Source organism: Caballeronia sp. INML2, from assembly GCF_023631365.1.
In the GTDB taxonomy this organism is placed as follows: Bacteria; Pseudomonadota; Gammaproteobacteria; order Burkholderiales; family Burkholderiaceae; genus Caballeronia; species Caballeronia turbans.
Genome location: NZ_JALQDH010000019.1, coordinates 1 through 43,245, shown reverse-complemented (window position 1 = coordinate 43,245; position 43,245 = coordinate 1). Strand labels below are relative to the sequence as shown.

The window sequence follows — 43,245 nt, the reverse complement described above, 5'->3', positions numbered from 1 at the left end:
GAGCTCGAGGCTCAGTCAACTGTTCGGGTTCAAAGCGGTAAGGAGAAGCGGCGCCACCAGCTTTCTTTCGGGCTGCGGGCCCATGTAACACAAACGGGCTACCGCTTCGAGTAAGTGGAAAGATAGTTTCCGAATACTTGGAGTCAATATACAAGTAACCAAAGAAAGCAGCTCGATACGCCCGCGGTCACACGCAGTTTGGCCATGCTTGCCAGCCGGTCGTGGGCTGCCTAAGTGTCGCCCTCACAAGACTAACCGGGCTTGGCTCGCGCACGGTCTGTCGCCGCGCGCCACACAACAAACTGGTTCAGCACCAAAAGGCTCCGGCCCGCTTCGCGGCCGACCGGTCAATTGGGTCTGCCCGAACTTTCGTTACTAACGCCTCCATCTCACTGCAAGTGCAGACCGATGTTGTCCCTTGCAGACCCGGCGGCAGCGCGTAGCGCTGTGCCGAAGCTATTTGGTGCTGAACCAGCAAGTGGAGTGGTGCGATGAGACAGACCGTGCGCGAGCCAAGCCCGATTGGGTCTATGAGGGCGACACTTAGGCAGCCCACGGTCACCTGGCAAGCATGGTCAAACTGCGTGTGACCGCGGGCTTAACGAGCTGCTTTCTTTGGTTACTTTCTTTGCAGCAGCAAAGAAAGTGACTGCGGCCCCGCACAGGGGCAACGCTAATAAACCACAAACAAAACGGGATCCGGCGAATGCCTGAGTGAACGGCAATACCCCCCACGCGCCGTTTCCAAACCGTTCAGAACAGCCGCAACAATCCGTCGAGCCCGACAAAGTTAAACGCGACGCTCGCCGACTGCCGCACGACCGGCTTCGCACGGAACGCCACCGACAAGCCGGCTTCGGCCATCATCTTCAGATCGTTCGAGCCGTCGCCCATCGCAATGGCGCGCTTCGGATCGATGCCGATCTTCGCGCAAGTCTCGATCAGCGTGCGCGCCTTCACCTCCGCATTCACGATGTCGCCGGCGACCTTGCCGGTCAGCTTGCCATCGACGATCTCGAGCGTGTTCGCTCGCGTGTAATCGAGCCCGAGGCGCGCCTTCAGCCGCTCGGTGAAGAACGTGAACCCGCCCGACACGAGCAGCGTCTTCAAGCCGGCGGCCCGCGCGCCTTCGAGCATCCGTTCCGCGCCCGGCGAAAGCGCGAGGCGTTCTTCGTAGACACGTTCCAGCGCGCTCGCGTCGAGGCCCTTCAGCAGCGCGACACGCCGCGTGAGGCTTTCGTTGAAATCCTTGATCTCGCCGCGCATCGACGCTTCCGTGATCGCCGCGACCTCGGCCTTCAGCCCGCAGAAATCGGCGATCTCGTCGATGCATTCGATCGTGATGAGCGTCGAGTCCATGTCCATCGCGACGAGGCCGAAATCCGCGAGTTTCGCGTTCGGTTCGACGTAAGCGTAGTCCAGTCCATGCGCGCCGCAGTAGGCGTCGATATCGGGGCGCTGAAGCGGATCGGCGTCGATCAGGCGCAGCAGCGCGTCGTCCACGCGTCGAGTCTCTTGCGAGCCCGCGAGCGCAGCGAGCGGCCGCAAATGTGAATCGGAGATCGGGGCGGGGCTTTGAATGACGAGATTCATCGGGATGCAAGCGAACGAAGACAAGAAACCGCCATTGTAAAGAACCTTCAGCGCTGCACGCGCGCCGGATCGACGTCCCAGTAAGGCGGCTCGCCGAACTGCGCCGCCAGGAAGTCGATGAACGCGAGCGTCTTCGGCGGCACGAACGCGCGGCTCGGATACACGGCCCAGATAGCGACGGTCTGCGCGAGCGGATAGTCATCGAGCACGGTGACGAGTTCGCCGCTCGCGAGCAGGGGCGCGACGCTCCACGTCGATTTGAGCCCGATGCCGATACCCGCCGCGAGCGCATCGCGGATCACTTCGCCGTTATCCGTCACGAGCCGCCCCGACACGCGCACGTCGATCACGCCGGTCGGCGTCACGAAACTCCAGTCGCGCTGATCGGCGAGTATCACGCATTCGTGCCCGGCGAGATCGGCCGGATGACGCGGCGTGCCGTGCGCGGCGAGATACGCGGGCGACGCGCACAGCACGCGCCGGTTGCTCGCGAGCTTCCGGGCGACGAGCGTCGAATCCTTCAGCGCACCGATGCGGATCGCGAGGTCGATGCCTTCATCGACGAGATCGACGATCTGGTCGGTCATGCGCAACTCGACCGTCACGCCGGGATACGCGCGCAGAAACGCGGGAATGAGCGGCGAGATGTGCTGGCGACCGAGCGACGAGGGCATCGTCACGCGCAGGCGGCCGTGCGGATGCGCCCGTGCGCGCCCGACCGACGCGCGCGCGGCCTCGGCGGCGTCGAGCAGCTCGCGCGCGTGCGCCGCGAAGATTTCGCCTTCCTGCGTGACGGAAACGCGCCGCGTCGTGCGATGCAAAAGCCGCGTGCCGAGCATGCGCTCCAGCCCCGCGATGCGCGCGCTCGCCACCGCGGGCGATAAGCCGAATTCACGCGCCGCCGACGACAGATTCGCGAGCGCCGCCGCACGCATGAACAGGCCGACATCGAGCAGATCGAGCCGTTCGCGGTGTGTGCCGTCCGTCAAAGGATCGCTCGCCATTCGATGGATTTCCCGAAAAATGTTTCATGGATTATGACCGTTTTCCAGAGAGCGATCGGGCAGTATGATCAATTCAACATCCACTTCACGGAGCACGAACATGAAAGCCATCGGCCTCACGCGGTACCTTCCGATTTCCGATCCCGAATCGCTCGTCGACATCGAGCTCGACAAGCCCGCGCCGACGGGCCGCGACCTGCTCGTGAAAATCGAGGCGATCGCCGTCAATCCCGTCGACACGAAAGTGCGCGCGCCGAAGGACAAGGTCGAAGCAGCGCCGCGCGTGCTCGGCTGGGACGCGGCGGGCGTCGTGGAGGCGGTCGGGCCCGAGGTCACGCTGTTCAAAGCCGGTGACCCGGTCTACTACGCGGGGGACATCACGCGGCAGGGCGCGAACAGCGAGTTCCATCTGATCGACGAGCGTATCGTCGGCGCGAAGCCGAAGTCGCTCGATTTCACCTGCGCCGCCGCGCTGCCGCTCACGACCATCACCGCGTGGGAAGCGCTCTTCGAGCGGCTGCGCGTGTCGGCGGAAGGCAAGGATGCGGGCAAGTCGGTGCTGATCATCGGCGGGGCGGGCGGCGTTGGCTCAATCGGCATCCAGCTCGCCAAGCGCGTCGCGAAGCTTCAGGTGATCGCCACGGCCTCGCGGCCCGAATCGGCGAAATGGGCGGAGGATCTCGGCGCGGATTACATCGTCAATCACTTCGGGGACATTCCGAAGCAAATGAAGGACATCGGCTTCCCGCAAGTGGATTACGTGCTGATCTTCAACGACACCGACAAGCATTTCCCCGCGGCCGCCGAAGTCATCAAGCCGCAGGGCGGCATCGCGACCATCGTCGAGAACGCGAAGCCGGTGCCGGTCGAATTGCTGAAATCGAAGAGCGCGGCGTTTCATTGGGAGTTCATGTTTACGCGCGCGATGTTCAAGACGCCCGACATGATCGAGCAGCACAAACTGCTTTCCGAAGTGGCGCGGCTGATCGACGCAGGCACGATCCGCACGACCGTCGGCCGCGATCTCGGCAAGATCAATGCGGCGAATTTACGCGAGGCGCATCGGCTGCTCGAAGAAGGGCGCACGGTCGGCAAGCTCGTGCTGACCGGCTTCTGAGCGCGCATTGACGAACGTCATCGACCTCTCTGCGCACGCGGGTTTTCCACTAGGATGAGCCGGGATGCAGGGCGCTAGACTGAAACCGCCCGCAGTACGCCGGCGCCGCGTGGCGCCGGCCTTCCTTAGCGCTCGTTACGGAGGTGGCGACATGAGTCGTCGTTTGATCGTTCGTCGCATCGTTTCCGTCGCTGCGCTCGCAATGTTCGCAGCGACAGCCCACGCGACGCCAGGCATCAAGGTTCTCTCCGAAGCGCCCAATGACGGCCCCATCAGGTACACGGTGAAGATGGCGTCGAAGAGTTTCGGCAACGAGCAGGAAACGCGTACCATCCGCTCCGGCCAGACCGACGACTTCACCTGGCAGGGCACAGCACCGGGCGGGGCGCAGGCCGTGCCGGATGACTGCCCGCAGGCGGCGTCGGTGCCAAAGAGCGCAAACGGCCAGGCGGTGCGGCAGGTGCAGATCCGCTTCGCGCCGGTCGTCGCCGACAACGGTTCCGCGAATGTGCAGATCAGCTTTCGCGCCTACGCGCCGAAGGGCACGAGCAAGGTGACCGTGGGCGGTAAAACTCTGCAATGTCCGGTCGACAATCGTTTCAGCCAGATCGTGCGTTTCTCGATGCCGACGTCCACGGGCTCGAAGAAAACCGTCACGCTCGACGACGGCACGCAGTTGACCGTCACCGCGAGCCGTAAATAACCGTCATCGTCATGACGTGCCGATTTCGATCGGCCTATTTAGTAGCTAGCTTGCAACTAACGGTCTTTATCTCCTCAACCTCCGAATTCCCCGCGTTCGGTCACCCTCAGTAAAGCCTACAGATCGGTGAGCCGAATCGTTTCGCGGTAAACCTGATTGTCCATGCGCTGCGCACGTCCGGGCTTGCGCGCCTTCTGGCACGCTTCGTGCGATTCTCGTCGATACCGCGCGAATGGCGGTGCGAAAACGCCTCGGCGCGAGCGCCCGGGCGAACCCATCGACTCGATCCGACAGCGAAGGTGCCGTGATGCCGCACATGATCTGGAAAGGCGCGATCAGCTTCGGGCTGGTCCACGTCCCCGTACAACTCTATCCGGCGACGCAGTCGGAGAAGGTCGGCTTCAACCTCCTCGACAAGCGCTCGATGGATCCGATCGGCTACAAGCAGATCAACAAGAACACGGGCAAGGAAGTCACGCGCGATGACATCGTGCGCGGCTTCGAGTACGAGAAGGGAAAGTATGTCGTGATGACCGACGCCGAAATCCGCGCGGCCAATCCCGAATCGACGCAGACGGTCGACATCCTCGCCTTCGTCGATGCGCCCGAAATCTCCTTTCTGTCGCTCGATACGCCTTACTATCTCGCGCCCGATCGCAAGGGCGAAAAGGTCTACGCGCTCTTGCGCGACGCACTGAAGGACACCGGCAAGGTCGGCATCGCGAGCGTCGTGCTGCATAACAAGCAGCATCTCGCGGCGTTGATCCCCGTCGGTCCCGCGCTCGCGCTCAATACGCTGCGCTGGGGCGACGAAGTGCGCGACTTCAGCCAGTTCAAGTTCCCCGACGAAGACACGAAGAAGGCCGGCGTCACGCCGAAGGAACTGGAGATGGCAAAACGCCTCATCGACGACATGAGCGACTCATGGGATCCAGCGAAATATCACGACACCTTCAAGGACGACATCATGGCGCTCGTCGACAAGAAGGTGAAGGAAGGCAAGATCGCCGAAGTGATGAAGATCGAAGAGGGCGGCGAAGAAAAAGCGTCCGCCGAGATTCTGGATCTGTCGGAGTTGCTCAAGCGCAGTCTGAAGAAAGGCGGCGCGCCCAAACGCGGCGCCAAGGCCGCGCAATCCGATGACGAAACCGGTGACGACGCCGGCGACGAATCCAGTGAAGAAAAGGCGCGCCCGGCACGCAAGACGACGCGTCGCAAGCGCGCGTGAGCGCCGGAGTCACGCATAGGTCACGCATAGACGACGATGGCTGACAAACTCGATACCTATCAGCGCAAGCGCAGCTTCGACAAGACGCCTGAGCCGTCCGGCGCCGCGAAACGCAGTGCGCGCGCGAAGCAACCCGCGGATCAGGCGCTGTCGTTCGTGATTCAGGAACACGACGCGCGCCGTCTTCATTACGACTTCCGTCTCGAGCTCGACGGCACGCTCAAATCGTGGGCGGTGCCCAAAGGGCCGAGCCTCGATCCATCGGTCAAGCGGCTCGCGGTGCATGTCGAAGATCATCCGCTCGACTACGGCTCCTTCGAAGGCGACATTCCCGAGGGCAATTACGGCGCAGGCAGCGTCATCGTATGGGATCGCGGCACGTGGGCGCCGCAGTCGGGCAGCATCGAGGAAGCCGCGCGCGAGTACGAGAAAGGCAAGCTCAAGTTCATCCTCGACGGCGAAAAGCTGCACGGCGGCTGGACGCTCGTGAAGAGTCACATGCGCGGCAGCGGCGACAAGGAGCAGTGGCTGCTCATCAAGGAACGGGACGACGAAGCGCGTCCCGAAGCCGAATACGACATCCTGCTGAAGAAGCCTGGCAGTGTGATGTCGGCATCGCTCGGCGCGCGCGACAAGAGCGGTGCCATTCGCGAGCGCACCGAACGCAAGGCCGCCGCGAAGAAAGCGCCGGCACGAAAAACGATCAGCAAGGAAGCGAACGGACACGCGCATCCGGATATCGTCGCGAATCGCAGCGATGAGTCGTTGCGCACGTTGTCGCACGAACCCGCGATCGAAGGCGCAGTCAAGGCGAAGCTGCCCGCGACTTTCAAGCCGCAGCTCGCGACGCTCGTCGATGCCGCGCCTCCCGGCGATGATTGGGCATACGAAATAAAGTTCGACGGCTATCGCATACTCGCGCGCGTTGAAACGATCAAGGGCAAGCGCGAGATCCAGATCTTCACGCGCAACGGCAACGACTGGACCGCGAAGTTTTCGAAGCAGGTGAAGGCGCTCGACAGGCTCGATATCGAAAGCGGCTGGCTCGACGGTGAAGCCGTGGTGCTCGACGATCGCGGCCTGCCCGATTTTCAGGCGCTGCAAAACGCGTTCGACGTGGGACGCCCGCAGGACATCGTCGTGTATTTCTTCGACGTGCCATATCTGAACGGCTACGACCTGCGCAACGTGCCGATCGTGCAGCGCCGCGCGATTTTGAAGGCGCTCATCGAGCCTGTCGACGATCCTGTTTTGCGCTATTCGCGGGACTTCGCCTTTCACGCCGACGATCTTCTCAAGAGCGCATGCGACATGGCGCTCGAAGGGATCATCGGCAAGCGTATCGACAGCACGTATGTCTCGGGGCGAAGCGCGTCGTGGATCAAGCTCAAGTGCCGTCGCCGGCAGGAGTTCGTCATCGGCGGCTACTCGGAACCCTCGGGCAGCCGCGGGCAGTTCGGCGCGCTCCTGCTCGGCGTCTACGACACGCACGGCAAGCTGCAATACGCGGGGCGCGTGGGAAGCGGCTTCGATCACGCGACGCTCGTCGCAGTGAAGAAGGAACTCGACAAGCGCGAAGTGAAGCGCATGCCGTTCGCGAGCGAGCCGCAGGAACGCAGCCGCACGCCTGTGCATTGGGTGAAGCCCGAGCTCGTAGCCGAATGCAATTTCGCGGAATGGACCAAGGAGCGTATCGTGCGACAAGCCTCGTTCGTCAGCCTGCGGGACGATAAGCCCGCGCGTCAGATCGTGAAGGAAGAGCCGGCATCGGCGAAGAAGGTGGCATCGAAGACGGCCGCTAAGAAAACACCTGTAAAGAAGACGCCTGCAGAGAAGACGGCGACGAAGGCCAGGACGAGTTCGGCCGAAATCGAAGGCGTGAAGATCAGCCATCCGGATCGCGTAATCGACAAATCGACCGGCTTGCGCAAGATCGATGTCGTCGAGTACTACGCGTCGGTCGCCGACTGGATGCTGCCGCATCTGAAGGACCGGCCGGTGTCCCTCGTGCGGGCGCCGGAGGATATCGGCGGCGAGCTGTTCTTTCAGAAGCACAGCGCGAAGCTCGCGATTCCGCATATCACGCAGCATCCCGATATCGATCCGGGGCATCCGCCGCTGCTGACGATCGAATCGTCGCAGGCGCTCGTCGGCACCGCGCAGATGGGCACGATCGAGCTGCATACATGGAACGCGGTGGCATCGAACATCGAGAAGCCGGATCGCATGGTGTTCGATCTCGATCCGGGCGAAGGCGTCGGGTGGGAACGCATGGTCGAGGCCGCGAAGCTGACGAAGGATCTGCTCGCCGAACTCGGCCTCACGTCGTTCTGCAAGACGAGCGGCGGCAAGGGCTTTCATGTGGTCGTGCCGCTCGCGAAGCAGGCGGGCTGGGACGAGATGAAGGCGTTCTCACAGGCGGTCGCGCAGCATATGGCGAGCACGCTGCCCAAGCTCTTCTCCGCGAAGATGGGCATGCAGAACCGCAAGGGCAAGATCTTCATCGACTATCTGCGCAACAACCGCGGGTCGAGCACGGTCGCGGCGTTTTCGCTGCGCGCGCGGCCGGGGCTCGGCGCGTCGATGCCGCTTTCGTGGGATGAACTCGACGACGTGAAGAGCGGCGATCAATGGAGCATCGGCAACGTGCGCGAGCGGCTCGATACGTTGCAGGGCGATCCTTGGGCGGGCTACGACAAGGCGCGTCAAAGAATCACGGCCGAGATGAAGAAGCGGCTCGGCATGGACGGCTCGCGCAAGTGAGCGTCCACACAGGGAGACGATGATGAAGCAGACGAACATCACGCCGGCGAGCGCGCCCGAACGCGGACGCGAGATGGCGAGCAAGGACCGCGAGACACAGGCGCATGACGATGCGTCGAAGGCGCCGCTGCCTCACGAGACGGATCAGAACGTCGAATCGCAGCATGAGGACCAAGCGCGCGACGTCGGCACGCAGGCCCACGAAGACATCGAACGCGGCCTCGTCGATACGGATCGACGAGGCGGCGGCGACTATCAGCGAGACACGCAGCGCGACGATCTTGCGAACGTCAACACCGACGAAAGGCGCTCGCGCGAGCCATGAACCGAACGGTGAAAGCCTTGGCGAATGGCACCGCGCAAGCCGCTTGCGTAGAATGAACCGTTGAACACGAGCAGGTCTGGAAGGCAACGTTTGCGGCGTTTTTTCTACCGATGCGCCCGATCCAGGTCCGCGCAAAACCGGTAAGCCCTTCCGATGTCTGCACTCTTTGCCCGCTTTACGGACCGAAGCCAACATAACGGAACATGCCCCTCGAACTTCTGTCCCGTCTGAAGAACGAAACCGCCGCGTGCCATGCGCGGCTCGAGAATGCACTCGACCTCATGCGGGACGACCTGCGTCGCGACGAGTACATTGCGCTGCTCGAACGATTCTATGGCTACGTCGCGCCTTGGGAAGATGCGGTAGCCGCGTGCATGCCGGCATCGCTCTCCGACTTTTTCGATGCGCGCCGCAAGGCGACGCTACTTGCCGCCGACCTCGCCGCGCTGACAGGCGAGACACAGTACGTCGCTTGCGTGCAGCAGGCCGATGCACACGATGATCTGCCGCGCATGCGCAACATCGGCGATGCGTTCGGCTCGATGTACGTGATGGAAGGCAGCACGCTCGGCGGGCGTTTCATCGCGCCTCATGTCGCCGAGCGTCTCGATCTCGCGCCGGGACGTGGCAATGCCTATTTCGACGGCTATGGCCCGCGCACGGGCAGCATGTGGAAGGCGTTTCGCGAGACCGCGGCGGCAAGCGTGCCCGAACGCCATTACGACGATGCGGTGAAAGCCGCCATCGCCACCTTCGACAGCCTGCACGCGTGGCTGTGCCCCGAAACGGCCGATGTCGGGCGTTTGCAGCCAGCGCCCGGAGCTGTCTGATGAGCGCCGCAAGCGAGCCGCCCATCGGCGCAGGGGCTTTGCACGACGCATCGAAGGGACCGCCCGATGCCGAAGCACGCCGGCGCACGCTCAGTTCGGGCGTCGCGAGCAAGGACTGCGATGCCGAGCCGATCCACATTCCCGGCGGCATCCAGCCGCACGGCTTTCTGCTCGTGCTCGGCGACGACCTGCGCATCGTGCAGGTAAGCGAAAACCTTGCATCGCTGACAGGCGCGCACGTCGACGCATTGCTCGGCGAGCCGCTCGATGCCGTGATCGGCGCGGCGGGTGCGCAACGTATCGCGCAGGCGGCGGCCACCTCTGTGCTCGAGGACGCGCCGCTATATATCGGCCCGATCGACGTGACGCCTTCGTCCTCCGAACGCTCGCTGCGTTTCGATGTCACGATGCATCGTCACGAGGGCACGCTCATCGTCGAAATGGAAACCGCCGCCGCCACCGGCGACGCGTTCGCATCCATGTATCCGCTCGTGCGCACGTTCGCGCGCGGACTCCAGGAGGCGGCGACCGTGCAGGCGCTCGCCGAGCTCGCCGTGCGCGAAGTGCGGGGGATCACGCGTTTTGGCCGCGTGATGCTCTACAGCTTCGACGAGGAAGGCCGCAGCCACGTGCTCGCCGAAGACCGCGACGAGGCTTATCCGTCGTTCCTGCATCAGTTTTTCCCCGCGTCGGACATTCCGCGCCAGGCGCGCGCGTTGTATCTGAAGAACCGCATCCGCCTCGTCGTCGACGTGAACTACACGCCCGCGCGGCTCGTGCCAAGTGTGAACCCGGCCACTGGCCGTCCCACCGATCTCACGTACGCGACGCTGCGCAGCTTCTCGCCGGTGCATCTGGAATACATGCGCAACATGGGGACGCACGCTTCGATGTCCGTGTCGATCGTCGTGCGCGGGCAGTTGTGGGGACTCATCTCGTGTCACGATCACGACGCGCGCATCGTGCCGTTCAACACGCGCGTCGCGGTCGAGCATCTCGGGCACATGCTGTCGTTGCAGATCGAAGCGAAGGAGGAGCGCGCCGAAGGCGAGTATCTGGCCGCGCTGCGCCGCACGATGGGCCGTCTGATTTCCGCGATGGGCGAGCACGAGAACTTCGTCGCGGGTTTGCAGGCGGTGCCGAACGACGTATTGAGCTTCGCGCGCTCGGCGGGCGCGGCGATCGTCTTCGACGATCAGATCACGCTGCTCGGCTCGACCCCCGACGAGGACACTGTGCGCGCGCTCACGAACTGGCTCGCCGAGAACACGACCGGCGTGTGGGCGACGGATTCGCTCGCGCGCGAATGGGCGCCCGCCAAGGCGCACGAGGACAACGCGTGCGGCGTGCTCGCGGTGCCGGTCTCGCAGATCTTTCGCAACTATCTGCTATGGTTCAGGCCCGAAATGATGCAGACGATCAAGTGGGCGGGCGAGCCGGTCAAAATAGCAGGCGCCGATGGCGCGAGCACGCCGCGCACGAGCTTTTCGCCGTGGCTCGAGACGGTGCGCGGACATTCCGCAATGTGGCGTCAGGGCGAACTCGAACTCGCCGGCGAATTGCGCGGCGCGCTGCTGAACATCGTGCTGCGCCGCGCGGAAGAGCGCGCCGAACTCGCGACCGAACTTGCACGCGCGAACAAGGAGCTGGAAGCGTTCTCCTATTCCGTGTCGCACGACCTGCGCGCGCCGCTGCGCCATATCGCGGGCTACGGCGATCTGCTGCGCGAGCAGGAAGGCGAGCGCATGTCGGACAAGGGCCGGCGCTTCATGAACAACATGCTGGAGTCGGCGCGTTTTGCGGGCACGCTCGTCGACGATCTATTGACGTTCTCGCAGATGGGCCGCGCGGCGCTCAGGCCGGCCCCGGTCGATCTCGGGCAGCTCGTGCGCGGCGTCGTCCAGGAGTTCGAGGCGGAAGGCGCGGGACGGCGCATCGAATGGGTCATCGGCGAGCTGCCGCGCGTCACCGGCGACGCCGCTTTCCTGCAGCTCGCCGTGCGCAACCTCATTTCGAACGCCGTGAAATATACGCGGACGCGGGAATCGGCGAAAATCGAGATATTCGCGACCCGAAACGGCGATGAATACGTGATCGGCGTGCGCGACAACGGCGTCGGCTTCGACATGAAGTACGGCGCGAAGCTGTTCGGCGTGTTTCAGCGGCTGCATCGCGCGGAAGAGTTCGAGGGCACGGGCATCGGGCTTGCCAACGTGCGGCGCATCGTCGAGCGCCACGAAGGGCGCACATGGGCCGAAGGGCGGCCGGGAGAGGGCGCGGTATTCTATTTCTCCTTGCCGGTCGTATTCCGCCATGCGAATGGAACGCAGGGCGGCCCAGGTACAAAGTCAAGAAAAGACCATGCTTAAACCGATTTTGCTCGTCGAAGACAATCCAAACGACCTCGAGCTCACACTCGTTGCGCTCGACAAGAGCCAGCTCGCGAACGAAGTGATCGTCGCGCGCGACGGCCAGGAAGCCATCCACTATCTCACCTGCGAAGGCGAGTGGAAGGAGCGCGCGCCCGGCAATCCGGCGGTGATCCTGCTCGACCTGAAGCTGCCGAAAATCGATGGTCTCGAAGTGCTCGACATGATCCGCTCGAATGCGTCGCTGAAGAGCGTTCCGGTGGTCATGCTGACGTCCTCGCGCGAGGAACAGGATCTCGTGCGCAGCTACGAGCTCGGCGTGAACGCCTACGTCGTCAAGCCCGTGGAATTCGCCGAGTTCGTCGAGGCGATCAGCGACCTCGGCGTATTCTGGGCGGTCCTCAACGAACCGCCGCCGGGCTCGACACGCTTCCGGCGGCCGCCGGCCGCGCAATGATTGCAGCGCCCATGTTCGCGAACTCGCCCGGTCCGATGCGCCAGCAGGCGTCCTTTGAAGAGGACGTCTAGATCATGCAGCCCCTGCATCTGCTTCTCGTCGAAGACAACGCACTGGATGCGGAGCTGACGATCGCCCAGCTGGAGCGCGCGGATTACGCCGTCGATGCGTCGATCGTGTACGACTCCGCGGCGTTCATCGCCGAGCTCGGGAAAAAGCGCTTCGACGTCATCCTCGCCGATTTCGTGATGCCCACGTTTTCCGGCATCGAGGCCCTCACGATTGCGAGCGAGCGCTCGCCGGACACGCCGTTCATCTTCGTGTCGGGCTTGCTCGGCGAGGAGCATGCCGTCGACATGCTCAAGCGCGGCGCGACCGACTACGTGCTGAAGCAGCGACTGCAACGCCTGCCCGCGGTCGTGCGCCGCGCGATGCGCGAGAGCGCCGAGCGCGCGCAACGCATCGCGGTCGAGCGTGCGTTGCGCGAGACGGAGACGCACTTCCGCCTGCTCATCGACGCGCTGAAGGATTACGCCGTCATCACGCTCGATCCCGAAGGGCGCATCCGCACGTGGAACGCGGCGTCCGAGCGCATTCTGGGCTTTCCGGCGCAGGACGTGCTCGGCCAGTCCGCGAGCATCTTCTATGCGCAGGAAGACCGCGAAGCCGGCGTATTCGATGCCGAGCTGGAGACGGCGCGGCGCGAAGGCAGCGCGAGCGACGACCGCTGGCTCTGGCGCAAGGACGGCCATTCGTTCTTTGCCTCGGGCGTGACGACGGCGATCCGCAGCGAGCATGACGAGCTGATCGGCTTCTCGAAGATCGTGCGCGATGCGACCGACGCCCACATGGCCGCCGACGCGCTGCGCCTCGCGAAAGATCAGGCGGAATCCGCGAATCGCGCGAAGGACCATTTTCTGGCGGTGTTGTCGCATGAACTGCGCACGCCGCTCACGCCGATTCTCGCGGCCGTGCGCCTGCTCGAGATGAAGCATTCGCTGCCGCGCGAGGCGCATCCGACACTCGATCTCATCCGTCGCAATGTCGAGCTCGAAGCGCGTCTGATCGACGATCTGCTCGATCTTACGAGCATCGCGCGCGGCAAGCTGTCGCTCAATTTCGCGAGCGTCGCGCTCGATACCTTGCTGACGAGCGCGCTCGACATGTCCGAGGCCGATCTGCGCGCGAAGGGCCTCACGCTCGAAACGCGTTTCGATGCGGACCGGTTCGTCGTGCTCGGCGATGCCGCGCGCCTGCAGCAAATCGTCTGGAACCTGATGAAGAACGCGGTGAAGTTCACGCCGGCGGGCGGGCGCATCGACGTGCGTACCTGGAACCCCGACCCGTCGACGATCGCGGTTTCGGTGACGGACAGCGGCATCGGCATCAGCGCGGAGGCGCTGCCGCGCATCTTCTCCGCGTTCGAGCAGGCGGACGATTCGATCACGCGCTCGTTCGGCGGCCTGGGGCTCGGCCTCGCGATCGCGAGCACGCTGGCACAGAAGCACGGCGGCACGCTCTCCGCCTATAGCGAGGGGCGCGACACCGGTGCGCGCTTCACGCTCACGCTGCCGCTCGCGAGGGTCCAGCCCGCGCACGAGGACGCGCCGCTCGTCGAGGCCGCGAGTCGGGAGCAGGGGCGCGCGCTCAAGGTGCTGCTCGTGGAGGACAACGAGCAGACGTCATCGGCGATGGCCGAGGTGCTGGAAATGCTCGGCCACGAAGTGACAGTCGCCGTGACCGTCGCCCAGGCGCTCGAGCGCGCGCAGAGCGGGCCATTCGATCTGCTCGTCAGCGATATCGGCCTTCCGGACGGCAGCGGGCTCGACATCGCGCGCGCCTGGCAGACCGTTCAGCCCGACAAGCCTTCGGTGGCGATCACGGGTTACGGCATGGACGAAGACATTCGACGTTGCCGCGAAGCGGGTTTTCGCGACCATCTGACCAAGCCCGTCAATTTCTCGCGACTCGAGGCGCTCATTCAATCGCTCGCTGACCGGCCTTCGAAATAAGCTATCCCCCAAGGCGAATCCGCGGCTGCAAACAAAATTTGACGGTGGCGTGCGTAGTCGTGTCGATTGACCGGCTGTCCGTTCGTTGTAGCGTATGAGGGCCGCGCCAAACCCGGCGCGCTTCATCCACAACACGGAGCCGATATGTCCACTTCCGCTGTCAAGCCCATCCCCGAAGGCATGCATTCGCTGACCCCGCACCTCGTCTGCGCGGGCGCCGCCGAAGCGATCGAGTTCTACAAGCGCGCGTTCGACGCCGTCGAGCTCGGCCGCATTCCCGCGCCGGACGGCAAGCTCATGCACGCGATGGTCAGGATCGGCGATTCGACGCTGATGCTAGTCGATGAATTTCCGCAATACGGCTCGGTCGGTCCGAAGGCGCTGAAGGGATCGCCGGTCACGATCCACCTGTATGTCGAAGACGTCGACGCCACCGTGAAGCAGGCCGAAAGCGCGGGCGCGAAAGTGACGATGCCCGTCGCCGACATGTTCTGGGGCGATCGCTATGGGCGCGTGGAAGACCCGTTCGGCCATCAATGGTCGGTCGCGACGCACACGCGCGACGTCACGCCAGAGGAAATGAAGCAGGCGATGGGACAGCAACCGTGCGCGTGACGCACGATTCCACGAACGGAGATCCGCACATGCACAAGATTTCGCCCTGTCTATGGTTCGAACGCGCCAACGCCGAAGAGGCCGTGAACTTTTATGTCGATACCTTCAGGAATGCGCGCATCACGGAGATCATGCGTCATACGGAGTCGAGTCCAGGACCGGCGGGCAGTGTGCTCGCCGTCCTGTTCGAACTGGAAGGCGAGGCGTTCCTGGCGCTGAACGGCGGCTCGGAATTCAAGTTCACGCCAGCCATCTCGATGTTCATCAAATGCGACACGCAGGAAGAGATCGACCACTACTGGGACAAGCTGTTGGACGGCGGCCAGTCGATGGCCTGCGGCTGGCTCACGGATCGCTTCGGCGTGACGTGGCAGGTCGCGCCGAGGCGCCTGCTCAAGATGCTGCAGGACCCGGACCCGGTGAAAGCCGATCGCACCATGAAAGCGATGCGCGAGATGATCAAGCTCGATATCGCGGCGCTCGAGCGGGCTTACAACGGCGAGTGAGCTACGCGGGGCGCTTGCGGGGTTTTCGTTCCACCAGCTTCGACGCCATGAACCGGTGATCGGCCGAAAAGAGCCGCCGATACGTCAGCACGACGGCCCCGACCACGCCGAGCCCCGACGCCGCCGCAATCAGAAACATGATGACGATCTGATAGCGCACCGCCTGCAACGGCGACTGCCCGGCCAGCACCTGGCCCGTCATCATGCCCGGCAGGCTGACGAGACCGACCACGGCCATCTGGTTCAGGGTCGGAATCATGCCCGCGCGCACGGCCTGGCGCGCGGGCCCCTGCGCCGCTTCCCAGCGCGAGGCGCCGAGCGCAAGCGACATCTCGACCGCCGCGCGTCCGGCGGTCAGTTCCTCCGTCATGCGCTCGATGCCGAGCGACACGCCTGTCAGCGTGTTGCCGAGAATCATGCCGAGAATCGGGATGGCGTATTGCGGCTCGTACCACGGATGAATCCGAATCACGATGAAGAGCCCGAACGCGCCGATCAGCCACGAACTGCTCCAGATGGACACGATGCTGTCCGCGCGCTGGCCCGCGTATGTCCGCCGCCCGCGGCCGGATGCGGCAAAGCCGGCGATGATCGTCATCAACGCCATCAGCGGCAGCACCACATACCAGCGATCGAACGCAAACACCCAGCCGAGCACATAGCCGATCAGCAGCAGCTGGACGACGGTCCGGACCGCCGCGACGAGCAGCTTGCGCTCGAGCCCGAGATCGAGCGCGACCGACAGCGCGCCATTGACGACAATCAACGCCGCCGCGAGGCCGATATCGAAAAGACTGAGGTTCTGGTAGCCGCTCATCGCGTCTCGCCTCCGAGCACGCCCGCGTTCATCGTCAAATGACGCGTCGCGACGCGCCGCGCCTGCTCCGGGTCGTGCGACACCCAGATGCACGCGCGCTGCGGGCCGGCGTCGGACCAGGCGCCGACGAGCGCTTCGATCGAGCGCGCCGATGCCGGATCGAGCGATGCGGTCGGCTCGTCGAGGAGCAGCACATCCGGCGCGAGTTGCAGCACGCGCACGAGCGCCGCAATCTGCGCTTCGCCGCCCGACAGATCGCCCGCGAGCTTGTCGAGGAAGTCTGCGCCGCGCCCGGCCGCCTGCGCCAGCCGCATCGCCGTGTCGGGATCGAAATGCGCGTCCCGATAGGTTTTCAGCGTGAACGGATAGCGCAGATTGTCCTCGACGGTGCCATCGAGCATCGCGGGACGCTGCGCGATATAGGCGACGCGCCGCCGATAAGCCGGAATGCGCGAGCGCGCGATGCGCTCGCCGCGCCATGTGACATGGCCGGCGTCGCACGCATCGAGCAGCGCGAGCGTGCGCAGGAAGACGCTCTTGCCGGAGCCCGACGGCCCGGTGATCGCCGCGCGCTGGCCCGAATAAAGCGCGAAGTCCGTGGGATGCAGCAGCACCGCGCCCCGCAGGGCGTCGCGACGCACGACGCCGTGCGCGGCGACGAGTTCCACGGGAGGCGAAGGCGCAAAAAGCGGCGATGTCGCGTCGGGCATCGATTGATGTCGGGGTCTCGTTCTTCGGAGCCGACATCTTACGGACATTTCGGCGTTCAACGGCTGCTCAACGGCTGATCAACGACTACATAACCGCTACGCCCGCACGGGCACACTATGTGCTGCCGCACTCATGATGAGAAAAAACGGATGGAGCCGTCATGCCGCAGGCCAGAACGACCGGAAAAATCGGAAGGATCGTCGCATGGTTTTTTGCCGTTCTGGCGGTTCTGATCGCGATACTGGTAGTCATCTTCCTGACGTTCGACTGGAACCGTCTGCGGCCGTGGGTGGACGACAAAGTATCCGAGGCGATCGGCCGGCGCTTCGAAATCACGGGCGATCTGAAAGTGGGCTGGCGCCGTCCGCCCAACGAAACGGGCTGGAAACGCTGGGTGCCGTGGCCGCGGTTCTCCGCTGAAAAAATCACCATCGCCAATCCCGACTGGACGCGCCAGAAATTCTTCGCAACGCTCGACGAGATCGACTTTCAGGTGGCCGTGCTGCCGCTGCTCGCACACGACATCGTGGTGCCGACGATCAATCTCGTGAATCCGTCGATCGATATCGAGCGGCTCAAGGACAATCGCAACAACTGGACTTTCAAGTTCAAGCAGTCGACCGAGCCGTCCACCTGGAAGCTGAAGCTCGGCGATATCTCGCTCGCGAAGGGCACCGTCGACGTGCACGATGAAGTCACCAAGGCCGAGATGCAGGTCGTCGTCGATACGCTCGGGCAGCCCGTGCCGATCGGCGAGGCGATGAAGCAGCAGGAAGCGGCGTCCGCGAAGTCGTCGGCGGAAATGGTCGGCAAGAGCGGCGCGACAAAGCTCAACAAGCAGGCCGATGCGGCGGCGGCGTCCGAAGCGTCGGCGGCGTCGGCGGCATCGGCTGCTGCCGCCGCGAACGCGTCCGCGCCGAACCCGGCGAGCACGTCGGCGAATACCAGCATCACGACCAAGGAAGGGCCGAAGCCGCCGGTTCCGCCGTACGCGTTCGGCTGGAACGTGAAGGGCACGTACAACGGCGGCAAGGTGTCCGGCGACGGCAAGCTGGGCGGCGTGCTCGCCGTGCAGGACGCGACGCGTCCGTTCCCGGTGCAGGCCGACGTGCGCCTGGGCGATACGCATATTGCCTTTGTCGGCACCGTGACCGATCCCGCGCATCTCGCCGCGCTCGATCTGCGGCTGTGGATACAGGCCGTGAGCATGGCGCATCTCTATCCGTTCACCGGCGTGACGCTGCCCGAGACGCCGCCGTTCGCCACCGAAGGGCGGCTCACCGGCCAGTTCCGTGAAGACGGCAACGTGTTTCATTACGAGAACTTCACCGGGCGCGTGGGCGGCAGCGACATCAACGGATCGCTCGTCTATGCCGGGAAGAAGCCGCGGCCGCTCTTGCAGGGCGAGCTCGTGTCGCATCTGTTGCAGTTCAAGGATCTCGCGCCGATCATCGGCGCCGATTCCAACGCGAGCAAGGCCAAGCGCGGCGAGACGGAAAAGCAGCCGACGTCGAAGGCCCTGCCGACCGAAGAGTTCAAGACCGATCGCTGGAAGGCCATCGACGCCGACGTGAAGTTCACCGGCGAGCGCATCATCAAAAATCCGGATCTGCCGATCACCAACCTGTACACGCACGTTCTGATGACGAACGGCGTGCTCTCGTTCGAGCCGCTCAGGTTCGGCGTGGCGGGCGGCTCGCTCGCATCGAACATTCATCTCGACGGCAGCGCCGCGCCGCTCAAGGGCCGCGTGTCGGCGCAGGCACGGCATCTTAAGCTCAAGCAGCTTTTCCCGACCGTGAAGACGATGCAATCCGCGCTCGGGGAGATCAACGGCGATGCAGCGCTCTCCGCCACCGGCAATTCGCCCGCGGCGCTCGCGGCGACATCGAACGGCGAGGTGAAGGCGCTTATCACGCAGGGCACCGTCAGCCGTCTGTACATGGAGGCGGCGGGGCTGAACGTGGCGAACGTCGTGTATGAAAAGCTCTTCGGCAAGCGCGATGTGAACATCAACTGCGCGGCGGCGGATTTCGTCGTGACCGACGGCGTGCTCGATTCGCGCGTCTTCGCACTCGATACCGACGACGCGGTCATCAACGTCGACGGCACCATCAATCTCAAGACGGAGGACATGGATCTCGGCGTCCATCCGCACACGAAGGGCCTGCGCGTCTTCTCGTTGCGATCGCCCCTCTACGTGAAGGGCACGTTCAAGGATCCGCATGTCGGCGTGAGTCCGGTTCTGGCGTTGCGCGGTGCTGCCGCGGTGGGCTTGGGCCTCATCAATCCGTTCGCGGCCCTGATTCCGCTCATCGCGCCGAGCAACAACAAGCCGCTGCCTTGCCAGCAGATGCTCGCCGATATCGGACGACCGCCGAGCGCGCCGCCGGCCGGCCAGAAGCAGCAGGCGAAGGCGGCGCCGGCCTATATGTCCTCGGATGCGGCGGCGAGCGGCGCGGCGAAGGACAAGGGCGCGAAGAAGCCCGCCGCGCCTGCGCCGGCGAGTGCGGCGCAGTATCGGGGAAGTTGACCGGGTGACGCGCGTGCCGGTCGATTGCCGCGCGGTTAGAACGCGTACCGCACGCCCGCGAAGACACTGCGGCCTTCGCCCGGATAAAAGATCGCCGTCGACGCCGCCGTTTGCGCATTCGCGATAGTGCTGATGTCGCTCACATAGCGCTTGTTGGTCAGATTGCGCGCATCGAGAAAGACCGACAGGCCGTTGCGGAAATCCATTCCCGCCTGCACGCCGAGGAGCGTATAGCCCGGCACGCGAAGCGTGTTGGCGTCGTCGGCCCAGGCGCCCGCCGGCACCCAGTCGACCGATGCGGACACGTGAAATCCGTTGGGCCGCGAGTAGCCGAGCACCGCGCGAATCACATTGACCGGCACGCCCGCGATGCGGTTGTTGCCGTACTGCGGATCGTCCTTGAAGCGGAAGTCGCTGAGATTCCACAAGCCGGATAGCGTGATCTTGTCGCCGGCGCCCGGGTGCGTAACGTCACGCCACACATCCACCGATACCCCCGCCTCGATGCCCTGCAGCACCGTCTTGTTCGCATTGAAGGTCGATGCAGGTATGTCGGGATTGGTCGTGTATTGAAGCAACTGGTCGCGCACGAGCGAACGATACGCGGTGAGGTCCCAGCTCACGCGATCGCGTGTGCCGCGCGTGCCGAGTTCGAGCGTCCACGCGTGTTGCGACGTGAGCGGAGTGAAGCGCGTGGTGTTCGCGAAGGTCTGCGTGAGATCGGTGAAATCGGGCACGTCCTGGCTGCGGGTGATGTCCACATACGCCTGGATCTCGCGATTCGGCTGCCACATCACGCCGAGCTTGGGATTCACGCCGCTGAACGTCTCGCTCGCCGACTTGTAGTTCGGGTCGGCCGCGAGGCCGCCGTGATCGACGTACTTGCGCACGTCGCGCAACGCCTTGAAACCGGCCATCAGGGCGACCGTCGGCAGGAAGAACAGGCGGTCCTCGACATACGCCTCGTAGTTGTAGGCGCTTTGCGTCGAGTCGAGTGTCTGTGCGCCTTCGTTGCCCGACACGTTGACGTACTGCCGCGCCTGCGTGGTGCCGCCGAAGAAGCGCGCGCCGGCGATGACGTCGTTGCGCATCCCGCCGGCGTTGAATGTCGCGGTATAGCGCGGCGCGAAGCCGTAGGTCCAGCCGTCCTGATCGATGACCTGGAAGATCGGGTGATACAGACTCTTGTGGATGGCCCAGGTGACGAAGTCGAGCTGGCCGACATCGAGCTTGACCGTCGTCTTGTTGGCGATGCGCTCGGTGCGCGTATCGCGCGCCTGATCGCCGGAAAGTGCGCTCGGCGATGCCTTGGTCGGGTTGTTCAGCGCGTCGCTCAGCGACAGCGTGCCGGGAAGCTGCTGGTCCACGACATACGCGCCGAGATAGAAGCGCGTCTCGACATCCGGCGAGAAGCGATAGCCGATATTCGCGTTGAACTGTTCGTACTGGCCGCGCTCGTGATCGCGATAGCCGTCTGCATGATTCACGGAGAACGTGCCGATGAAATCCAGCGGCCCCATCACGCGCGAAAACTGCGCGCTGCCCCGCACCGTGCCGAAGCTGCCGCCTTCGAGCCGCAGGATGTTGGGCGCATCGGCGGTGTAGGCGCTGGGGGTCACGAAATCGATCGCGCCGCCCATCATCGACGATCCATACGCCAGGCCGTTGCCGCCTTTATAGACATCGGCGGACTGCAGCGCGAGCGGATCGATCTGGTAATAGTCGCCGCTGCCATCGGCGAGATTGGTCGGAATGCCGTCCTGCAGGATCTCGAGGCCGCGCGTATGGTAGCCGCGCGCAAGCCCCGAACCGCGAATGGACACGCGCAGCTCCTGTCCGTAGCGGTTCTGCACGAAGACGCCGGGCACGTTCTTGAGGACGTCGCGCAGCGTGAAGGCGTAGGTGTTCTGGTAGTCCGCGCTGTCCACGAAGCCGACGGAGCCGACCGTCTGATCGAGCGCGCGCTTCTCCTCGGCGACGTTTTGCGATGTCAGCGAATGTTGCGCCTGTCCCTTTACGATCACGGCGGGGAGCGCCGCAGGCTCGCCGGTTTCCGTGGTTTGTGCGGCTTGAGCGAAGGCGCGCGTGGCGAACAGCGCGGTGATGCTGATGCCCGTGACGAGGGCGCTTTGCCGGACGACTCGCTTCATGGTTGCGTCCTCCCGATGTCGAGGGATCGGGACGCGCAATCGCCGCGCGTGTGCGTGTGCAGATGTACGGACGGCACGAAGCCGCCGCTCGCTGAAAGAGTGAGCATGGTTCTTCTTTGAATTCGTGATGAAAACGCGTGGCGCGACGCTACCGGCGCGCGACGCCATTCGACGCCGCGATGGCATCGATCCGTTTGGACGAAGTCAGATGAGAACCGGTGGAGCGCGTGATTGCGCTGTGGTGTACGCAGGAGCGGGGCGCTCGACGCTAACGAGCGCGACGACGACGGTGCGGCGCGCCGGGACATCGAGCGTCGCTGAGGCGCGTGCGCTCGAAATCGCGGGCGCATGCGCGAAGAAATGGCAGTAGCCGCAGGCCTGATCGTCGAGATGAGCGAGCGTGTCCGGTGCGTGATGGCCGGCTGGCGCGACCTTCGACCCATGCACCGAGCAGAGTTCGGCGCTCAGGTCACCGGCACGCGCATCGGCCGCGAGCAGCTGCGAGACCATCGGCGCGAACGTGATCAGCAGCATTGCGAGCAATGCCAGCACTGAACCCGTTCGTTGATGGAAGCGACTGCGCATGGAGGAAGGCGTGTTCAAATCCGGAGTGCGGGATTATGCCACCCGGTTACTTCGTATTAGAAAGCAAAGCGCATAAATTCCGGGGATCAGACGGCGGGCATGACGTCGCGGGTTGTCCACACGAACTGGGGAGCACCCTGTTGAAAAGGCGCCCAAAAGTCTGCTAAATGACTGACGCCCAAGGAAAAGTCAGGTGCGCTTCACGACGCGTCACACGTGCCGGCCTCTGCATAACTTATCCCCAGCGCAAGGGGAAAGGGCTGTGGAAAACCGCTTGGCGACTCGTCTAGTTTCTTGATTTCGCGGCGCAATCCCTGAGCGACGCGGATCGCGCCACGTTTTTGCCATCCCGAGCTTCGCCGATCCGACGCCCGACTTATCCACAATTTCTGTGGATAGCAGTGTTGAAAAGGCTCGCGTATCGGCGTTAAGTCTTTGATGAATAACGTTTTGTATGACCTGACCGGAACCGTGCGAGCAACGGCGCCCATTTCGTTCGCAACGGAGACGATCAGACGGAAATGCCCGGTCCGCCGTTGCTGCCGAGCAGTTGCTCGACGGCGTTCGCGTCCGGGTAATCCTGTTCGGGCAGCCCGTCGAACACGGTGATGACGTCATTGGAGACGCCCGCTTCGCGCGCTGCATCGACGATCGCGTCCTTGTTGGCGGGATACTTCACGAGGCGCAGGACCTGGGCGATTTCATCGTCGATCGGTTCGTCGTTCAAGGCGTGGTTTGCGTGCGTGTCGGTCATTCCGAGGTCCAGAGTCGAGTCAGTGGTGATAAGAGTGCGTCAGGTCTGCACCTGAATGGGCTGGCTCGCCATGCCGTGGTTCGGCGCTCGGGACTTGGGCAGCGGCACGTGACGCCAGCGCGCGTGATCGAGGTCCTGCGCCGAGACGTCGGGCGCGGGCGGCGCAACGGGCGCGGCGTTCACACGCAGCGCGGCGCGCGTCGCGGCAATGGTGGCGGTGGATTCGTCCGTCGAACCCGTGTGCAGCGGCGCGGCATAGCACGAGACCGAAACCAGGGCCATCGACAACAACGTTGAGGTCTTCATCGGGCAACCCCTCCTCACGTAAGCAGCGTAAGGCACCAAGCAAAGCCTATGCCGGTGGGCCTATGCGCTGCCCGCCGTGCGCGCGGTCCGTTCGGACGATGCGCGCACGGGCGCGACGAGTGGGCGTCGCGCGGACGTATTTCGAGTGAATTCTGAAGTCGGTCCGACTCGCGCGAAAGACGCGCGCACGCGTCATTGCGCGCCGCGAAATTGCATGGCTGCGCAGTTTCAGCGCGACGTCGGGTTCAAACGGAAGTATGCGTCCAGAAGAGATGTTTTGTACACGACGCCGAGCAGGAGCGGCTGCGTCTTTTTCTCGATCACCGGAAGCCGCTCGCCCTGGAATGCGAGGAAGTGCTGGAGCGCCTCGCCGAGCGACATGTCGGGCGTGAGGACGTCGAATTGCGGCTGGAGATAGTCCGCGGCGGTCTTGGTTTTGGTGTCGTGCTCGTCGAGCAGATCGGAGGTGATGTCCTTCAGGGCGACCACGCCGCGAAAGCGCTCGGCTTCGTCGACCACGTAGAGATACTTCACCGGATATTCGAGGAAGACGCGCGTCATGTCCTTGATGTTCGCGGTGAGCGGCACGACGGTATCCGCAGGCTTGACGAGCTCGCGCATCTGCGTCGCGGCGAGGCGCAGGCGCTCTTTTTCTTCACGATTGCGGCGCAGCGTGACTTCATACATCGACGTCTGCTCGGACGTGCGCGCGATGAAGTAGGCGATCACGCACGAGACCATCAGCGGCAGCATGACCTGATACGAGAGCGTCATCTCGAAGATCATCAGGATCGCCATGAGAGGCGCGTGCGTGGCGGCGGCGAGAAACGCGCCCATGCCGACCATCGCGTAGGCGAAGGGCGCGGACGTCGAGTCCGGCCAGATCGTGTGCACGCCGATGCCGTACAGGCAGCCGAGCACCGCGCCGACGAAAAGCGTCGGCGTGAAGATGCCGCCGACCGCGCCCGAGCCGGCGGTGGCCGCCGTCGCGATAAGCTTGAAGACGAGCACGGTGAGCAGCGCGGTCCACGTCCACGGCTCGTGCAGCAGCGAGTTCACGACTTCATAACCGTTGCCCCAGACCTCGGGCCACCAGATCGAAATCACGCCGACGATCAGCCCGCCGAGCGCGAGGCGCAGCGGCAATGGCAAGGGCAGCGTCGAAAAGCGCTTTCTCGATGCTGCGAGCAAGCGCAGAAAATGTGGCGCGAGCACGCCCGACAACAACCCGAGCACGACGAAGAGCAGCACTTCGACACCCGTCACGGTCGGAAACACCGGCATCTCGTATGGCGGGCGATAACCGGCGAACTCGCGCATCGTGATATTGGCGACGACCGACGAGACGACGATCGGTCCGAAGCTCTCCATCGCCATTGAGCCGAGCACGAGCTCCGTGACGAAGAACGCGCCGGCGATGGGCGCGTTATACGCCGACGTGATACCGGCGGCCGCGCCGCAGGCGACGAGCAGGCGCAGGCGCGGCGGATCGAAGTGGACCCAGCGCCCGATGAGCGACGACGCGAGCGCGGCGAGCTGCACCATCGAGCCTTCGCGGCCGATGGAACCGCCGCTCGAAATCGTGATGAGCGAGGACAGGCTGCGCCAGAGACTCTGCCACACGGGCACGACGCCATCGCCGATGGTGACGGCTTCCATGTAGTCCGTGCTCGCGTTCTTGCTCGCGTGCTTGCGCGCGATCAGCAGACACGCACCCGCGATGAGGCCGCCCACGGCCGGCAGCAGGATCCGCACGGGCCAGGGCAAGGTATGCGCGAGCGCGACGAGGCCTTCCGAAGGATTGCCCAGCAGACGTTGCAGGATCTGAATGCCTTCACGAAAGACGGAAGTCGCGAAGGCGCCCGCCACGCCGACGACGACCGCCCAGACGAGCATCGTATGCGAGTCCGACAGACGGAAGAGACGTTGCGCGCGAGTCCGCAGCTTGAGCAGGAATGAGAGCACTTTTGCTGAATCGTGGAAAGCTTAGAAGCAAACGGAATAAGCGACTCGCAAGGATAGCATTGCGCCGTGCCGGAACGCGCTCGAAAACGCCCGCGACGGACGCAAAAAAGCCCGGCGTTCACGGCCGGGCTGCGTCGGACGCGTGCGTGTCACCACTTCGGCGCGAACGGCGGATTCGCGTGACGCTTGCCTTCGTCGAGCGCGTCGATCTTTGCGATGTCGTCGGCGTCGAGCTTCAGCTTCTGCGCGTCCCAGTTCGCCTGCTGATGCTCTCGATTCGTCGATGCCGACAGCACCACGATATCGCGCGACAGGAGCCACGCGAAGGTCACCTGCGCGGGCGTCGCGTTGTGCTTTTGCGCGATCGCCTTGAGCGTCGCGTCCGTATGCGCGCGGCCTTCGCCGAGCGGCATGTACGCGGTCACCTTGACGCCGAGCTGCTGCGTCGCGTCGACGAGCTTGCGGTTCGCGAGAAACGGGCTCACCTCGAACTGGTTCGTGACGATCTCCTTGCCGCCCGGCGCCTGCAGCGCCTCTTCGAGCAGCGGCGCGGTGAAATTCGACACGCCGTAATGACGGATCAGACCGAGCTTCTGTGCTTCCTGCATCGCGGCGAGCGTTTCGGCGATCGGCACCGCGCCGTCGGGCGACGGCCAGTGCACGAGCGCGAGATCGATCGTGCCGATATCGAGCTTCGCGTGACTGTCCTTCAGGCTCGCGATGAGCGCATCGCGCGAGAGCCGCTCCCACCAGACTTTCGTCGTGACCCAGATGTCGTCGCGCGGCACGCCCGATTCGCGCACGCCCTGACCGACGGCAGCCTCGTTGTTGTAGAACTGCGCCGTATCGATATGACGGTAACCGATCGAGAGCGCGCTCTTGACCGCGTTCGTGGTTTTCGCGGCATCGACGCGGAACGTGCCGAGACCGAAGGAAGGAATCGTTTCTACCATGCTGGCTCCTGGGTTGCGTTGGGGTTCAAGCGTCCTGATCGAGTTCGGGATAGTGCCGGAAAATGCCCGACTCGTTGAACGGGATACGCCGTTCGGAATCGACGTAAGCCGCGATGTTCGGCCTTTGCAGGACCGCGTCGTGAATCGCCGCGACGCGCGGATACTGTGCGCCGAACTTCTTCATTGCGCGCGGGAAAGCGTAGTGCAGGCCGTCGACGATCTGGAAGACCGAAAGATCCACGTAAGTCGCCGCATCGCCGATCATCTGCGTGTCGCCGTGCGGGTTCTGCTTCAGCACGCGCTCGAAGTACTCCATGAACTTCGGCACGCGCTTGTCGAGAAAATTCTGCGTGCGGATCTTTGCCGCGTCCATCTGATCCTCGTAGTAGAGATCGGTCGCGAGCGGATGATGCGTGTCGTGCACTTCGGTGACGAAATCGGCGATCGTCAGTTGCAGGCCGTGCGCGACGTAGCGCAGGCCTTCGTCCTTCGGCGCGAGTCCGAGCTTCGGTCCGAGATAGAGCAGAATGTTCGCGACGTGCGGCACGATCAGCTCGCCGTCTTTCAGGAACGGCGGGGCGAAGGGGATGTGCGGCTCGGTCTTGCTGTTCAGGACTTTCATCATCGCGTCCATGCCGTAGCCGCGCTTACCCGATTCACGCGCGACGTCGATGTATGGCGCGCCGGCATCTTCCAGCGCGAGCCGGACGAACTCGCCGCGGCCCTGCAATCCGTTCCAGTAATGGAGTTCGTAAGCCATGTGAAAAGGCTCCTCGGGAAGGTGTGCCGCGTTTGCGGCGACAGTGGAGTGTGCGCGTTTTCAACGTGCGACGAAGCGCGCGTACGGAGAATCGGGCGAGCAACACGCGTTCCTGTTTGACGGCGACGCCATGAATCCGCCCAGATCGTGCAAAATTGATGTTTTGTGTTTTCGACGCAGCGGAGAAGGGATGGACAAGCAAGGCTTTACCACTGGCATCGTTCACGGCGACAGAAGCGTGGGCGTCGAGCATGGCGGCGTGCGGCAGCCGATCCACACATCGGTCCAGTACGGATTCGAGCGCGTGGAGGATCTGATCGGCGTCTTTCAGGGCACGAAAAAAGGCGGCTTCAATTACGCGCGTCAGGGCACGCCGACGACCGCGGCGCTCGAGCGCAAGATCACGAGCCTCGAAGAAGGCGTCGGGTCGATCTGCTTCAGCACCGGCATGGCGGCGCTGACGGCGGTGTTCCTCACCTTGCTGCGCGCGGGCGATCACGTCGTGTCGAGCCGCTACGTGTTCGGCAACACCAACAGCCTTTTCGGCACCTTGAGAACGCTCGGCATCGACGTGACGATGGTCGATTCGGCATCGGCCGCGAACGTCGCGGACGCGATCCGGCCGAACACGCGCATGGTGTTCGTCGAGACCATCGCGAATCCGGGCACGCAGATTCCCGACCTCGCCGGCATCGGCGCGTTGTGCCGCGATCGCGGTCTCGCGTATGTCGTCGACAATACGATCACATCGCCCGCGCTGTTCCGGCCGAAGGCGGTCGGCGCGAGCCTCGTCGTCAATTCGTTGACGAAGACCATTGCCGGACATGGCGCGGCGCTCGGGGGCGCAGTGACGGACACGGGCCTCTTCGACTGGAGCGCGTACCCGAACATCGCCGATGACTACCGCCGCTCGCCGCCGAAGGAGCAAGGGCTCCTGCAGATTCGCAAAAAGGGGCTGCGCGACATGGGCGGGTCGCTGTCGTCGGAGCAGGCGCATTCGATCGCAATGGGCGCGGAAACGCTCGCGCTGCGCGTCGCGAAGTGCAGCGAGAACGCGCTCGCGCTCGCGCAATTTCTCGAGCAGCACGAGGCTATCGGGCGGGTGTTCTATCCGGGGCTGAAGAGTCATCCGCAATACGAGATCGCGCAGTCGCTGTTCAAGGGCGCGTCGTGGCTGCTGTCGTTCGAATTGCGCCACGCGGATCGCATGATCGAAGTCGTCAACGCGCTGCAATTGCCGGTCAAGGCGACGGGCCTCGGCGACACGCGCACGCTGATCATTCCGGTCGCGCCGACGATCTTCTTCGAAGCCGGCCCGGAAGTGCGCAAGTCGATGGGCATTTCGGACGGCATGCTGCGTTTGTCCGCAGGTATCGAAGATACCGACGATCTCATCGCCGATTTCGATCAGGCGCTCAAGCTCGCGGTGTAGCAAGGAACGCGTGCCGTACGGCACGCGTCTTCCCGCCAATCACGAAGCGCGCGCGTAGTAGATGTTCTGCGGATGCCGCGCTTCGGCAAAGAAGAACCATCGCTCGGCGACGAGTCCCAGATACTGCGTGACCGACGCGAGGCAGAACAGCGCTACGGACTGCGCGCTGATCCCGAGCAGCATCAGCACGAACGGCACGCCGAACGCGCCGACGAGAAACGTCCACTTGATGCGCGCGATCGCTTGCGCCGATCGTCCATGAAAGAACTCGCGCAGATTGAACGCGCCCGCCGTGAAGCCGCGTGATTTCTGCACGACGTTCGGTCCTTTGATGCCCGTCGCGCTTTGCACGGTCGACTTCGGCCGCAAGCGGGCATTGCGCTTCAACGCGGCGACGCGCGTCGCGCAGCCTGCGAGCGTCAGGGTGCAGGCGCAAGCCGCAAGCCCCGCCGCGAGCGACGGCGCGAGCCACGCGGCGCAGGCCGTCGCAAGCGTGAAGCCGGACGCGCAGCCGAGCAGCACGAAGTTGACCATCGTGAGCGGCGTAGCCCATTCCTGCAGGAAGCGCAGGCACGCGTAGATCATCGCGGTGCAGACGAAGAGCGCCGCCGACGCAATCACGCCGATCACGCCGATGACGAGCGCGCCCGGCGTGCCCAGCCAATGCGCGATGCCGTACAACGCGTCGCACGCGAGAAACGCGGGCAGGCAGAGGCATTCGCGCGAGAGCCATGACGTGCGCCACATCGCGATCGCACGCCAGGCGCGCTCCGGATGCCCGAGATGAAAGAACGAAGCGATCAGCCCGAGCCCGCCGAGCACGACCGACAACGCCGCGCCGATGACGAAGAACGTCTGCGCAGGCAACCCGCTCAGACCGAGCTTCGCGAAAATTTCGACGCCGACGAGCGCGATCAGCAAGCCTTGCGCGGCGCCGCTCAATGTTGTGAGAAACACGACGGAAAACGCGGGTTTCATGTTCGAGCTCCGATGAAGTCAGACGCGCGCGGCCATCGCCGCGAGATTCAGGTCGCCGTGCGCTTCGAGCGAGGCGTCGTCGCCGGAATGACAACCGCACGAGCCGCCGCTGCCGCACGCATTCACCGGGCGCCGCGGCAAATAATGATTCGCGGGCTTGGTCTCCCATTCGGGCATCAGCTGATAGCCGCCGCGTTCCTCGATCGCCTTCGAGACCACCGACTCCGGATCGTGGATATCGCCGAAGAGCCGCGCCGACGTCGGACAGGCGAGCACGCATGCGGGTTTGCGATCGCGCTCGGGCAGCGCCTCGTTGTAGATGCGATCGGCGCACAGCGTGCACTTTGTCATTTCCTTGCGCTCTTCGTCGAGCTCGCGCGCGCCGTACGGACACGCCCATGCGCAGTACTTGCAGCCGATGCACTTGTCGAAGTCCACGAGCACGAGCCCGTCTTCCTTGCGCTTGTAGCTCGCGCCGGTCGGACAGACAGGCACGCACGGCGGGTCCTCGCAGTGCAGGCAGGACTTTGGAAAGTGGATGGTGTCGGCGAGCGGAAACTCACCGGCTTCATAGGTCTGCACGCGGTTGAAGAAAGTGCCGGACGGATCGGCGTCATAGGGGCGCTGATCCGCGAGACTGCCCGCTTCGCCGGACGTGTTCCACTCCTTGCAGCTCGTCACGCACGCGTGACATCCGACGCACACGTTCAGGTCGATCACGAGGGCCATTTGGGTCATGATGGTCTCCTTCAGTTGCCCGGGTTTCGCTTGATGACATTGCGCAAACGCGCCGCGAACTCGCCGCGCCCGGCGAAGTAGGTCTGCACGACGCGCTGGATCGGACCCGGCATGCCGGGCGAGGGGCGCATCGGCGCGAATTGCGGCAGCGTGTGGCTGGCATCCGCTTCGGCGGGATAGACGCGCACGCGCACGTCGTACCATGCCGCCTGTCCCGTGATCGGGTCCGAGTTGGAGAAGCGCATGCCTTCGGTCCCGGACGCCGGAAGCTCGTCGGTGATGAGGTGATTGAGCAGGAAGCCGCGCTGCGATTCGTTGGCATCGGGGCCGAGGCTCCACGCGCCCGACGCCTTGCCGATCGCGTTCCATGTCCACACCGTGCCCGGTTCGACCGCCTCGCTATAGCGCGCCATGCAGCGCACCTTGCCCCATTGCGATTCGACATAGATCCAGCCGCCGTCCTCGATGCCGTTCGCCTTCGCCATGCGCGGATTCATGTACAGCAGGTTCTCGCCGTGAATCTGCCGCAGCCACGCGTTTTGCGAATCCCACGAGTGATACATCGCCATCGGGCGCTGCGTGACGGCCGCGAGCGGATATCGGTCGAGATTGGTCGTGTCGAGTTCGAGCGGCGCGTACCAGAACGGCAGCGGATCGAAATACTGCTCGATGCGCGCGCGCAGATGCTCGGGCGGCTGCCTGCCTTTCGTGCGTCCTCGCGCGGCGAGGCGGAACTTCTGCATTACGTCGGAGTAGAGCTGGATCAGGATCGGCTCGCCGAATTTGCGAAAGCCCTTGTCGACGGCGAATTGCAGATAAGGCCCGTTGCAATTGCGCATGTACTGCAGCGACTCGGGCAAGGTGTAGTGATAGACGCAATCGTGCCTCGCGTACTCTTCCCACTGGTTCGGATTCGGTTCGCCGACGAGCGCATCGCGGCCGTCCTTGCCACGCCAGCCCATCAGAAAGCCGACGCCCGATCCCGGCGACGTCTGATGATTGACGATGAAATCCGGATAGTCGCGATACTTGGGCTTGCCCTCCGGCGTAGTGAACGCGGGCAGCCCGAGGCGGCCGCCGAGCTCGACCAGCACTTCCTGAAACGGCCGGCATTCGCCCGTGCGCGGCACGACCGGCACGCGCACCGAATCGACGGGACCGTCGAACTCGGAGATCGGGCGATCGAGCATCGACATCGCGTCGTGGCGTTCGAGGTAGGTCGTGTCAGGCAGGATGAGATCGGCGAACGCGGTCATCTCCGACTGGAACGCATCGCACACGACGATGAACGGAATCCTGTATTCGCCGTCGTCGTTCCTGTCGGCGAGCATCTTGCGCACTTCCATCGTGTTCATTGACGAGTTCCACGCCATGTTGGCCATGAATATCATCAACGTGTCGATGGGGTAGGGATCGCCGCGCCACGCGTTCGTGATGACGCTGTGCATCACGCCGTGCACCGCGAGCGGATACTCCCACGAGAACGCACGGTCGATGCGCACGGGCGTGCCGTCGTCGTGAATGAAGAGGTCCTCGGGCGCGGCGGGCCATCCGAGCGGGCCGCTCGCAAGCGGCGTGTTCGGCTTGACCTGATCGGGATGATTCGGCGGTTTCGCGGACGGCGGCACCGCGCGCGGAAAAGGCGACTTGTGACGGAAGCCGCCCGGACGGTCGATCGTGCCGAGCAGCGACATCAGCACCGCGAGCGCACGGATCGACTGGAAGCCGTTCGAATGGGCGGCGAGCCCGCGCATCGCGTGAAAGGCGACGGGGTTGCCCGTCACGGTGTCGTGTTTTTTCCCCCAGCAGTCGGTCCATTCGATCGGCAGCGTGACCTTGTGGTCGCGGCCCGTCTGGATCATTTCGGCGGCGAGACGTTTGATGGTTGCGGCGGGAATGCCGGTGATGCCGGCGGCCCACTCGGGCGTGCACGACGCCACCTGCTCGCGCAGCAGCGCGAAGGAGGGCGTGACGGGCGTGCCGTCGTCGAGCGTGTAGCGGCCCTCGAGCGCGGGTTCGGCGTCATCGGCATGATGCGCGACCGCGCGATTCGTCTTCTTGTCCCACCACAGATGATTTTGCGGAAAGAGCGCGTTGCGCTCGGGCGTCTCGCCGTCTTTCACGAAAAGCCCGAAGGTATCGCTCGCTTCGTTCATGTCGAGCAGTTCCGCCGCGTTCGTGTAGCGCGTGACGAACTCGTGATCCCAGGCGTCGGCGGCGATCAGTTCGTGGATCAGCGCCATGAAGAGCGCGCCGTCGGTGCCGGGGCGGATCGGCACCCATTCGTCGGCGATGGCGGCATAGCCCGTGCGAACCGGATTGATCGCGATGAAGCGCCCGCCCGCGCGCTTGAACTTCGAAATGGCGATCTTGAGCGGATTCGAATGATGATCTTCCGCGGTGCCGATCATGAAGAAGAGCTTCGCGCGATCGAGGTCGGGGCCGCCGAATTCCCAGAACGAGCCGCCGATCGTGTAGATCATGCCGGCCGCCATGTTGGCCGAGCAGAAGCCGCCGTGCGCCGCGTAGTTGGGCGTGCCGAAGTTCTTGGCGAAGAGGCCGGTCAGGGCCTGCATCTGGTCGCGGCCCGTGAAGAGCGCGAACTTCTTCGGATCGGTGGCGCGCAGATGCGCGAGACGCGTTTCGAGCGTGTCGAGCGCGACTTCCCATGAAACCGGCTCGAACTGCGCTTCGCCCCGCAGGGCGTCCGGTTTTCGCATCAGCGGCTGCGTGAGACGCGCGGGCGAGTACTGCTTCATGATGCCCGACGCGCCCTTGGCGCAGATCACGCCTTGATTGAGCGGATGGTTCGGATTGCCGTCGATGTACCGGACTTCGCCGTCGCGCAGATGCACGCGGATGCCGCAGCGGCATGCGCACATGTAGCACGTCGTGGTCTTGACATCGAGCTTCTCGTTCTGGGTGCGAGCGCCGTGTTCCATGAGTGCTCCCTCAAAGCGTTATCGCGCGAGCCGACACTCGCGCGATGGGTACTTCCGTGCATCCCTCAGCCGAACAGACGTTCGACCCCGAGCGTGATCGCAAGGCCACCGCCGACGAGCCACGCGTACAGGATCGCGCCGGTGGCGAGGGCGCGCGGGCCCGCCTCGCGGATCTGCGCGATGCGCGTCTCCATGCCGAGCGCAGTCATGGCCATCGTGAGGGCGAAGGTGTCGAGCGTGTTGATCGTGCTCGTCGCGGCATCGGGCAGTACGTGCAGCGAATTCACGACGACGAGCACGAGAAAGCCGAGCGCGAACCAGGGCACCGCGATCTTGCCTTTGCCCTGCGCCGAACCATCCGCCGATGCGGCACGCGAGCGGCTGATCCAGAAGCCGATCACGAGCAGCACGGGAACCAGCAGCATCACGCGCGTCATTTTCACGATGGTCGCGATGTGCGTCGCTTCCGGGCTCACGTTGCTCGCCGCGCCGACGACCTGCGCCACTTCGTGGATCGTGCCGCCGAAGAAGAGGCCCGCGCCGAGCGTGTCGAGATGCAGCCAGCCGGCGTTGAGCGCGAGCGGATAGAGGAACATCGAGAGCGTGCCGAACAGCACGACACTGCCGACGGCCATTGCGCTCTTGTGCGGCTTCGATTGCAAAGTCGATTCGAACGCGAGCACAGCCGCTGCGCCGCAAATCGCGCTGCCGGCTGCCGTGAGAAGTGCCGTGTCGCGATCGAGCTTCATCAGCTTCATGCCGGCCCACGTCCCGATCACGAGCGTGCTCACGACGACCAGCACCGACACCGTGAAGCCCGACACGCCGACTTGCGCGATCTCCTGGAGACTCACGCGCAGCCCGAAGAACGCGACCGCGATCCGCAGCAGCTTGCGCGCGGAGAAGTTGACGCCCGCCGCCCAGCTATCGGGCATGCCGTGACGCAATGCGTTGCCGTAGACCGCGCCCGCAACGATGCCGACGATCAACGGACTGATCCCGAGCCCGGCGATGGCGGGGATGCTGGCGAGGCGCGTGACGGCTGCGGCGAACAACGCGACGAACAGGATGCCGTTGAGTTGCCCGCGCGTGGAGGAGGCGGCCGGCGCAAGATGGTGTGCGGACTGAACCGTGGACATGGATGAACCCATTTGAAATTGGTGGAATCGATGGGCTAATCCTATTCCCGATATATCAATATGAAAAATCGTGATTTAGAATGTGAAGTATCGGACAAACTGATATTTATGAGAAATGACCCCGGAACAACTGATAACCTTCGCGACGGTCGCGGAGCACGGCAATATCAGCCGTGCGGCGGTGGCGCTGCATCTGTCGCAGCCGGCCGTGTCCGGCCAACTGCGGCTTCTGCAGGAGGAGTTCGGCGAGCCGCTGTATCAGCGCGACGGTCGCGGTGTGCGCCTGACCGCCGCCGGTGAACAGTTGCTCGGCCACGCGGAGCGCCTGCGCGAGACGTTCCGGGCGGCGCACGCGCTGCGGGACGCGTTGCGCGGGCTGGAGCGCGGCACGCTGCGCATCGGCGCGAGCACGACGCCCGCGAGCTATTTGCTGCCGTACCTGATCGCGGCGTTTCACAAGCGCTATCCGGACGTCGTCGTGACGACCATCGACGGCAATACGGCGGATATCGTCGCAGCCCTCGGTTCGCTCGATATCGCGCTGGTCGAAGGCTCGCCCGGCAGCGATCTGCCGCTCGGCACGACGGTCACGTCGTGGCGCGAGGACGAGATCGTCGCGATTCTGCCCAACGGCCATTCGCTTGCCGACGGGCGCGAGTCCGTCACGCTCGATGAACTCGGCGAGCACCCGCTCGTGCTGCGCGAGCCAGGCTCGGGCGTGAGGCAGGTTATCGAGCGCGCGTTCGCGGACTGCGATGCGCCGATGCGCGTCGCGCTGGAAATCGCCGGCGTCGAGGGCGTGAAAGAGGCGGTGCGCGCGGGCATGGGCATCGGTTTTGTGTCGGCGATGTCGATCCGTCACGAAGACAGTGCGCTGCGGCGCGTGCGCATCGCACCGAAGCCGCTCACGCGCCGCTTTTCCATTCTGCTGCCTCATGCGGCGACGCCGTCGCGCGTCGCGGCGCGTTTTCTGGAGTTGTGCGACGAGCCGGGTCTGCTCGGCTAGGGAATTCCACTATGGCGCCTCGATGGCGGTCTGACGCACCATTCGTTCTCAACAGGGCGCCGCGGCGTCTTTTTTGAAAATCGATCATGGAACCGGTTCCAGGCTAATTTTGGCGCCGAAACGATACCGAGAAGCACGTGAACGAGAATTCCCCGAACGATGAGGCGAGTACTGACGTTGTGATCGTTGCGAGCGCGTTCGGCGCCGATGCGATCCGGCGCGACGGTCACGCCGTCTGGGCTTGCGCCGCGGCGCGAGCGGGCGCGAACGGCTTCGAAGTGCGCCGAGAATTGTTCGCGAGCGACGCGGATGCGCAGCCGGAAGCGCTCGCGCAACTGGGCGAACGTATTCGCGGGTTGGGTTTGTGGATCGTCTATTCGACGCCCGCAACGCTTTTCCATGACGACGGCTCGCTCGACCGCGAAGCACTCCGCCTCGCCGTCGACGAAGCGTCGGCGCTGAACGCGCGCATCGTCAAGCTGCAACTGGGCGGCACGGAGCGCGGCGTCGCGACCGATCCGGCGACGCTCGACCGCCTCATGACCGACATCGCCGCATCCAAAGCGCGCGTCGTCGTCGAGAACGGACAACTGAAGGCGGGCGGGACGATCGGCGCGTTCGACGCGCTCTTCGCCGCGCTGCCGCGACAAAGCGGCCTTTCAATGACCTTCGACACCGGCAATTGGCACTGGGCCGAACAGGATCCTCTCGACGCCGCCACGCGGCTCGCACCGTATGTCGCCTACGTGCACTGCAAAGCAGTCATGGGCGAGGGCGCCCGCCGTTTCGCGGCCGCGCCCGCGGACGGCGACGCCCGCTTCGCGACGCTGCTCGCGCGCTTGCCGGGCGATGTGCCGCGCGGCATCGAATATCCGTTCATTGCCGGCGCGGACGTCTCGCTCGACGCCGAAGCCGCGCGCCAGGTAGCGCGAATCGCGGCATTCTGAATTACGCATTTTGCATTCAGCATTCATCTGTAAAGGACTCGACATGCAAGCCAAGCCTGAGGCTCTCGACGTCGTCACGTACGGCGAAGCGATGACGATGTTCGTCGCGGCCGTCACCGGCGATCTCGCGAAGGCCGGTCAATTCACGAAGCGCGTCGCGGGCGCGGACCTGAACGTCGCGATCGGCCTGTCGCGGCTCGGGTTCAAGGTGGGCTGGATGAGCCGCGTCGGCAACGATTCATTCGGGCGCTACGTGCTCGACGTGCTCGCGTCCGAAGGCATCGACGCAAGCCGCGTGACGATCGACGAGCGCTATCCGACCGGCTTCCAGCTCAAGGGCAAGTGCGACGACGGCAGCGATCCGGCTGTCGAGTACTTTCGCAAGGGGTCGGCCGCGAGCCACCTGTCGCTCGACGATTACGCCGCCGACTACGTGCTCGGTGCGCGTCATCTGCATCTGACGGGCGTCGCGCCCGCGATATCGGCGAGCTCGCGTGAACTCGCGTTCCATATGGCCCGGGAAATGCGTGCGGCAGGCAAGACGATTTCGTTCGATCCGAACCTGCGCCCGACGCTCTGGCCCTCGCGCGAGGCGATGGCCGAGTCGCTCAACGCGCTCGCCGCGCTGGCCGACTGGGTGCTGCCCGGCGTGTCCGAAGGCCTGACGCTGACGGGCCATGCGAAGCCCGAAGGCATCGCAGCGTTCTATCTCGACCGGGGCGCGAAGGGCGTCGTCGTCAAGCTGGGCGCGCACGGTGCGTACTTCCGCACGGCGGAGGGCGAAGAGGGCATCGTGCCGGGCCTGCCGGTCGACAAGGTCGTCGATACGGTCGGCGCGGGCGATGGCTTCGCGGTCGGCGTCGTGAGCGCACTGCTCGAAGGCCGCGACGTGCGCCACGCGATCGCGCGCGGCAACCGCATCGGCGCACTGGCGATTCAGGTGATCGGCGACAGCGAAGGACTGCCGACGCGCGCCGCGCTCGATCTGCTCGAAGCACAGGATTCCAACGACAAGACGGCCAAAGCCGCGTTCGATCTGGCCTGACGACTGACCAGGCCATCCGCCGGGAAACCCAACGAATTGCGTTCGGAGACAACCATGCAATCCTCGACTCCCAAACTCGCTGTGCGCCGCTGGTGGGCGATCATGCCGATCGTCTTCATCACGTACAGCCTCGCGTATCTCGACCGCGCCAACTACGGCTTCGCCGCGGCTGCGGGCATCAATCAGGACCTGGGCATCAGCAAGGGATTGTCGTCGCTGATCGGCGCGTTGTTCTTCCTCGGCTACTTCTTCTTCCAGATTCCGGGCGCGATCTATGCCGAGCGTCGCAGCGTGAAGAAACTCGTGTTCTGGAGCCTCGTTCTGTGGGGCGGGTGCGCGACGCTCACGGGCATGGTGAGCAACATTCCGTCGCTGATGGCGATCCGCTTCGCGCTCGGCGTCGTCGAGGCCGCGGTGATGCCGGCGATGCTCGTCTTCATCGCGAACTGGTTCACGAAGTCGGAGCGCTCGCGCGCGAACACGTTTCTCATCCTCGGCAATCCGGTGACGGTGTTGTGGATGTCGGTGGTATCGGGCTACCTCGTGAATTCGTTCGGCTGGCGGCACATGTTCATTGTCGAAGGCGCGCCTGCCATCCTGTGGGCGGTGATCTGGTGGTTCATCGTGAAGGACAAGCCGGCGCAGGTGAACTGGCTCACGGACCAGGAAAAGAACGATCTCGATGCGACGCTGCGCGCCGAACAGGCCGCGATCAAGCCCGTGAAGAACTATCGCGAGGCGTTCAAGTCGCCGGCGGTGATCAAGCTGTGCGCGCAGTATTTTTGCTGGAGCATCGGCGTGTATGGTTTCGTGCTGTGGCTGCCCTCGATTCTGAAGAACGGTTCGACGCTTGGCATGGTCGAGACGGGCTGGCTCTCCGCCGTGCCGTATCTTGCCGCGACCATCGCGATGCTGCTGGCTTCCTGGGCTTCCGACAAGCTGCAGGCGCGCAAGGCGTTTGTATGGCCGTTCCTTTTGATCGGCGCGGTGGCGTTCGCGGGATCGTACTTGCTCGGTTCGACGAATTTCTGGGCTTCGTATGCGCTGCTCGTGATCGCGGGGGCTGCGATGTATGCGCCTTATGGGCCGTTCTTTGCGATCGTGCCGGAGTTGCTGCCGAAGAATGTCGCCGGCGGGGCGATGGCGCTCATCAATAGCATGGGGGCGTTGGGGTCGTTCGTTGGGTCGTATTTCGTTGGCTATCTGAATGGTGCGACGGGGTCGCCGGCGGCCTCTTATGTGTTCATGAGCGTGGCGTTGTTGCTTTCTGTGTGGCTTACTTTGGCTGTTAAGCCGCAGGCTGCGGTTAGGGCTGGTGTTGTTGTGCGGTCTTGATGTTGATGTTTTTTTTCGCCGGATCCCGTTTTCTTTTTGGTTTATTAGCGTTGCCCCTGTGCGGGGCGGCAGTCACTTTCTTTGCTGCTGCAAAGAAAGTAACCAAAGAAAGCAGCTCGATACGCCCGCGGTCACACGCAGTTTGGCCACGCGTGCCATGTGATCGTGGGCTGCCTAAGTGTCGCCCTCAAAGGTCCAACCGGGCGTGGATCGCGCACGGTCTGACAAGCTAGTCGTTTGAGCGTGCCGGTTCAGCACGAAATAGCTTCGGCACAGCGCTACGCGCTGCCGCTGGGTCTGCAGGGGAAACCAACGAATTACCAATGCGGCGAGATAGAGCCGTTAGCAAAAAGAGTACGGGCAGACCCGATTGACCGGTCGGCCGCGAAGCGGGCTGGAGCCATTTGGTGCTGAACCAGCTTGTTGTGTGGCGTGAGGTGGCGGACCGTGCGCGATCCAAGCCCGGTTAAACCTTTGAGGGCGACACTTAGGCAGCCCACGATGGGCTGGCAAGCGTGGCCCAACTGCGTGTGACCGCGGGCGTGTGGAGCTGCTTTCTTTGGTTACTTTCTTTGCAGCAGCAAAGAAAGTGACTGCCGCCCCGCACAGGGGCAGTGCTAATAGACCGACAAGAAATCAGGTTTCCACAAAAGCCCAAACCGACCCAACCCTTACCCCACCATGACGAAAAAAATCGTAGCTTACAAACCCTTGCCGAGCGACGTCGAAGCCTACCTCCGCGAGCACGCCGACGTGGCACACGTCGATCCAAAAGACCACGCGGCCTTTGTCGCAGCACTGCAGAATGCCGACGGCGCCATCGGCGCGAGCGTGAAAATCTCCTCCGACATGATCGAAGGCGCCAAACACCTGAAAGCGTTTTCGACCATCTCCGTAGGCTTCGATCAATTCGACGTCGATGACCTCACGCGTCGCGGCATCGTGCTCACGCACACGCCCGACGTGCTCACCGAATCCACCGCCGACACCGTCTTCGCACTGATCCTCGCAAGCGCGCGCCGCGTCGTCGAACTGGCTGAATGGGTAAAGGAAGGCCACTGGACCTCGAGCATCGGCGAGGCGTGCTTCGGCGTGGACGTCCAGGGCAAGACACTGGGCATCGTGGGTCTCGGACGCATCGGCGGAGCAGTCGCGCGGCGCGCGGCGCTCGGCTTTCGCATGAACGTCCTCTACACGAACCGCAGCGCGAACGAGCAGGCGGAAAGGGAATTCGGCGCGAAGCGCGTCGGGCTCGACGAACTCCTCGCGCAATCCGACTTCGTCTGCCTGCAAGTGCCGCTCACGCCCGAGACGCGCGGTCTCATCGGCGCGAACGAGCTGAAGAAGATGAAGCGCAGCGCGATTCTGATCAACGCATCGCGCGGGCCGACCGTCGACGAAACCGCGCTCATCGAAGCGCTGAAGAACGGCACGATTCGGGGCGCGGGCCTCGACGTGTTCGAACAGGAGCCGCTGCCCGTCGATTCGCCGCTGCTCGCGATGAAGAACGTCGTCGCGCTGCCGCACATCGGCTCGGCCACGCACGAAACGCGTCACGCGATGGCGCGCAACGCCGCCGAGAACCTCATCGGCGCACTGGACGGCACGCTCACCCGGAACATCGTCAATCGCGACGCGCTTGCGCGCTGAAAGCGTGGGGTCGCGCGGGCATGCGCTAACATGCGCGATGCGAGGAGAACGATAATGACGGCGTCGCGTCCCGCTTCACGGCGATGCGCGCGCCCACGACCACTATGTCCGACGATCCCACATTGACGAACCGCCCGGCCGCGTTCGGCGCGCGCCGCGCGACGATCACCGATGTCGCCCGCGAAGCCGGCACGGGCAAGACCAGCATTTCGCGCTATCTGAACGGCGAGATGGGGGTGCTGTCGCCCGACTTGCGCGAGCGCATCGAGGCGGCCATCGCGAAGCTCGACTATCGGCCGAACCAGATGGCGCGCGGCCTGAAGCGCGGCCGCAATCGCCTGATCGGCATGCTGCTCGCCGATCTCACCAATCCATATTCCGTCGAAGTGCTTCAGGGCGTCGAGGCCGCGTGCCACGCGCTCGGCTACATGCCGCTCATCTGTCACGCGGCCAACGAGATCGACATGGAGCGGCGCTATTTGCAACTGCTGACGACGTATCGCGTGGAAGGCGTGATCGTCAATGCGCTCGGCGTGAAGGAAGAACTGCTGCAGGGCTTCGCGCAAGGCGGCATTCCGGTCGTGCTCGTCGATCGTTTCGTGGACGGCTTCATCACCGACATGGTCGGGCTCGACAATCCCGCCGCCGTGCAGCTCGCCACGCGTCATCTCGTCGATGAAGGTTTCGACGAGCTGCTGTTCATCGTGCAGCCCGTCACTCACGTGAGTTCGCGGCGCCTGCGCGAAGCCGCGTTTCGCGAAACCGTCGCCGCGCTCGATGCAAGCGGCTCGACGCTCGTGATCGATCTCGCCGATGCATCGCCCGCGCTTGCGGAACTCGATTCGCGCGTCGCGGCGGCGAAAGCGGCGGGCAGGCGCGTCGCGCTTTTTGCAGCGAACGGGCCGGTTGCGCTGCGCGTCGCGGTGCATCTGAAGGAGCGTCATGGCGCCGACTGGCAGGCACGCGTCGCGCTGATGTCGATCGACGACTCCGAATGGGCGCAACTCGCCGGCATGACGACCGTGCGCCAGCCGACGTACGATATCGGCCGGCGTGCGGTCGAGTTTCTCCACGAACGGCTCGGCGGCGCCACGATGCCCGCGCGCGAATGCCTGCTGCCGGGCGAACTCGTCGTGCGCGCATCCACGACACGCGAAACGCAACAGGCATCACAAGGAATCTGAATGGTCAGTGTTTCGACGTTGCTGAGCCTCGCGCTCGCGACGCTCATCATCGCGGCGATGCCCATCGTGCTGTACATGAAAGTGCGGCCGCGTTTCGGTATTTTGCCGCGCGAGGCGATTCTCGGCATCGCGGTCTTCGCGCTCTTCGCGATGGTGATCGAACGCGCGCTGCACGGCTTCATGTTAAGCAATCCGGTGACGTCGGCCTGGCTCGCGAATCCCGCGATATTCGTCATCTACGGCGCGATCGCCGCGGGCTTATGCGAGGAAGTCGGACGCTTTCTCGCGATGAAATGGCTCATTTCACGCGAGCCGGGCGCGCTCGACCGGCACGGGCCCGCGCTCGGCTACGGCATCGGGCACGGCGGGGCGGAAGCGTGGATCGTCGGCGTGCTCGTACAGGTCCAATGGATCGTCTATGCGATGCTCGCGAATCAGGGCACGCTCGACTCGCACTTCGCGGGCGCGCCGCTCGACGCGCTCGCACGCATTCATCTGGTGCTGATGAGCTTGTCGCCGGTGTCGGCGGGCATCTTCGTTGTCGAACGCGCGAGCGCCTTCGTATTGCAACTCGGCTTTTCCGCGCTGATGTGGCAGATGCTGCGCGAGCGCTCGCGTCACGCACTCGTATTTCTCGTGGCTGCGCACGCGCTCGTCGGCTTGCCTGCCGCGCTTTTTCAGGCGCGCCTCGTGCCGCTCATCGCCGCAGACGCCGTGTATCTCGTGCTCGGCGTGATCGTCGCGGTGGCGCTCGTGCGCTACTATCGGCGCGTCGCCGCTCGGGTCGCCTGAGCGCGCCTGAGCCGGCGCTTCAACCGGATTTCGATATCGAATGGACGACTATCAATACGACTGTCCGAGCGCGGACATCGACATGCTCGCGCACGTGATCTGCGATCTCTTTCCCGAGCAGACGCAATTCGCCGAACGCAAGGACGACGCGGGCCGCACCTCGCTCCTGATTCACTACGTGGCGATGCGCTTTGGGTCGAGCGCGCGGCGCATCACGATCGACGTTCGCTTCGATCCGGCCGCGCTCGCGCGTTATCGCGCGCTGCCGCCGCGCATGCACGCGCGCAGCTACGCGGTGCTGCGCGCCTACGTGGAAGCGACGCTCGGATCGCTCGAAGAGATGTACGCGGACGGCCAGACCGTGCCGCGTGAAGTGGACATCGAGATGGGCGAAGACTTCGCTTAAGCGTCGCGATAGACCTTGGCGAAGCGCGCCGCTTTTACGACGCCATAGTCGCCCGGCGCGTACTGCATGACCCAGTCGCCGGCGTCGCCGGTGAGGATGTCGCCGGCCGCGGATCGCGCGATCGAGAAGGGCTCCTGCATCTCTTTCGCGAGCACGACACTCGGACGGTTGCGATACGTGCCCGCCTCGCCGTGCGCGATGCCGCCTTCGGGCACGTACTTGGCATCGAAGCGCTCGCGCGACACGACCCAGCGCTCGCCGCTGCTGCCGGTGACGATCGCATCGTCCTTCGCATAGCGGTTCGGGCCTTCGAGGCTCATGAGTTCGCCCGCTGCAGCCGCGAATTCGACGGCGACGGCTTCGTCTTTCACGACGCGGCGCGCGGCGGGGTCGGTGGCGAGATCGAGTTGGGACAGATGGAGCATGATGCGATCCGGAGTGACGGTGGCGGAGCGGGATCGTAACGGCATTCGCGCCATTTTGCACCCGGCGGACGAAAAAAAGCCCGCATCGCGCGATGAACTGACCCCGCAAAGTTGGACAGGTTTGGGCTAAGGCCGTGAGGGCTGAGTTCTGTACATTACAGGACTCAGCC

The 43,245-nt window shown here is 64.3% G+C and carries 37 protein-coding genes; 21 read left to right on the top strand and 16 right to left on the bottom strand.

Features of this window, described 5'->3' with window-relative positions; translation table 11 throughout:
- Positions 1-753: 753 nt before the first annotated feature.
- Positions 754-1,593 (bottom strand): phosphoserine phosphatase SerB, encoded by an 840-nt coding sequence (gene serB, locus NCT32_RS07650; protein WP_061121539.1) that lies wholly within the window; start codon positions 1,591-1,593, stop codon positions 754-756.
- Positions 1,594-1,640: 47 nt separating this feature from the next.
- The gene (locus tag NCT32_RS07645) at positions 1,641-2,597 is read right to left on the bottom strand and encodes a LysR family transcriptional regulator (protein ID WP_061121538.1); all 957 of its coding nucleotides are present in this window, start codon (positions 2,595-2,597) and stop codon (positions 1,641-1,643) included.
- Between the two features lie 100 nt (positions 2,598-2,697).
- Here NCT32_RS07645 and NCT32_RS07640 point away from each other — a divergent pair, with 100 nt between their 5' ends.
- The 11 genes from NCT32_RS07640 to NCT32_RS07590 all read left to right on the top strand — a co-directional run bounded on the left by NCT32_RS07640 (position 2,698) and on the right by NCT32_RS07590 (position 15,522).
- Positions 2,698-3,714 (top strand): zinc-binding alcohol dehydrogenase family protein, encoded by a 1,017-nt coding sequence (locus tag NCT32_RS07640; RefSeq protein WP_061121537.1) that lies wholly within the window; start codon positions 2,698-2,700, stop codon positions 3,712-3,714.
- Between the two features lie 151 nt (positions 3,715-3,865).
- Positions 3,866-4,417, top strand: coding sequence for a DUF6013 family protein (locus NCT32_RS07635; protein ID WP_061121536.1), 552 nt, complete (start codon positions 3,866-3,868; stop codon positions 4,415-4,417).
- Positions 4,418-4,724: 307 nt separating this feature from the next.
- Positions 4,725-5,645: a Ku protein gene (locus NCT32_RS07630; RefSeq protein ID WP_061121535.1), complete on the top strand. Its 921-nt coding sequence runs from the start codon at positions 4,725-4,727 to the stop codon at positions 5,643-5,645.
- A 36-nt stretch (positions 5,646-5,681) separates the two neighbouring features.
- The gene (ligD, locus tag NCT32_RS07625; RefSeq protein ID WP_250490079.1) at positions 5,682-8,408 is read left to right on the top strand and encodes a DNA ligase D; all 2,727 of its coding nucleotides are present in this window, start codon (positions 5,682-5,684) and stop codon (positions 8,406-8,408) included.
- Between the two features lie 19 nt (positions 8,409-8,427).
- Positions 8,428-8,733, top strand: a complete 306-nt coding sequence (locus NCT32_RS07620) for a hypothetical protein (RefSeq protein WP_409241424.1) — start codon at positions 8,428-8,430, stop codon at positions 8,731-8,733.
- Between the two features lie 203 nt (positions 8,734-8,936).
- Positions 8,937-9,563, top strand: a complete 627-nt coding sequence (locus NCT32_RS07615; RefSeq protein WP_250490078.1) for a biliverdin-producing heme oxygenase — start codon at positions 8,937-8,939, stop codon at positions 9,561-9,563.
- Positions 9,563-11,932: an ATP-binding protein gene (locus tag NCT32_RS07610; RefSeq protein WP_250490077.1), complete on the top strand. Its 2,370-nt coding sequence runs from the start codon at positions 9,563-9,565 to the stop codon at positions 11,930-11,932. The genes NCT32_RS07615 and NCT32_RS07610 overlap by 1 nt, the downstream gene beginning before the upstream one ends.
- On the top strand, positions 11,925-12,389 hold the full coding sequence (locus tag NCT32_RS07605; RefSeq protein ID WP_250490076.1) for a response regulator: 465 nt from the start codon (positions 11,925-11,927) through the stop codon (positions 12,387-12,389). The genes NCT32_RS07610 and NCT32_RS07605 overlap by 8 nt, the downstream gene beginning before the upstream one ends.
- 74 nt (positions 12,390-12,463) lie before the next feature.
- Positions 12,464-14,401 carry a response regulator gene (locus NCT32_RS07600; RefSeq protein WP_061121530.1) on the top strand — a complete coding sequence of 646 codons (1,938 nt, stop codon included), beginning with the start codon at positions 12,464-12,466 and terminating at the stop codon, positions 14,399-14,401.
- Between the two features lie 144 nt (positions 14,402-14,545).
- Positions 14,546-15,016, top strand: coding sequence for a VOC family protein (locus NCT32_RS07595; RefSeq protein WP_061121529.1), 471 nt, complete (start codon positions 14,546-14,548; stop codon positions 15,014-15,016).
- Between the two features lie 29 nt (positions 15,017-15,045).
- Positions 15,046-15,522, top strand: coding sequence for a VOC family protein (locus NCT32_RS07590; RefSeq protein WP_061121528.1), 477 nt, complete (start codon positions 15,046-15,048; stop codon positions 15,520-15,522).
- A 1-nt stretch (position 15,523) separates the two neighbouring features.
- Here the strand turns inward: NCT32_RS07590 and NCT32_RS07585 are convergent, their stop codons facing one another.
- Positions 15,524-16,339 carry an ABC transporter permease gene (locus NCT32_RS07585; RefSeq protein ID WP_061121527.1) on the bottom strand — a complete coding sequence of 272 codons (816 nt, stop codon included), beginning with the start codon at positions 16,337-16,339 and terminating at the stop codon, positions 15,524-15,526.
- Positions 16,336-17,049, bottom strand: coding sequence for an ATP-binding cassette domain-containing protein (locus NCT32_RS07580; protein WP_250490075.1), 714 nt, complete (start codon positions 17,047-17,049; stop codon positions 16,336-16,338). The genes NCT32_RS07585 and NCT32_RS07580 overlap by 4 nt, the downstream gene beginning before the upstream one ends.
- 161 nt (positions 17,050-17,210) lie before the next feature.
- Here NCT32_RS07580 and NCT32_RS07575 point away from each other — a divergent pair, with 161 nt between their 5' ends.
- Positions 17,211-19,583 carry an AsmA family protein gene (locus NCT32_RS07575; protein ID WP_250490074.1) on the top strand — a complete coding sequence of 791 codons (2,373 nt, stop codon included), beginning with the start codon at positions 17,211-17,213 and terminating at the stop codon, positions 19,581-19,583.
- A gap of 35 nt (positions 19,584-19,618) precedes the next feature.
- Here the strand turns inward: NCT32_RS07575 and NCT32_RS07570 are convergent, their stop codons facing one another.
- From NCT32_RS07570 to NCT32_RS07540, 7 genes are all read right to left on the bottom strand, one after another.
- Positions 19,619-21,733, bottom strand: coding sequence for a TonB-dependent receptor (locus NCT32_RS07570; RefSeq protein WP_250490073.1), 2,115 nt, complete (start codon positions 21,731-21,733; stop codon positions 19,619-19,621).
- Between the two features lie 204 nt (positions 21,734-21,937).
- Positions 21,938-22,285: a DUF2946 family protein gene (locus tag NCT32_RS07565; RefSeq protein WP_250490072.1), complete on the bottom strand. Its 348-nt coding sequence runs from the start codon at positions 22,283-22,285 to the stop codon at positions 21,938-21,940.
- Positions 22,286-22,829: 544 nt separating this feature from the next.
- Complete coding sequence (locus tag NCT32_RS07560) at positions 22,830-23,072, bottom strand: DUF2795 domain-containing protein (protein WP_061121522.1); 243 nt, start codon at positions 23,070-23,072, stop codon at positions 22,830-22,832.
- A 39-nt stretch (positions 23,073-23,111) separates the two neighbouring features.
- Entirely contained in the window at positions 23,112-23,378 is a 267-nt protein-coding gene (locus NCT32_RS07555; protein ID WP_061121521.1) for a hypothetical protein, read from the bottom strand.
- A gap of 228 nt (positions 23,379-23,606) precedes the next feature.
- On the bottom strand, positions 23,607-25,343 hold the full coding sequence (locus NCT32_RS07550; RefSeq protein WP_061121520.1) for a ClcB-like voltage-gated chloride channel protein: 1,737 nt from the start codon (positions 25,341-25,343) through the stop codon (positions 23,607-23,609).
- 149 nt (positions 25,344-25,492) lie between these two features.
- A complete protein-coding gene (gene dkgB / locus NCT32_RS07545) occupies positions 25,493-26,296 on the bottom strand; it encodes a 2,5-didehydrogluconate reductase DkgB (protein WP_250490071.1) in 804 nt (267 codons plus the stop codon).
- A 25-nt stretch (positions 26,297-26,321) separates the two neighbouring features.
- Positions 26,322-27,056: a glutathione S-transferase gene (locus NCT32_RS07540; protein WP_250490070.1), complete on the bottom strand. Its 735-nt coding sequence runs from the start codon at positions 27,054-27,056 to the stop codon at positions 26,322-26,324.
- Positions 27,057-27,246: 190 nt separating this feature from the next.
- On the opposite strand from NCT32_RS07540, the gene NCT32_RS07535 reads away from it, so the two are divergent.
- The gene (locus tag NCT32_RS07535; RefSeq protein WP_061121517.1) at positions 27,247-28,488 is read left to right on the top strand and encodes a cystathionine gamma-synthase family protein; all 1,242 of its coding nucleotides are present in this window, start codon (positions 27,247-27,249) and stop codon (positions 28,486-28,488) included.
- Positions 28,489-28,527: 39 nt separating this feature from the next.
- Here the strand turns inward: NCT32_RS07535 and NCT32_RS07530 are convergent, their stop codons facing one another.
- The 4 genes from NCT32_RS07530 to NCT32_RS07515 all read right to left on the bottom strand — a co-directional run bounded on the left by NCT32_RS07530 (position 28,528) and on the right by NCT32_RS07515 (position 34,285).
- The gene (locus NCT32_RS07530; protein ID WP_250490069.1) at positions 28,528-29,466 is read right to left on the bottom strand and encodes a DmsC/YnfH family molybdoenzyme membrane anchor subunit; all 939 of its coding nucleotides are present in this window, start codon (positions 29,464-29,466) and stop codon (positions 28,528-28,530) included.
- Positions 29,467-29,484: 18 nt separating this feature from the next.
- A complete protein-coding gene (locus tag NCT32_RS07525) occupies positions 29,485-30,204 on the bottom strand; it encodes a 4Fe-4S dicluster domain-containing protein (protein WP_250476686.1) in 720 nt (239 codons plus the stop codon).
- A gap of 11 nt (positions 30,205-30,215) precedes the next feature.
- Complete coding sequence (locus NCT32_RS07520; protein ID WP_250490068.1) at positions 30,216-33,146, bottom strand: molybdopterin oxidoreductase family protein; 2,931 nt, start codon at positions 33,144-33,146, stop codon at positions 30,216-30,218.
- A 65-nt stretch (positions 33,147-33,211) separates the two neighbouring features.
- On the bottom strand, positions 33,212-34,285 hold the full coding sequence (locus NCT32_RS07515; protein ID WP_250490067.1) for a YeiH family protein: 1,074 nt from the start codon (positions 34,283-34,285) through the stop codon (positions 33,212-33,214).
- A 115-nt stretch (positions 34,286-34,400) separates the two neighbouring features.
- On the opposite strand from NCT32_RS07515, the gene NCT32_RS07510 reads away from it, so the two are divergent.
- From NCT32_RS07510 to NCT32_RS07475, 8 genes are all read left to right on the top strand, one after another.
- Positions 34,401-35,291 (top strand): LysR family transcriptional regulator, encoded by an 891-nt coding sequence (locus NCT32_RS07510; RefSeq protein WP_250490066.1) that lies wholly within the window; start codon positions 34,401-34,403, stop codon positions 35,289-35,291.
- A gap of 137 nt (positions 35,292-35,428) precedes the next feature.
- Entirely contained in the window at positions 35,429-36,238 is an 810-nt protein-coding gene (locus NCT32_RS07505) for a TIM barrel protein (protein WP_250490065.1), read from the top strand.
- A 43-nt stretch (positions 36,239-36,281) separates the two neighbouring features.
- On the top strand, positions 36,282-37,283 hold the full coding sequence (locus tag NCT32_RS07500; RefSeq protein ID WP_250490064.1) for a sugar kinase: 1,002 nt from the start codon (positions 36,282-36,284) through the stop codon (positions 37,281-37,283).
- Positions 37,284-37,337: 54 nt separating this feature from the next.
- Positions 37,338-38,618 (top strand): MFS transporter, encoded by a 1,281-nt coding sequence (locus NCT32_RS07495; protein WP_250490063.1) that lies wholly within the window; start codon positions 37,338-37,340, stop codon positions 38,616-38,618.
- A gap of 681 nt (positions 38,619-39,299) precedes the next feature.
- Complete coding sequence (locus NCT32_RS07490) at positions 39,300-40,268, top strand: D-glycerate dehydrogenase (protein ID WP_061121508.1); 969 nt, start codon at positions 39,300-39,302, stop codon at positions 40,266-40,268.
- 104 nt (positions 40,269-40,372) lie between these two features.
- Positions 40,373-41,452: a LacI family DNA-binding transcriptional regulator gene (locus tag NCT32_RS07485; protein ID WP_061121507.1), complete on the top strand. Its 1,080-nt coding sequence runs from the start codon at positions 40,373-40,375 to the stop codon at positions 41,450-41,452.
- Positions 41,453-42,244 (top strand): YhfC family intramembrane metalloprotease, encoded by a 792-nt coding sequence (locus tag NCT32_RS07480; RefSeq protein ID WP_250476679.1) that lies wholly within the window; start codon positions 41,453-41,455, stop codon positions 42,242-42,244.
- Between the two features lie 40 nt (positions 42,245-42,284).
- Entirely contained in the window at positions 42,285-42,650 is a 366-nt protein-coding gene (locus NCT32_RS07475; RefSeq protein ID WP_061121505.1) for a DUF3022 domain-containing protein, read from the top strand.
- Here the strand turns inward: NCT32_RS07475 and NCT32_RS07470 are convergent.
- Positions 42,647-43,075 carry a PGDYG domain-containing protein gene (locus tag NCT32_RS07470; protein WP_250490062.1) on the bottom strand — a complete coding sequence of 143 codons (429 nt, stop codon included), beginning with the start codon at positions 43,073-43,075 and terminating at the stop codon, positions 42,647-42,649. The two genes, NCT32_RS07475 and NCT32_RS07470, sit on opposite strands and share 4 nt — an antisense overlap.
- Between the last annotated feature and the right edge of the window lie 170 nt (positions 43,076-43,245).

Excerpts from the sequence above, each read along its gene's own strand:
- NCT32_RS07610 (WP_250490077.1), top strand. The coding sequence starts at position 9,563 with ATGAGCGCCGCAAGCGAGCCGCCCATCGGCGCAGGGGCTTTGCACGAC.
- dkgB (WP_250490071.1), bottom strand. The coding sequence starts at position 26,296 with ATGGTAGAAACGATTCCTTCCTTCGGTCTCGGCACGTTCCGCGTCGAT.
- NCT32_RS07595 (WP_061121529.1), top strand. The coding sequence starts at position 14,546 with ATGTCCACTTCCGCTGTCAAGCCCATCCCCGAAGGCATGCATTCGCTG.
- NCT32_RS07555 (WP_061121521.1), bottom strand. The coding sequence starts at position 23,378 with ATGAAGACCTCAACGTTGTTGTCGATGGCCCTGGTTTCGGTCTCGTGC.
- NCT32_RS07585 (WP_061121527.1), bottom strand. The coding sequence starts at position 16,339 with ATGAGCGGCTACCAGAACCTCAGTCTTTTCGATATCGGCCTCGCGGCG.
- NCT32_RS07635 (WP_061121536.1), top strand. The coding sequence starts at position 3,866 with ATGAGTCGTCGTTTGATCGTTCGTCGCATCGTTTCCGTCGCTGCGCTC.
- NCT32_RS07485 (WP_061121507.1), top strand. The coding sequence starts at position 40,373 with ATGTCCGACGATCCCACATTGACGAACCGCCCGGCCGCGTTCGGCGCG.
- NCT32_RS07530 (WP_250490069.1), bottom strand. The coding sequence starts at position 29,466 with ATGAAACCCGCGTTTTCCGTCGTGTTTCTCACAACATTGAGCGGCGCC.
- NCT32_RS07535 (WP_061121517.1), top strand. The coding sequence starts at position 27,247 with ATGGACAAGCAAGGCTTTACCACTGGCATCGTTCACGGCGACAGAAGC.
- NCT32_RS07590 (WP_061121528.1), top strand. The coding sequence starts at position 15,046 with ATGCACAAGATTTCGCCCTGTCTATGGTTCGAACGCGCCAACGCCGAA.
- NCT32_RS07515 (WP_250490067.1), bottom strand. The coding sequence starts at position 34,285 with ATGTCCACGGTTCAGTCCGCACACCATCTTGCGCCGGCCGCCTCCTCC.
- NCT32_RS07580 (WP_250490075.1), bottom strand. The coding sequence starts at position 17,049 with ATGCCCGACGCGACATCGCCGCTTTTTGCGCCTTCGCCTCCCGTGGAA.
- NCT32_RS07495 (WP_250490063.1), top strand. The coding sequence starts at position 37,338 with ATGCAATCCTCGACTCCCAAACTCGCTGTGCGCCGCTGGTGGGCGATC.
- NCT32_RS07480 (WP_250476679.1), top strand. The coding sequence starts at position 41,453 with ATGGTCAGTGTTTCGACGTTGCTGAGCCTCGCGCTCGCGACGCTCATC.
- NCT32_RS07600 (WP_061121530.1), top strand. The coding sequence starts at position 12,464 with ATGCAGCCCCTGCATCTGCTTCTCGTCGAAGACAACGCACTGGATGCG.
- NCT32_RS07520 (WP_250490068.1), bottom strand. The coding sequence starts at position 33,146 with ATGGAACACGGCGCTCGCACCCAGAACGAGAAGCTCGATGTCAAGACC.
- NCT32_RS07575 (WP_250490074.1), top strand. The coding sequence starts at position 17,211 with ATGCCGCAGGCCAGAACGACCGGAAAAATCGGAAGGATCGTCGCATGG.
- NCT32_RS07500 (WP_250490064.1), top strand. The coding sequence starts at position 36,282 with ATGCAAGCCAAGCCTGAGGCTCTCGACGTCGTCACGTACGGCGAAGCG.
- NCT32_RS07605 (WP_250490076.1), top strand. The coding sequence starts at position 11,925 with ATGCTTAAACCGATTTTGCTCGTCGAAGACAATCCAAACGACCTCGAG.
- NCT32_RS07490 (WP_061121508.1), top strand. The coding sequence starts at position 39,300 with ATGACGAAAAAAATCGTAGCTTACAAACCCTTGCCGAGCGACGTCGAA.
- NCT32_RS07510 (WP_250490066.1), top strand. The coding sequence starts at position 34,401 with ATGACCCCGGAACAACTGATAACCTTCGCGACGGTCGCGGAGCACGGC.
- NCT32_RS07630 (WP_061121535.1), top strand. The coding sequence starts at position 4,725 with ATGCCGCACATGATCTGGAAAGGCGCGATCAGCTTCGGGCTGGTCCAC.
- NCT32_RS07640 (WP_061121537.1), top strand. The coding sequence starts at position 2,698 with ATGAAAGCCATCGGCCTCACGCGGTACCTTCCGATTTCCGATCCCGAA.
- NCT32_RS07615 (WP_250490078.1), top strand. The coding sequence starts at position 8,937 with ATGCCCCTCGAACTTCTGTCCCGTCTGAAGAACGAAACCGCCGCGTGC.
- NCT32_RS07540 (WP_250490070.1), bottom strand. The coding sequence starts at position 27,056 with ATGGCTTACGAACTCCATTACTGGAACGGATTGCAGGGCCGCGGCGAG.
- NCT32_RS07470 (WP_250490062.1), bottom strand. The coding sequence starts at position 43,075 with ATGCTCCATCTGTCCCAACTCGATCTCGCCACCGACCCCGCCGCGCGC.
- NCT32_RS07475 (WP_061121505.1), top strand. The coding sequence starts at position 42,285 with ATGGACGACTATCAATACGACTGTCCGAGCGCGGACATCGACATGCTC.
- NCT32_RS07525 (WP_250476686.1), bottom strand. The coding sequence starts at position 30,204 with ATGACCCAAATGGCCCTCGTGATCGACCTGAACGTGTGCGTCGGATGT.
- NCT32_RS07645 (WP_061121538.1), bottom strand. The coding sequence starts at position 2,597 with ATGGCGAGCGATCCTTTGACGGACGGCACACACCGCGAACGGCTCGAT.
- NCT32_RS07620 (WP_409241424.1), top strand. The coding sequence starts at position 8,428 with ATGATGAAGCAGACGAACATCACGCCGGCGAGCGCGCCCGAACGCGGA.
- NCT32_RS07570 (WP_250490073.1), bottom strand. The coding sequence starts at position 21,733 with ATGAAGCGAGTCGTCCGGCAAAGCGCCCTCGTCACGGGCATCAGCATC.
- serB (WP_061121539.1), bottom strand. The coding sequence starts at position 1,593 with ATGAATCTCGTCATTCAAAGCCCCGCCCCGATCTCCGATTCACATTTG.
- ligD (WP_250490079.1), top strand. The coding sequence starts at position 5,682 with ATGGCTGACAAACTCGATACCTATCAGCGCAAGCGCAGCTTCGACAAG.
- NCT32_RS07560 (WP_061121522.1), bottom strand. The coding sequence starts at position 23,072 with ATGACCGACACGCACGCAAACCACGCCTTGAACGACGAACCGATCGAC.